The 45,557-nt window shown below is 63.2% G+C and carries 38 protein-coding genes and 1 tRNA gene (1 of these 39 only partly in view); 27 read left to right on the top strand and 12 right to left on the bottom strand.

Annotation, left to right across the window (positions count from 1 at the left end):
• The coding region (locus K410_RS0128060) for an integrase core domain-containing protein (RefSeq protein ID WP_155253826.1) at nt 1-283 on the top strand (283 nt) is incomplete at its 5' end.
• 145 nt (nt 284-428) lie between these two features.
• Here K410_RS0128060 and K410_RS0128055 read toward each other — a convergent pair.
• The 4 genes from K410_RS0128055 to K410_RS0128040 all read right to left on the bottom strand — a co-directional run bounded on the left by K410_RS0128055 (nt 429) and on the right by K410_RS0128040 (nt 6,959).
• Entirely contained in the window at nt 429-1,739 is a 1,311-nt protein-coding gene (locus K410_RS0128055; RefSeq protein WP_028137951.1) for an ABC transporter substrate-binding protein, read from the bottom strand.
• Between the two features lie 156 nt (nt 1,740-1,895).
• Nucleotides 1,896-4,406, bottom strand: a complete 2,511-nt coding sequence (uvrA, locus tag K410_RS0128050) for an excinuclease ABC subunit UvrA (protein WP_028137950.1) — start codon at nt 4,404-4,406, stop codon at nt 1,896-1,898.
• 85 nt (nt 4,407-4,491) lie between these two features.
• On the bottom strand, nt 4,492-5,613 hold the full coding sequence (locus K410_RS0128045; protein WP_028137949.1) for a D-alanine--D-alanine ligase family protein: 1,122 nt from the start codon (nt 5,611-5,613) through the stop codon (nt 4,492-4,494).
• 128 nt (nt 5,614-5,741) lie between these two features.
• On the bottom strand, nt 5,742-6,959 hold the full coding sequence (locus K410_RS0128040; protein ID WP_028137948.1) for an SMP-30/gluconolactonase/LRE family protein: 1,218 nt from the start codon (nt 6,957-6,959) through the stop codon (nt 5,742-5,744).
• 322 nt (nt 6,960-7,281) lie between these two features.
• Between K410_RS0128040 and K410_RS0128035 the strand changes: the two genes are divergently transcribed.
• The 5 genes from K410_RS0128035 (at nt 7,282) to K410_RS0128010 (ending at nt 12,905) form a co-directional block, all read left to right on the top strand.
• Nucleotides 7,282-7,545 (top strand): hypothetical protein, encoded by a 264-nt coding sequence (locus tag K410_RS0128035; RefSeq protein WP_049820448.1) that lies wholly within the window; start codon nt 7,282-7,284, stop codon nt 7,543-7,545.
• Between the two features lie 1,476 nt (nt 7,546-9,021).
• Nucleotides 9,022-10,584, top strand: a complete 1,563-nt coding sequence (locus K410_RS0128025) for a 2-isopropylmalate synthase (protein ID WP_028137946.1) — start codon at nt 9,022-9,024, stop codon at nt 10,582-10,584.
• A 267-nt stretch (nt 10,585-10,851) separates the two neighbouring features.
• Nucleotides 10,852-11,856 carry a TRAP transporter substrate-binding protein gene (locus K410_RS0128020; protein ID WP_028137945.1) on the top strand — a complete coding sequence of 335 codons (1,005 nt, stop codon included), beginning with the start codon at nt 10,852-10,854 and terminating at the stop codon, nt 11,854-11,856.
• Between the two features lie 188 nt (nt 11,857-12,044).
• Entirely contained in the window at nt 12,045-12,647 is a 603-nt protein-coding gene (locus K410_RS0128015; RefSeq protein WP_028137944.1) for a Spy/CpxP family protein refolding chaperone, read from the top strand.
• A 182-nt stretch (nt 12,648-12,829) separates the two neighbouring features.
• Nucleotides 12,830-12,905 (top strand) — tRNA-Lys (locus K410_RS0128010).
• A 175-nt stretch (nt 12,906-13,080) separates the two neighbouring features.
• Here K410_RS0128010 and K410_RS0128005 read toward each other — a convergent pair.
• The 3 genes from K410_RS0128005 to K410_RS37385 all read right to left on the bottom strand — a co-directional run bounded on the left by K410_RS0128005 (nt 13,081) and on the right by K410_RS37385 (nt 15,888).
• On the bottom strand, nt 13,081-13,806 hold the full coding sequence (locus tag K410_RS0128005; RefSeq protein WP_155253723.1) for a hypothetical protein: 726 nt from the start codon (nt 13,804-13,806) through the stop codon (nt 13,081-13,083).
• A gap of 394 nt (nt 13,807-14,200) precedes the next feature.
• On the bottom strand, nt 14,201-15,184 hold the full coding sequence (locus tag K410_RS0128000) for an NADPH:quinone oxidoreductase family protein (RefSeq protein ID WP_049820365.1): 984 nt from the start codon (nt 15,182-15,184) through the stop codon (nt 14,201-14,203).
• A complete protein-coding gene (locus K410_RS37385) occupies nt 15,181-15,888 on the bottom strand; it encodes a nitroreductase (protein WP_049820364.1) in 708 nt (235 codons plus the stop codon). The genes K410_RS0128000 and K410_RS37385 overlap by 4 nt, the downstream gene beginning before the upstream one ends.
• 129 nt (nt 15,889-16,017) lie before the next feature.
• Here K410_RS37385 and K410_RS0127990 point away from each other — a divergent pair, with 129 nt between their 5' ends.
• A complete protein-coding gene (locus K410_RS0127990; protein WP_028137941.1) occupies nt 16,018-16,899 on the top strand; it encodes a LysR family transcriptional regulator in 882 nt (293 codons plus the stop codon).
• A 160-nt stretch (nt 16,900-17,059) separates the two neighbouring features.
• Nucleotides 17,060-17,452 carry a TSUP family transporter gene (locus tag K410_RS41080; protein ID WP_245269562.1) on the top strand — a complete coding sequence of 131 codons (393 nt, stop codon included), beginning with the start codon at nt 17,060-17,062 and terminating at the stop codon, nt 17,450-17,452.
• A 592-nt stretch (nt 17,453-18,044) separates the two neighbouring features.
• Here the strand turns inward: K410_RS41080 and K410_RS37380 are convergent.
• Nucleotides 18,045-18,680, bottom strand: a complete 636-nt coding sequence (locus K410_RS37380; protein WP_049820363.1) for a TetR/AcrR family transcriptional regulator — start codon at nt 18,678-18,680, stop codon at nt 18,045-18,047.
• Between the two features lie 153 nt (nt 18,681-18,833).
• Here K410_RS37380 and K410_RS0127975 point away from each other — a divergent pair, with 153 nt between their 5' ends.
• From K410_RS0127975 to K410_RS0127940, 8 genes are all read left to right on the top strand, one after another.
• Nucleotides 18,834-20,120 carry an ArgE/DapE family deacylase gene (locus K410_RS0127975; protein WP_028137940.1) on the top strand — a complete coding sequence of 429 codons (1,287 nt, stop codon included), beginning with the start codon at nt 18,834-18,836 and terminating at the stop codon, nt 20,118-20,120.
• 30 nt (nt 20,121-20,150) lie between these two features.
• Nucleotides 20,151-21,389 (top strand): allantoate amidohydrolase, encoded by a 1,239-nt coding sequence (locus K410_RS0127970; protein ID WP_028137939.1) that lies wholly within the window; start codon nt 20,151-20,153, stop codon nt 21,387-21,389.
• A gap of 65 nt (nt 21,390-21,454) precedes the next feature.
• Nucleotides 21,455-23,101, top strand: coding sequence for an ABC transporter substrate-binding protein (locus tag K410_RS0127965; protein WP_210164245.1), 1,647 nt, complete (start codon nt 21,455-21,457; stop codon nt 23,099-23,101).
• A gap of 20 nt (nt 23,102-23,121) precedes the next feature.
• Nucleotides 23,122-24,090 carry an ABC transporter permease gene (locus K410_RS0127960; protein ID WP_028137937.1) on the top strand — a complete coding sequence of 323 codons (969 nt, stop codon included), beginning with the start codon at nt 23,122-23,124 and terminating at the stop codon, nt 24,088-24,090.
• Complete coding sequence (locus K410_RS0127955; protein WP_028137936.1) at nt 24,087-24,917, top strand: ABC transporter permease; 831 nt, start codon at nt 24,087-24,089, stop codon at nt 24,915-24,917. The genes K410_RS0127960 and K410_RS0127955 overlap by 4 nt, the downstream gene beginning before the upstream one ends.
• On the top strand, nt 24,914-26,518 hold the full coding sequence (locus K410_RS0127950; protein ID WP_028137935.1) for an ABC transporter ATP-binding protein: 1,605 nt from the start codon (nt 24,914-24,916) through the stop codon (nt 26,516-26,518). The genes K410_RS0127955 and K410_RS0127950 overlap by 4 nt, the downstream gene beginning before the upstream one ends.
• Nucleotides 26,519-26,631: 113 nt before the next feature.
• Nucleotides 26,632-28,023, top strand: coding sequence for an aspartate aminotransferase family protein (locus K410_RS0127945; protein ID WP_028137934.1), 1,392 nt, complete (start codon nt 26,632-26,634; stop codon nt 28,021-28,023).
• 79 nt (nt 28,024-28,102) lie between these two features.
• Nucleotides 28,103-29,695 carry a gamma-glutamyltransferase family protein gene (locus K410_RS0127940; RefSeq protein ID WP_028137933.1) on the top strand — a complete coding sequence of 531 codons (1,593 nt, stop codon included), beginning with the start codon at nt 28,103-28,105 and terminating at the stop codon, nt 29,693-29,695.
• Between the two features lie 805 nt (nt 29,696-30,500).
• Here the strand turns inward: K410_RS0127940 and K410_RS0127935 are convergent.
• The gene (locus K410_RS0127935; RefSeq protein ID WP_028137932.1) at nt 30,501-31,703 is read right to left on the bottom strand and encodes a serine hydrolase domain-containing protein; all 1,203 of its coding nucleotides are present in this window, start codon (nt 31,701-31,703) and stop codon (nt 30,501-30,503) included.
• A 760-nt stretch (nt 31,704-32,463) separates the two neighbouring features.
• Between K410_RS0127935 and K410_RS41560 the strand changes: the two genes are divergently transcribed.
• Complete coding sequence (locus K410_RS41560; protein WP_433994216.1) at nt 32,464-32,643, top strand: response regulator transcription factor; 180 nt, start codon at nt 32,464-32,466, stop codon at nt 32,641-32,643.
• An 18-nt stretch (nt 32,644-32,661) separates the two neighbouring features.
• Here K410_RS41560 and K410_RS0127925 read toward each other — a convergent pair whose 3' ends face one another.
• The 3 genes from K410_RS0127925 to K410_RS0127915 are packed head-to-tail and all read right to left on the bottom strand — an operon-like array spanning nt 32,662 to nt 35,889.
• A complete protein-coding gene (locus tag K410_RS0127925) occupies nt 32,662-34,011 on the bottom strand; it encodes an aminotransferase class III-fold pyridoxal phosphate-dependent enzyme (RefSeq protein WP_028137930.1) in 1,350 nt (449 codons plus the stop codon).
• A 16-nt stretch (nt 34,012-34,027) separates the two neighbouring features.
• Nucleotides 34,028-34,693, bottom strand: coding sequence for an HAD family hydrolase (locus K410_RS0127920; RefSeq protein ID WP_028137929.1), 666 nt, complete (start codon nt 34,691-34,693; stop codon nt 34,028-34,030).
• The gene (locus tag K410_RS0127915) at nt 34,690-35,889 is read right to left on the bottom strand and encodes a Tm-1-like ATP-binding domain-containing protein (protein ID WP_245269590.1); all 1,200 of its coding nucleotides are present in this window, start codon (nt 35,887-35,889) and stop codon (nt 34,690-34,692) included. The genes K410_RS0127920 and K410_RS0127915 overlap by 4 nt, the downstream gene beginning before the upstream one ends.
• Between K410_RS0127915 and K410_RS41075 the strand changes: the two genes are divergently transcribed.
• The 10 genes from K410_RS41075 to K410_RS0127870 all read left to right on the top strand — a co-directional run.
• Complete coding sequence (locus K410_RS41075) at nt 35,834-36,019, top strand: hypothetical protein (RefSeq protein WP_245269606.1); 186 nt, start codon at nt 35,834-35,836, stop codon at nt 36,017-36,019. The two genes, K410_RS0127915 and K410_RS41075, sit on opposite strands and share 56 nt — an antisense overlap.
• Nucleotides 36,020-36,169: 150 nt before the next feature.
• On the top strand, nt 36,170-37,651 hold the full coding sequence (locus tag K410_RS0127910; protein ID WP_210164248.1) for an aldehyde dehydrogenase family protein: 1,482 nt from the start codon (nt 36,170-36,172) through the stop codon (nt 37,649-37,651).
• Nucleotides 37,648-39,036, top strand: coding sequence for a transaminase (locus K410_RS0127905; protein WP_028137926.1), 1,389 nt, complete (start codon nt 37,648-37,650; stop codon nt 39,034-39,036). The genes K410_RS0127910 and K410_RS0127905 overlap by 4 nt, the downstream gene beginning before the upstream one ends.
• 2 nt (nt 39,037-39,038) lie before the next feature.
• Nucleotides 39,039-39,830: an SDR family oxidoreductase gene (locus tag K410_RS0127900; protein WP_049820360.1), complete on the top strand. Its 792-nt coding sequence runs from the start codon at nt 39,039-39,041 to the stop codon at nt 39,828-39,830.
• 88 nt (nt 39,831-39,918) lie between these two features.
• Entirely contained in the window at nt 39,919-41,592 is a 1,674-nt protein-coding gene (locus K410_RS0127895; RefSeq protein WP_028137924.1) for an amidohydrolase, read from the top strand.
• Entirely contained in the window at nt 41,589-42,638 is a 1,050-nt protein-coding gene (locus K410_RS0127890; RefSeq protein ID WP_028137923.1) for a CobW family GTP-binding protein, read from the top strand. Before K410_RS0127895 ends, K410_RS0127890 begins: the two co-directional genes overlap by 4 nt.
• A gap of 45 nt (nt 42,639-42,683) precedes the next feature.
• Complete coding sequence (locus tag K410_RS0127885) at nt 42,684-44,012, top strand: ABC transporter substrate-binding protein (RefSeq protein ID WP_245269558.1); 1,329 nt, start codon at nt 42,684-42,686, stop codon at nt 44,010-44,012.
• A gap of 32 nt (nt 44,013-44,044) precedes the next feature.
• Entirely contained in the window at nt 44,045-44,776 is a 732-nt protein-coding gene (locus K410_RS0127880; RefSeq protein ID WP_028137921.1) for an ABC transporter ATP-binding protein, read from the top strand.
• Entirely contained in the window at nt 44,763-45,461 is a 699-nt protein-coding gene (locus K410_RS0127875; RefSeq protein WP_049820359.1) for an ABC transporter ATP-binding protein, read from the top strand. The genes K410_RS0127880 and K410_RS0127875 overlap by 14 nt, the downstream gene beginning before the upstream one ends.
• 10 nt (nt 45,462-45,471) lie before the next feature.
• Nucleotides 45,472-45,557 carry the 5' portion of a branched-chain amino acid ABC transporter permease gene (locus K410_RS0127870; RefSeq protein ID WP_028137919.1) on the top strand. Its footprint extends 781 nt past the window's final position, so the window shows 86 of its 867 coding nt (coding positions 1-86); its start codon is at nt 45,472-45,474; its stop codon lies off the right edge, out of view.

Raw genomic sequence — 45,557 nt, 5'->3', positions numbered from 1 at the left:
CGACCGGGGTGTGCAATACGCTTCGCACGCTTATCGCAGCACCCTTATGGAGGCCGGCATGACGGCATCAATGAGCCGCAGGGCCGATTGCTACGACAACGCCCCGATGGAAAGCTTCTTCCATACCCTGAAGACCGAGCTCGTCCATCATCGCAACTACAAGACCCGCACTGAGGCCCAGCGCGATATCTTCAGCTTCATCGAAGGATTCTATAACCGGACAAGGCTCCATTCCGCACTCGGATATATCCCCCCGATCGAGATGGAGCTAAAAGCCGCTTAACCCGTCCACTTTATCGGGGGAAGATCAAACAGCCCCCTTGTGGGAGAAGGTGGCGCGAAGCGCCGGATGAGGGGTTCTCTCCACGCGCTTGCTAAGAGTTGGACTCGGGCAAAGAACCCCTCACCCGCCTTCGCGGGGAGCAAAGCTACGCCCCATAGGTCGAGCCCTTCGGCAGCGGGAATACCGGGTCCCGCGTGCGGATGTTGGTCGGCCACACCACCGAGATGTGCTCGCCGGCGTTCTGCATCACCACCGGGGTCGAGCGTTCGTTCTGGCCGGAGAGTGGCGTGCCCGGCGGGAAGAACTTCACGCCGTAGCCCTGGATGGTGCCGCCGGCGGGAATGTCGACGTCGAGCGCGGCTTTGCGAATGGCCTCGGGCTCGAAGCTGCCGTACTTCTCCTTGGCGACCGGCAGCACGTTGTTGAGCAGCACCCAGGTCTGGTTGAAGCCCATCGAGCAATGCGGCGGCACGTCGGTGGCGCCGGTCTTGGCCTGATAGCGCGAGACCATGGTCTTGATCAGCTCGCCCATGCCCGGTGCGAGCTTGGCGGGATCGAGCAGCTGCGCCGGCACCGGGTCGATGTTGCAGAAATTGTCGATGTCGGTCCCAAATGTCGCGCGCAGCTTGTCGAGCTGGCTGTAGCCCGCGCCGGCGCCGAACAGCATCTTGAAGCGCAATCCGCTCTCGCGGGCCTGGCGCAGGAACAGGGTGATGTCGGGATTGTAGCCCGCGTGCGAGATCACGTCCGCCCTGGCGCGCTTGATCTTGGTGACGAGCACCGACAAGTCGGGCGCGGAAGCCGAATAGCCTTCACGCAGCACGACCTGGATGCCGGCCTGCTTGGCGTAGGCCTCGTCCGCGGCGGCGACGCCGACGCCGTAGGGGCCGTCCTCGTGGATCAGCGCGACCTTCACCTCGCCCGGCTCCATGCCGAGCTTGGCCTTGGCGTGCTCGGTGAGGAAGGCGGCGAAAGCCTGGCCGTACTGATCCGAGTGAATCTGCGCGCGAAACACGTATTGCAGGTTCTTGTCCTTGAACACGGCGGTCGAGACCGCCGTCGTGATCCATAGGATCTTCTTCTGCTGCTCGACCTTGGCCGCGAGCGGCACCGCGTGCGAGCTCGCATAGACGCCGTTGAGGATGTCGATCTTCTCCTGGCTGATCAGACGTTCCGCCTCGTTGATCGCGACGTCGGGCTTGCTCTGGGAATCCGCGGCGACGGGAGCGACCTTGTATTTGCCGCCGATGCCGCCCTTCTCGTTGACGAGGTCGATGGCGATCTGCGCGCCGACCGAGGAGGCGACCGAGCCGCCGGCGGCGAACGGGCCGGTGAGATCGTAGATCAGGCCGATGCGCAAATTCTCGGCCTGCGCCTGGGCCCGGGTCCAATCGAGGCTGAGCGTGGCGGCGGCAGCCGCCGTACCCTTCAGCAGCTGCCTGCGTGAAGTCGGCATCCTATCCTCCCTCAAAACCATCGAGTGACTTGTTATCTTTTTTGCGAAGTATGGGGAGCGCGCCGACGGAAAGTCAACATCGCGAAAGTCGAGGGCGGTCGTCCGCGGCATGGAACGCAAATGCGAAACGACGGCGAGGCGGGCGATGACGCGTGATCACTGGGTCAAGCGCCGGGCCAGATAGCGCGCGGTCTTGCCGCCGGCCTTGGCGACCTGTTCAGGCGTTCCCGCCACGACGATGCGGCCGCCCTCGTCACCGGCGCCGGGGCCGAGATCGATGATCCAGTCGCTGTGGGCCACGACGTCCATGTCGTGCTCGACCACGATCACGCTGTTGCCGGCCTCGACGATCCGCTCGAGCTGGGCGATCAGCCGTTCGACGTCGCGCGGGTGCAGGCCGGTGGTGGGCTCGTCCAGCACATAGAGCGTGTGCCCGCGCTGCGGACGCATCAGCTCGGTCGCGAGCTTGATGCGCTGGGCTTCGCCGCCGGACAATTCGGTGGCCGACTGGCCGAGGCGGATATAGCCGAGGCCGACCTCGCGCACGACCGAGAGCGAGCGCTTCAGCGTGGCATCGCCCTCGAAGAACGCGAAGGCGTCGTCGACGCGCATCGCCAGCACATCCGCGATCGATCGCCCGCGGATCTTCACCTCGAGCGTCTTGTCGTTGTAGCGCGCGCCCTTGCAGGTCGGGCAGGGCGTGTAGACGCTGGGCAGGAACAGCAGCTCGACGCAGACGAAACCCTCGCCCTCGCAGGTCGCACAGCGGCCCTTGGCGACGTTGAAGGAGAAGCGTCCGGCATCGTAGCGGCGGGACTTTGCCTGCGGCGTTGCCGCGAACAACCGCCGCACATGGTCGAACAGGCCGGTATAGGTCGCAAGGTTGGACCGCGGCGTGCGGCCGATCGGCTTCTGGTCGACCACGACGAGACGGTTCACCTGGTCGAGGCCGGCAACGATCCTGCCGCCCAATGTCTCGACCGTCGGAGCCAGGCTGTCGTCATCGGAATCGGCAGCAAGCGTGTGGCCGAGATGCGCAGCGACGGTGTCGACGAGGAATTGGCTGATCAGGCTGGATTTGCCGGACCCTGATACGCCGGTGATCCCAGCGATGACGCCCAAGGGAATGTCGACGTCGAGGCCGCGGAGATTGTTGCGGACCACACCCCTGATCTTCAGATGCCCTTTCGGTTCGCGACGAACGGCCGGCAGGGGCTTTCTTGGTCGCGAGAGATAATGGGCCGTTCGCGATTGCTCGATGTCACCGAGCCCTGCCGGTGGCCCGCTGTAGAGGATGAGGCCACCGCCTTCGCCGGCGTCTGGCCCGACGTCCACCAGCCAGTCGGCGTGCCGGATCACCTCGATCTCGTGCTCGACCACGAAGATCGAGTTGCCGGCGTGCTTCAGCCGGTCCAGTGCCCGCAGCAGCGCCTCGGTGTCGGCGGGATGCAGGCCCGCGGAGGGCTCGTCGAGCACGTAGACGACGCCGAACAGGTTGGAGCGGACCTGGGTCGCAAGCCGCAACCGTTGCAGCTCGCCCGGCGACAGCGTCGGCGTGCTGCGCTCGCAGGCGAGATAGCCGAGGCCGAGGTCGAGCAAGACGGCGAGCCGGGCCGACAGATCGTCGCAGATGCGTCTGGCGACAACGGCCTTCTCCGACCTGTCCGCAGATGCTATTGCAAACGGCTTGATGAGCCGGTGCAGCTGCGAGAGCGGCAGGTGCGACATTTCGGCGATGTTGAGCCCGGCGAACCTCACCTTGAGGGCCTCGGGCTTCAACCTTGTGCCATGGCAGGTCGGGCAGTCGCGCGTGATCATGAATTGCGCGACGCGGCGCTTCATCATCGCGCTCTCGGACTTGGCGTAGGTCTGCATCACGTAGCGCTTGGCGCCGGTGAAGGTGCCCTGATAGCTCGGCTCTTCCTTGCGGCGCAGGGCGCGTCTGACCTCGGCGGCGTCGTAGCCGGCATAAACGGGAACGGTCGGCTGCTCCTCGGTGAACAGGATCCAGTCGCGGTCCTTCTTCGGGATCTCGCGCCAGGGCTTGTCGACGTCGTTGCCGAGAGTCGTCAGGATGTCCCGGAGGTTCTGACCTTGCCAAGCGCTCGGCCAGGCCGCGACCGCACGCTCGCGGATCGTCTTGGTGTCGTCGGGCACCATGGACTTTTCGGTCACATCGAGCATCCGGCCGATACCGTGGCAGGTCGGGCAGGCGCCTTCCGGCGTGTTCGGCGAGAACGCCTCCGCATAGAGCATCGATTGTCCCCGCGGATAGTCGCCGGCGCGGGAATAGAGCATTCGCAGCAGGTTCGAGATGGTGGTGACGCTGCCGACCGACGACCGCGTTGTCGGCGCTCCACGCTGCTGCTGAAGCGCGACCGCGGGCGGCAGGCCCTCGATGTCGTCGACTTCAGGGACTTGCATCTGGTGGAAGAGCCGACGCGCGTAGGGCGATACCGACTCCAGATAGCGCCGCTGCGCCTCGGCGTAGATCGTTCCAAAGGCGAGCGAGGATTTGCCGGAGCCCGACACGCCCGTGAAGACCACGAGCGCGTTGCGGGGAATGCGAACATCGACGTTCCTGAGATTGTGCTCGCGTGCGCCCCGCACCCGGACGAAGCCATTGTCCTGCATCAGGCTGCCGGTCGGTTCTGATCGATCATCCATCTGGATCCTCCGGCCGCGGCGGGAGCGGCTCCGCGCGGCGCATGCTTCGCGCGGCGATCAGATGTCGCCTGTGCCGACAGATAACCTAGCTTGCGTAGGCGCGTTCCAGCGATCGACGCTGCAGGTGCCGATCCAGTGCCAGGTTGACGAGACGCGTCAGCAGCTCGCCATAGGGTACGCCGGAGGCTTCCATCATCTTCGGGTACATGCTGATCGACGTGAAGCCGGGCAGGGTGTTGATCTCGTTGAAATAGAACTCGCCGGAGTGCCGGTCGAGGAAGAAGTCGACGCGCGCGAGGTCGCTGCATTCGAGGGCCGTGAAGACCTGCACCGCGAGCATGCGCACGCGCGCCATCTGGGCGGCGTCGAGCCTGGCCGGAAGATCGACCCGGGCGCCGTCGGGATCGAGATACTTGGCCTCATACGAGTAGAATTCGTGATGGGCGTTGGGATTGAGCTCGCTGGCGACGCTCGCGAACGGCGTCTCGCCATCGAGCACCGCGACCTCGATCTCTCGGGCGTCTATGCCCTGTTCGACCAGCACCTTGACGTCATAGCGAAATGCGTCGTCGAGCGCCGCGCCGAGCGCATCCCAGGTCTTGACCTTGTGAATGCCGACGCTGGAGCCCATGTTGCACGGCTTGACGAAGACCGGGAGCGCCAAGCCCTCGGTCGCCTTGGCGACCGATGCGGCGCGGTCCCGGGCGAAGGCCTTGCGGGTCAGCACGCGATAGGGCGCGACCGGAATGCCGGCTAATCCGGCGAGGCGTTTGGCGATATCCTTGTCCATGCTGACGGCGGAGGCGAGAACGCCCGACCCGACATAGGCGACCTCAGCCAGTTCCAGGAGGCCCTGCACGGCGCCGTCCTCGCAGAGCGGCCCGTGCAGCACCGGAAAGACCACGTCGACATCGAGCGGGCCAGCTCCGCTTTCCGAGATCGGCATGAGCGCGCAGCGTCCGTCGGGTGTTCGGGCGAGCCGTATCTCGGGTGCGTCGGGCAGGATCGGCAAGGACGCCGCCTGCGCCTGATCGATCGCATGCAGATCGTTCCACTGCCACCGCCCTGCCTTGTCGATGGAGACGGGGATGATTTCGAAGCGCGAGCGGTCGAGCTGCCTGAGCACGGAGGCGGCGGATTTCAGCGAGACCTCGTGCTCACCCGATCTGCCGCCATAGAGAACAACGACGCGAATCTTGTCTGCCATGGCTCAATTATCACGCGCTCTGTCCGGGAGTCACCTCCATGGTCCCGTCGATGCAGCAGGACGACCGTCGGGACAATGCGGCGCCAGCGGGATACGCCGGCGCCGTGTCGTCACCGTGCTTGTGCCGCTCAGCCCGGCCCTGCGCCTTGCGTCGCCGTGAACACCGCGTAGAGCGACTGGCTCGCGGCCATGAACAGGCGGTTGCGCTTGGGGCCGCCGAAGCAGACGTTGCCGCACACTTCCGGCAGGCGGATGCGGCCGAGCAGCTTGCCCTCGGGCGACCACACCGTCACGCCGCTATAGCCGACAGCGCGGCCGGCATTGCTCGAGGCCCATAGATTGCCGTTGACGTCGCAGCGCAGGCCGTCCGGCCCGCACTTCACGCCGTCGACCACGCAATCGCTGAACTTCTTGAGATTGGACAGCTTGTTGTCGCTGCCGACGTCGAACACGAAGATTTCGCCCTTGCCGCCGGGGCCGGTATCGCCCGGTCCCTTGCCGGTGGAGGCAATGTAGAGCTTCTTGTAGTCGGGCGAGAAGCAGAGGCCGTTCGGATCGGGCACCTGCTCCTCGGTGACGACGAGGTCGACGCGGCCGGAAGGATCGATGCGGTAGCAGTTGGTCGGCAGCTCGCGCCTGCCCGGTGTGAAGCCGGCCGGCTGCCCGATCCGCGGATTGAGCTTGCCGCCCGCATTGCTCGGGCCGCCCGCGACGTCAGGCTCGCCTTCGTAGAGCTGGCCGCCATAGGGCGGATCGGTGAACCAGTAGCTGCCGTCGGGATGCGCGGCGACATCGTTCGGCGAGTTCAGCTTCTTGCCCTGATAGGAGTCGGCCAGCACCGTGGCGGTGCCGTCATGCTCGTAGCGCGTCACCCGCCGGGTCAGATGCTCGCAGGAAAGCTGGCGGCCCTGGAAGTCGAAGGAGTTGCCGTTGGAATTGTTGGAGGGGGTGCGAAACACGCTGACCCGGCCGTCGTCTTCGCTCCAGCGCATTTGCCGGTTGTTGGGAATGTCGCTCCACAACAGATATCGTCCCTGCGCGCTCCATGCCGGGCCCTCGGCCCACAGCAAGCCGGTGTAGAGACGCTTGATCGCGGTGTTGGGCTGCGCGAGATCGTTGAAGGAGGGATCGACCGCGATGATGTCGGGGTCCCAGAAATAGGTAGTCGGTGCGCCGTGCGGTCCGAAATCGCGCGGCGGGGTGGTAATGGTGGTCGGCGGTGCGGCGGGTCCGGTCTGGGCCAGCGCGGGGCCGGCGACGGTAGCGGCGGCGCCAAGCGCAAGCCCCCGGACAAGTGTTCGTCGTGAAAGCGCAAGCTCCTGCTCACGCTGTTCCTGGCGTGTCATCGCGTCCTCCCAATATCGTTCGGCTGGCCGGTTGATCCGGCCGAGCAACTGGAGGTTAATGCGGTCCGGCGCCGGTTGCGAGACTGGAATTGCTCTCGCGCGATGTCGGGGGCCGCAATCCCGTCATATTCGAATGCGTTTGGAGCGGGCGCGCTCCGCATCCGCCTTGCGCAGTTCGCAGGGCTCGAAAATGTTCCGCAGGCCAGCGCAAAAATTTGCTTGCGGCAAAGCGCGGCATGCAACGCATTCGGCCCGGTTCAAGCCATGATTTCGCGCGCATTGCCCCGCAAACACCGTCCGGGGGCGATGAACGGAGTTGAACGTGGCTGGCGTCGTCGTATTGATCGTGTTGCTGGGGATCGCATTCGCGGCCGGCTATTTCACGCGTGACCACATCTCCAACAAACGACGCGCGGAAGCCCGCCGCTGGCGCGAATACACCGAGCCGGACTGGCTCAACGCGAACGCGCCGGCCAACACCAACGAGATCACGAGCGCCATCACAGCCGTGCCCGTGGTCAACGGCGAGCTCGGCCAGATGCTGAACCGTTGGGAAACCAGGGCCCGCGCCCGCCGCGCGGGATAGAGGCGTTGTTCTGTAGCCCGGATGGAGCGCTGCGCAATCCGGGGCCGCTCGCCCTGCATCTCGCATCGTCCCGGATTACGCTTGCGCTCCATCCGGGCTACGGCACCGTGCCTGTGTCGGCCTCTGTCAATCCGTTCCGCTGAAAATATTCCACTTTACCGAAATTCGGTTTTGGCGTATGTGTCGCCCATCCCGGCTCAACCAGGAGGGGCGATCTCGAGGTCGTCTTGATCGCGAGCCGGGCTTGCGGTGGACGCGGCAGCGTCGGCACGAGATGGGACGGGCAGGGCGGGTAGTCCCTGTGAGCCCGTAACCGCGTGTGACGAACGGCGCTGCTAGGCTTCGTCTCGCTTGTAAGTTTCCGGCTTCGTCGACAGGGCTGGAAATACTGCAGCGAAAGGGCGGGCCGTGCGTACGGCAAAACCGTGTGGTCCTGGCCGTCGTTGCTACGGTCAAGTCCAGCGGAGATGCGAGCGAGCCCAACCGGGCAGACTGCATCAATTCGCGGGGCGAGGGAGGCCAGAAGGAAAGTTCGGCTCCCGGGAGAGCACGGCATAAGTCGTCCGACCATCGCGCAGGGAAGGCCGAGTGATCGGCACCACCTGTATGCTGCTGTGCGGTTCTTCCTGCGTGTGCATTTCGCGCAGCGGACCGCGGGTGCGTTGTCAGCACCCGGCCTTCCCTGCGCCCTCTTGGCTTAGAGAGGCGCGGAGACGAAGCAAAACTCGGGCGATTTCAGCCGCGAGAACGGAAAGACGTGTCTGCAAGCGAGATGGTCCGGGACGAGCGATGCCGTTGCGGCGTCCTCCGTCATTGCGAGCGAAGCGAAGCAATCCAGACTGCCTCCGCGGAGGGATTCTGGATTGCTTCGTCGCAAGGGCTCCTCGCAATGAGGGAGTATGCGCGCCACCCACCGCTCTCGTGCCCCGGACGCAGCGCAGCGCTTCCCCGGCGATGCGAAGCATCGTCCGGTGCGGTGCGCTGCAGAGCCGGGGCCCATGTCGCGGCGTTGGACCGTGCCGCCCTGGGTCCCGGCTCTGCGCCGCAACGCTTGCGCGTTGCGGCGCGTCCGGGACACGCGAGAGCCGGCCGCGGCGCCCCCAACCAGGTCAGCCCCCTTGACCATCTTTTGGCGTTGCAGTTGCGGCCATTTCTCGTCTAGAAACAGGCCAGTGAGCCCCCCGGCAACCAACCGTCAACGGGTTTGACCGAGGATTTGAGGGCTCAAAGGGTCCGGCAATGCTGATTCGCGGCCAAATCGAGGGGATTTCGGGGGAGGTGGCTCTGGCCGCCGCCACGATCCCGGCCGCGCTGCTGCCCACCCTGCTGATTGGCGGGCTTCTTCTTAGCTGCCCCTGAGGGCCGGCTGGGCGCCATGCGCCTGGGCGCTCAGGGGTTGGTCGAGATCACCGGACACCTCAAGCGCCAGGGACCAAGACGGCCTGAACGGCGCAAAAGCTCAAAAGGAAATCTGAAATGGCCACCGTGAACAAGTCCGAGAAGGACCGCGTCATCATTTTCGACACCACCCTGCGCGACGGCGAGCAGTGCCCCGGCGCCACCATGACCTTCGAGGAAAAGCTCGAGGTCGCCGAGCTGCTGGACGATATGGGCGTCGACGTCATCGAAGCCGGCTTCCCCATCACCTCGCAGGGTGACTTCGAAGCGGTGAGCGAGATCGCCCGCCGCTCCAAGAATTCCGTGATCGCCGGCCTGTCGCGCGCCCATCCGGCCGACATCGACCGCTGCGCCGAGGCCGTGAAGTTCGCCAAGCGCGGCCGCGTCCATACCGTGATCGCGACCTCGCCGTTGCACATGCGGGTGAAATTGAACAAGACGCCGGAAGAAGTGCTCGAGACCTCGGTCGCCATGGTCGCGCGCGCCCGCAACCAGATTGACGACGTCGAATGGTCGGCCGAGGACGGCACCCGCAGCGAGATGGACTTCCTGTGCCGCATCGTCGAGGCCGTGATCAAGGCCGGCGCCACCACGGTGAACATCCCCGACACCGTCGGCTACACGGTGCCGGAGGAATACACCCACTTCATGAAGACGCTGATCGAGCGCGTGCCGAACTCGGACAAGGCGGTGTTCTCCGTGCACTGCCATAACGATCTCGGCATGGCGGTCGCGAACTCGCTGGCCGGCATCGTCGGCGGCGCGCGCCAGGTCGAGTGCACCATCAACGGCATCGGCGAGCGCGCCGGCAACGCCGCGCTCGAAGAGATCGTGATGGCGATCAACGTGCGCAACGACAAATTCCCCTACTGGAACAAGATCGACACCACGCAGCTCACTCGCGCCTCCAAGGTGGTGTCGGCAGCGACCTCGTTTCCGGTGCAGTACAACAAGGCGATCGTCGGCCGCAACGCGTTCGCGCATGAGAGCGGCATCCATCAGGACGGCGTGCTGAAGGACGCCTCGACCTACGAGATCATGCGGCCGGAGATGGTCGGCCTGAAGCAGTCCTCGCTGGTGCTCGGCAAGCATTCCGGCCGCCATGCCTTCGTGCACAAGCTGGAGGAGATGGGCTACAAGCTCGGCCCCAACCAGCTGGAGGACGCGTTCACGCGGATGAAGGCGCTGGCCGACCGCAAGAAGGACATCTACGACGAGGACATCGAGGCGCTGGTCGACGAGGAGATGGCGGCCTCGCACGACCGCATCAAGCTGGCCTCGCTGACCGTGATCGCCGGCACCCACGGCCCGCAGCGCGCGACCATGAAGCTCGACGTCGACGGTCAGATCAGAATCGAGGAAGCCGAGGGCAACGGTCCGGTCGATGCCGTGTTCAACTGCATCAAGCGCCTGGTGCCGCACGAGGCCAAGCTGGAGCTGTACCAGGTCCACGCCGTCACCGAGGGCACCGACGCGCAGGCGGAAGTGTCGGTGCGGCTGGCGCAGGACGGCCGCTCGATGACGGCGCGCGCGGCGGATCCGGATACGCTGGTGGCCTCGGCCAAGGCCTATCTCGGTGCGCTCAACAAGATCGTCATGAAGCGCCAGCGCGACACCGTGACCACGGCCGCGGCGAGCTGACGTTTCTTCGCCTCTCCCGCTTGCGGGAGAGGCCGACACGCGAAGCGTGGCGGGTGAGGGGTCTTTCCCCACGGGGCAATGTCCCGTTGCCGAAACACCCTCTCCCCAACTCAAGGCGGGAGAGGGAGCGCAGGCGGCATTCACCATGAATACCTGCCCTGCTAAGGGCCAATAGCGGCGCAAGCCGCCGGCCTGTATTGATGCAGGCGGGCAAGAGGATTGGCCGCCCGGCATGCCGGGCGGCCCAAATAGCACCAGGGAGAGATTATGCGCACCTTCGCGATCGCCGCGTCTATCGCGGCATTGGCACTCGGGCTGGCCGGGCCGGCATCGGCCCAATCGCCGATCATCATCAAGTTCAGCCACGTCGTCGCCACCGACACGCCGAAGGGCAAGGCGGCGGAGAAGTTCAAGGAGCTGGCCGAGAAATATACCGCCGGCAAGGTCAAGGTCGAGGTCTACCCGAACTCGACGCTGTACAAGGACAAGGAAGAGCTCGAGGCGCTCCAGCTCGGCAGCGTGCAGATGCTGGCGCCCTCCAACTCCAAGTTCGGACCGCTCGGCATCCGCGAGTTCGAGGTGTTCGATCTGCCCTACATCCTGCCCGACATCAAGACGCTGCGGAAGGTGACGGAAGGGCCGCTCGGCACGCGGCTGCTGAAGCTGCTGGACGCCAAGGGCATCTCCGGGCTTGCCTATTGGGACAACGGCTTCAAGCAGATGAGCGCGAACAAGAAGCTGATCACGCCCGCCGACTATCAGGGCGTCAAATTCCGCATCCAGTCCTCGCGCGTGCTGCAGGCCCAGTTCAAGGCGCTCGGCTCGCTGCCGCAGGTGATGGCGTTCTCGGAAGTCTATCAGGCGCTGCAGACCGGCGTGGTCGACGGCCAGGAGAACACCTGGTCGAACATCTATACCCAGAAGATGCACGAGGTGCAGAAGTACATCACCGAGACCAATCACGGCTATATCGGCTACGTCGTGATCGTGAACAAGAAGTTCTGGGACGATCTGCCGGCCGACATCCGTGACCAGCTCAACAAGGCGATGAAGGAAGCGACCGACTTCGGCAACACGCAGTCGCAGAAGGAGAACGACGACGCGCTCGCCGAAATCAAGAAGAGCGGCAAGAGCGAGATCATCAAGCTCACGGCGGAGCAGAGCGAGGCGATGCGCAAGGCCATGGAGCCGGTCTACAAGGATGCCGCAAGCCGCATCGGTCAGCCGCTGATCGACGAATTCCTCAAAGAGGCCAAGAGCACGACCAACTGATCCGTGTAGCGATGAACGAAGGCTTCCGTGCGGTCTGCACGGAAGCCTTTTTGTTGCGAACGATTCCGATTGCGGCGGTAAAATCGCTCGTTACATCTTGGTAAGGACGCGCTCCCTGTCCAACTTGTAAGTTGCGCGTCAGCCGCACCGCGCCCATCTTCATGAACATCCTTCCAGAGGAGGTTCGGATGAAGAAGTTCACCATCGCTGCGATCGCCGTGCTCAGCATCGCCGGCTCAGGCGCGGTCTACGCCCAATACCATCGCCCGTGGACGGAGCACGTCCGCCACATGCGCATGAACCCCGAGGATCGCGCCGCCCTGGTCGATGCGCGGATCGCCGCCGTCCATGCCGGGCTGAAGCTCAACGCCGATCAGGAGAAGCTGTGGCCGCCGGTCGAGGCTGCCGTGCGAGAGTTGGCCAAGCTGCGCATCGACCGCGCCAATGCGCGGATGAATGCTGGCCCCGGCGATGCCGGCAAGGACGCCGACAAGGTGGACGATCCGGTCGCCCGTCTGCGCCAGCGCGCCGAGGACATGGGCGCGACGTCCGCGGCCCTGAAGAAGATCGCCGACGCCGCCGATCCGCTCTACAAGACCCTGGACGAGGGCCAGAAGCGGCGGCTCGCCGTGCTGACCCGCCACCGCGGCCCGTTCGGCGGCGGCGAGGACGGCCCGCGGCACCGCCACTTCATGGAGCGCGGCATGGACCGCATGATGGGGCACGGCATGGAGCATTTCCACCATGGCCGCGACGCCGGCGAGGACCGCGACCGCGAGGGCCGGCTCTGAACGAGGCGGGTTTTTGCGGGGAATCAGCCCTCGGGATCAACCCTGGCGAAGCCGCTGGAATCCAGCGGCTTTTCGCTTTTCCGGCGCTGTGGAAGAACCTTGGAAAACTTGCGGCCGGTCGCTTGCCAGACCCGGATCGCTTTGCTAAACGACCGGCCTCGCAAGGCTTTGACCGGCCTTTCGGGCGCATAGCTCAGTTGGTAGAGCAGCTGACTCTTAATCAGCGGGTCCCAGGTTCGAGCCCTGGTGCGCCCACCACCCTTAAGACATTGGCCCGCAGGGGCTTTTTTAAATTCCGCGGCAGAACGAACCGGGTCTCGTGCGACGCTTTTGGTGGTCGTACGTCGCACGCCGTGCGACGAATTGGATATTAGGGCCGAAGGGACATCCACCGCCGAAACGCGCAGTCACATGAGAGCCACTGGCCCTGCTTTCAGCTCTTCATGCCTTCCTTCCGCACCTGCAATTCAAGCCTGTCGATACCGGAATCAGCCCGAGCCGCATTGCGGGCGCGGTAGTGCTTCACGATAGTCTGCGCGCTTCGGTATGAATGCCAGATCGTCAGCAAATCGCAGCCAGCTTGATCGAGAAGCATGACGCAGGTATCGCGTAGGTCCTGGTCATGCTTTTGGTCCAGTTCCCCGGCGCCGTTGACGAACATTAGGGTGGGGCAAGGCTTCAAGTGCCATGCTGTCTCGTCGCCATTGCTGCCGCGAGCAGACTGCGCCTCCAGCCATTCCGCTAATGCGCGCTTGCGCTGGTCGACCGCTCGAGCGCGCTGCGCCTTGTTCTCCTCGTCAAGAGGAAAAGAGGCGAACAGCCCGTCGACATTCTTAATCAGTTCGGCGTTCAGTCGCTCTGCGCGGCCAATTGCTTGGCGCGCGTTGTCGCGCTTCAGAAAGCCGAATATAGCGACAGCTCGAGCGGTCGACACCCAGTGGCGGTAAGTACTCTCGTCATAAGGCTCGCCATTGTCCTCATTGACCACCAGCTCGGGTGGCACCCTATCCAGTTGAAGCCGAAGCTTTAGCTCCTTTACTCGTGCACGCGAGGCATTCAGCCGTGCGCTGAGTTGCGGCGCCTCTTTTATGTCGACAAGCTCGCCAGTTTTGCTCTGCCGGAACGCGTGGCGGCCCTCGACGTCGCTCTCATTGCGCATAATTAGACGATCGGTCTGGCGCTGCCCGGTGAACAATGCCAGGTGAAAGCTATCGCCGTCATGTGTCCCTCAGCGCGCACGCTGACGACTTCATCCGGAGTGAGCTGGAAACGGTGCGGGCTCGCGCCCAGCTTGTAGAACTCGGGCAGGGACCGCACCGAGGATCTGCGGCAGATGGTCCGTGAGGATTGAGGAGCAGCGCAAGCTCATCCAAAAATTTCGCCGCAAGATGAACCAAGGCCGCCCTCAGTTGGCAGCCTCTTTCATTCCGGTCCACGTTGACTTCCGCTGTGACCCTCAGCGGACCCGCTCACGCCTCCGTCGCGGTCGCCATTTGACCCGCAGCAATCTTGCCGCCGCGGTGCCACGGCTTGTCTTGGCGCGAGTGAGATGATCAATTGTCAACGAGCTCGATAATAGGTTTCCCGCTTCCCTGACCGGACAGTGCGAAGTTCATCGCCGCCTTGAACTCGGACAGAGGGAATCGACGGCCAGTAGCCGGCTTCAGCTTGCCCTGAGCGGCCCAGTCGAGCAGCTCGGCGATCTGCTCGTCGGCGCGCTGGCGTTCGAACTCGACGAATTGGCGAACGTCGACACCTACCAGCGATGCGCCTTTCATCAGCGACAGATTGACCGGCAGCTTTGGGATCGGTCCTCCGACGAAGCCCACGACGAGGTAGCGCCCGCCCCAGGCCTGAGACCGGAACGCCGTTTCCATCAGAGCGCCACAGACGGGGTCGAATACTACATTAGGTCCTGGTCCGTCGCAGATCGCCTTTAGGCGGTCACGCCAGCCCTCGGGATTGGTATCGAGCACGCGATGCGCACCGTGCGCTGCAGCGAACAGACGCTTTTCCTCGGTTGACGCCACGGCGATAACTTCCGCACCCATCAGACGTCCGACCTGCACCGCGGCCGTGCCGACACCACCGGACGCTCCGAAAACCAGCAACCGTTCGCCGCCCTTTAGCGCCGCGCGATCCCGCAACCCATGAAGCGCCGTGAGGTAGTTGGTCCGGAAAGCGGCCGCTTCTGCGAAGCCCAGGGCGTCCGGAATCCTCCAAACCGACGCTTCCGGAGCGCAAGCGTAAGCGGCAAGGCCTCCGCCGAAGCCGGAGGCCATCACCCGGTCGCCCAATCGCAGCCGCGATACCTCGGCTCCAACCGCCGCAACGCGCCCGCTGAATTCGAGGCCAGGCGTGAAGGGCACCGGGGGCTTGACCTGATATCCACCGAGCGCAACGAGAGCGTCTACGTACCCCATTCCGCAACAATAAACTTCGATCAGAACGTCTTTTGGCCCAGGCGTCGGGTTTGCGACGTCGACAAGGGCGTAATCATCGACGCTGCCGATCTTCTCGGCTCGGACGACTTTCACAATGTTGCTCCTGGGATTACCCGTGCGCTTTCGACGGAGTCGCTTGCGAACCCACGCATTGACAGCCACTCAGCACTGGGAGCGCGGTTGGTCTTGAAGCTGTTAATCTGTGCAGCCGCATCGGGGTAACCGATTGCAACTCCGCAGAACAGCATCTGGCTCGGCGGAATTTCCAGAAACTCTGAGACCGTGTTCGAGTAAAGTGCCCAATATTCCTGCGGACAGGCCGCCAGCCCGCGCTCGACTGCCAGCAACAGAAGGTTCTGCAAATACATTCCAAGATCGGCCCATTGCGGAGGCCCCATGCCCCGATCGATGAATATGAAGACCCCGGCCGGCGCGCCGAAGAACCTTGCGTTCTTCATCAATTGCGCGAGGCGGCCGGCCTTGTTCTCGCGACCGATGCCGATCGAGGCGTAAAGCTGTTCCCCATTCTGGGAGCGGCGCGACCGGTATGGCTCCCACAGGTCTGGCGGATAGATGGCGTACCCAGGGCTCGAGTCAGGGCCGCGTGCTTCCACCACGTTGAGCAGTTGCTTCAGGGGAGTACCCGCCAAGGCGTGAAGGCGCCATGGCTGCAGATTACCCCCGCTGGGCGCCCGAGCAGCCCTTTCCAGCAAGTCTCGCATCACGCTTTCGGAGACAGATTGAGGCAGGAACGCGCGCACAGAGGTTCGTCGCGTGATCGCATCGGACACATTCATTGACTGAACATCTCAATTTGAAGAAGTGACTGATTAGATTGATGTTTGTATCGAGGCCGGCGGCATATTAGGCTGTTTCAAGCCCAAAAACTCCAGGGCGACACTGCATTTCACTTATCGGCAATTTCGATGAATAGCCCCAATCTCCAGAATGTTGCGACGTTCCTCAAAGTTGTCGAGGTCGGTGGGTTTGCCGCTGCGGCGCGGGAACTGGCAGTGACGCAGTCGACTGTAAGCAGACGGGTTGCCGATCTCGAGGGGCATCTCAGCTGTAAGTTGCTTGAGCGAACAACCAGGCGGCTGCTCCTGACAGATTCGGGCGCTCGATACTACGAGACCGTCAAAGCGCTCATGTCCGGCTTGGCAGAAGCAGACGACAATCTGAAAGACAGGAGCACAGAAGCGGAAGGTCCGCTGCGGATCACAATGCCGCTCGGTCTGGGACGATCGCTCATCTTGCCTGGTTTGGCGAGCTTCGCGAAGCTTCATCCCAAAGTTCGGTTCGATATCGACTTGTCCGATCGTTACGTCGATATTCTTCAGGAAGGGTACGACTTCGCCGTCAGATTTGCGGAACCGCGGACGTCAGGGCTCGATGCAAAGGTGGTTCGACCAGTTGGCGGAGCCATCTGTGCGACACCGAGCTTCCTTCGATCACACCCGATCGAAAGAGCGAAAGACCTGGAGATCGACCGCTGCTTGGTTCAGCGAACCTATGCACCAATCGTCACATGGTCAGTATTCGAAGATGGGACGGCCAGGACTCTACAGATCACTCCGCGTATGATCCTAAGTGAAATCTACTCGATCTACGAGATGACCTTGGCCGACATGGGGGCGGCTATCTTGCCGGATTTTTTGATCGAGGACGATTTGAAGTCAGGTCGATTGCTTCGCTTGGAGGGCATCACTCTCCAGCCGCGGCCGATCGTCCTCGTATGGCCAAGCCACAAGGCAAGCCTCCGCAAGATCGTCGCTTTGCGAAACTTCTTGGAAGAGCTGTTGACGTAGTTTCCAGCGCTAACCATCTCAAAATTGGCGCCGGCATCGGCTCGACCATCGGCAAGGCATTCGACGGTCAGCGGCTCCTGGCCCTGTTCGGAATGTTGATGATGCTGATTGCGCTTCTCATGCTCAGAAAGCCGAGTGGTGACTCAAGGAGTTCGTTCCGTTGTCGCGAACGAGCGCCGCGTCCCTTGCTCCGCGCCTGGCGGCGTTCGGTACGGGAACGGGGCTGCTCGCGGGTTTCTTCGGTATCGGGGGCGGTTTTCTCGTCGTTCCGGGCCTAATCGCCGGTGCGAGAATGTCGTTGCTGGCGGCGATCGGATCATCCCTGGTCTCGGTGTTCGCGTTCGGGTTGACGATAGCGGGGAACTACGCGCTATCGGGATTCATTGATTGGCGATTGGTTGCCTTGTTCGTCCTGGGCGGATTCGGCGGAAGCCTGTTCGGCGGACGTCTCGCCGCGCGGCTGGCCGGCCAGAAGAGGACCCTCACAATGGTGTTCGCCACCATCGTGGCGGGCGTGGGTCTTTACGTGACGATACGTGGATCCCTCGGCTGAAAGCGGTCTTCGGCGGTGAGGTCGAGGGGAGCAACCGCTTCGAGAAAGCCGCCAAAACCCATCGCGGGTCCAATGCTGGTTGAGCGATCCGTTTGTCGGATGGCCTTTGATGTTCTTGCGAACAGACACACGCCCCTTCGTCACAGGTCAGTCGGAAGCGTGAGGTCCTGCCACGTCTCTTCGCATTCGACACGCAGCAGCCGTCTTCCCCTGGGTGCCTGATGCGCCCCGGAATTGGCTTGTTCATCTGGAATTGGGGCGTCAGTCCGGGCCAGCCATCCAATTGCGGGACACACGATGGAGCGCGGATCGATAGAGGGGGGACATTTGGCCCCTCTTGCAATCGCCGCCTCAAAGCGGCTCTGAAACCCGTCGGTCGGAAGCTGGGAGCTGCGGCTGTCTCAGGTCGGGATCATAGCGATCGATGGCTTGGTTCGACGATGTCCGAAGCAGTTGCAAGTCACAAGGTCTGTCCTTCGCGGAAAGGAAGCACTCCGCGTAATAGCTCCATCGTCTTCGCCCTCGTCTGGTCCGGCGTGGTGATCCCGTCGAAAGAGCGAGCCGCCAATCTGGAGCAGCCGAATCCGTCGGCTCATCCGGCGAGGACCCGACTGCTGCGTTCATCCGACAGCAGCTGTTGAGACAGCTGCTTGGTCGCAAAAATGAGTGCCTCGATTGCCAGATTCGAACGGGCGCGGCTCGGTTTGACCAGCTCCTGTAGAATGAGCCCATCGACCCCAGCCAAGATGAATCGCGCAAGGGTCGTATAACCCCGAGCCGATAGTTCCTGCTTTCCGGATTTGCTTGCCAGCTGATCCCGGTAGAGGCGCAGATATGCCTCGTACTGTTGATCAGCCAACCATTGGGCGCCCTCTCGCAAGGCATAGAGCGTCAATTCATATTGGACAATTTGCCGCGCGCGCGACCGAGTGATCGACCGCCAGGTGCCGCGAACAAGTATCTCGATTCGATCGTCCAAGGACGGATCGGTACCAGCCCTGTCCTCACGCAGCCGTTCGGCGATCTCTTCAATCAAGACTTCGAGCACTGCGACCAAAAGCGCACTCTTGCTTTCGAAATGGTAGTGCAGCGTCGCAAGTTTCACATTCGCTGCGGCTGCAATCTTCCTCGTCGTCGTGCCGAGAACACCGGTTTTTTCCAGAGCTTGCAGCGCCCCCTGGATGATCTGCGCGCGCGTCAGCTCGCTCTTGGCCGTCATGTTTTTCATGCGCCGGATGTTCAATGATGTGGCCGAGCCTGTCAAATCCGATAAGGGCAATTCCCGTCCAGTCGCCCAAAATGTCAGCAACGGTGCCCAAAATTGGTCGCTTGACTAAATTTGGTCATTTGACCAGATTGTTGAAAAGGGGAAGGAGGCAAGATGGCGCTCGCCGATCAGCAAAGGGGATTGATTGCCACGGCCGCCGATCGCGGGTTCGACCAACAGGTCGAGCGAACGAAGACGTTCGCTGCCATTCCGAGCACAAGGGGCGCCGAGTGGCCCGCGCAGGATTTCATGGCAGGCGAACTCCGGGCGAGAGGCTACGTCGTCGACGATTGGCAGATCGATCTGTCCGATTTGCAGGGGTTGCCGGACGTCGGCGTGATTTCGCACGATTTTTCACGGGCTCGGACCGTGGTCGGGACCCTTCAGCCGCAGGTCGAATCCGGCAGATCCATCATTCTCCAGGGCCATTGCGACGTTGTTCCAGCGGGGCCGGCCCAAATGTGGAAGTCGCCCGCGTTCCAGCCTGTAGTCAGGGATGGGTGGCTCTATGGTCGGGGCGCGGCCGACATGAAGGGCGGAACGCTGGCTGCCCTCCACGCAGTCGACGCGATCCGGGAAGCCGGCTTTCGCCTCAGGGGAAGACTACACTTCCAGTCGGTCATCGAGGAGGAAAGCACGGGCATCGGTGCGTTGTCCGCGCTCCAGCGCGGCTACCGCGCTGACTGCGCGCTCCTTCCCGAGCCGACCGGCCAGCGTTTTGGCGATGTTTGCCTCGGCGTGATCTGGTTTCGCTTGCGGGTTGCGGGCGAGCCGACGCACGTTTCGGATGCCGGAGAAGGCTTTAATGCCATCAAGGCTGCGATGGAAATGGTGCGGGCACTTGAAGGTCTTGAGCAAAGCTGGAATGAACGGGCCGCCGGCCATCCCATCTATGGGGAGGTCCTGCATCCGCTGAATTTCAACCCCGGCATCATCCATGGGGGCGATTGGGCATCGAGTGTACCTGCCTGGTGCGACGTCGATTGCCGCATCGGCCTTCTGCCCGACTGGAGCGTGGATGCTTGTCAGAGGGAAATCATAGCCTGTGTCGACGCTGCGGCGTCGAAAATGCCCTTCCTCGCGAACAATCCACCCGAGATCGTGTGGTCCGGCTACCTCTCGCATGGTTACGTCATGCGCGATGATCCGGCTGTTCGGCGAGTGCTCGAAGAGGCGCATCAGGCCGCGACCGGACGTCCTCTCGCGCGGCGCATCGCAACATCGCTGAACGATGCACGCTTCTACGATCGTCACTTCGGAATTCCGGCTTTCTGCTACGGCCCAGTGGGAGAGCGGATTCACGGTTTTAACGAGCGTCTCAATCTGGATTCGCTCAGGGAAACGACCAAGGCGATCGCCTACTTCGTCGCCGATTGGTGCGGCATCGAGCCGACGAATTGAGACTGGCAGTCAGGAAGCAGGGCAAATCTCATGGCAGTTAGAATAGACGGTGAGCGGCTGTGGTCGGACATCATGACGATGGCCGCCATCGGGGCGACGGCCAAGGGCGGTTCTTACCGAACTTCGCTGTCGGACGCCGATCGCGACGGTCGCAACCTTTTCGTCCATTGGGCGAAGGAGGCCGGGCTGACCGTCACCATCGACAAGATCGGCAACATCTTCGCGCGGAGGGAGGGGCAGGATTCCAGCCTGCCGCCCGTCATGGTGGGCAGCCATCTCGACACCCAGGCTCCCGGCGGCAGGTTCGACGGCGTGCTCGGCGTGCTGGCCGGGCTCGAGGTCGTGCGCACCCTCGACCGCGCTGGCATCAAGACGCGGCGCGCGATCGAGATCGTGAACTGGACCAATGAGGAAGGCGCGCGGTTTCCGCCCGGTGTCGTCGGCTCCAATCTCTTTGCGGGCCGCACGACGCTGGACACATTGCTGCAGACCCGGGATCGTGCCGGCATCCTGATGGGGGACGAACTGAAACGTATCGGTTATGCGGGCGATGTCGAGGTCGGGCAGCGACCGGTCGACAGCTATATCGAACTGCATATCGAACAGGGCCCCGTGCTGGAAGCCGCGAATGTCACGATCGGCGCGGTAACCCATACGTCATGCCAGGGCGGTGGCCTCATCGAAATCCTCGGGGAGAATGGTCATTCGCAAACGACCAGGATGTCGAAGCGGCGCAATGCGCTGGTCGGTGCCGCCAGGATCGTCGAAGCAATCGAGCAGATCGGCATGGCGCAGGAACCCCAGGGCATGGCGAGTGCGACCGTCATCGACATCCTGCCGAACAACCGGATCAACATTCCGCACAAGGCGGTGCTGCAATTCCTGACCGTTCATGCCGAACCGGAGGGACGTGACCGGATCCTCGACCTGATCGAGGCTGCGGTGACCAGGGTCGGAAAGGAAACCCAGCTCGCCGTATCTTTCTCCCGCAATCCGCAGCGCCACAAGTTCGACTTTCCCATGGAATTCGTGGAGTTGGCAGAGCGCATCTCGGCCGATCTCGGCTATTCATCCATGCGGTTACCGACGTGGACTGCGCATGATGCGCTGAACATGCACGTCGTGTGCCCGACATCGCTGATCTTCGTGCCGTGCCGTGACGGCATCTCGCACAGCGAGTTCGAATGGTGCGAACCTGATCATGCGAAAGCCGGCGGCGACGTTCTGGCCAACATGGCACTCGAGCGCGCACAGCGTCCGAACGATTGATGCGGTTGTTCGTCGTTCGAGACGACCGGCCGGATATCCGATCATACAGGTGAGGAGGTAGAGACGTGAGCGATTTTGATCCCGTGCGAGACTTGGCCAACGGTCATCCCGGCCGCCTTCCGTCACGGCGTGCCTTGCTGAAAGCAGGAGTTGCCGCGGCGGCGACCGCGCCGTTTCTCATGCGCGCCAATGAAGCGATGGCTCAAGGGATCACCCCAAAACGCGGCGGCACGCTGACCAGCCTCCTGACGCCCGAGCCCCCGGTTCTCATGATTGGCGTCAACGCTCAGGCTCCGACCCTGACGGTCGTCAGCAAGATCTTCCAGCCGCTGTTCACATATACGCCGACCCTCGATTTCGAGCCGGTGCTGGCAAAAAGCTGGACCATCTCGGACGACAAGAAGGTCTATACGTTCCGTCTCCAAGAGAACGTGAAGTTCCACGACGGTCAGCCCATGACCGCCGACGACGTCATCTTCTCGGCGATGAAGTTCTGGATGACCCTGTCGCTGCGGGCACGCATCGTCTTTGCCCGGATCGAGAAGGCGGAGGCACCGGACCCGCACACGGTGGTCTTTACCCTGAAGGAGCCGTTCGCGCCCTTCCTTTATGGCTTCGGCGGGACAGGCTTCACGATCGTCCCCAAACATCTCTACGACGTTGCCGATATGCGCAACAATCCCAACAACGCGAAACCGATCGGCACCGGACCGTTCAAGTTCGTCGAATGGCAGCGCGGCAGCTTCATCCGGCTGCGCCGGAACGAGGAATACTGGAAACCGAACCAGCCCTACCTCGACGAGATCGTCTACCGCATCGTCCCCGACAGCCAAAGCCGCGCTCTCGCTTTGCAGTCGGGCCAGGTCCAGCTTGCCGGCGGTAACGACATCGAGCCATTCGACCTGCCGCGCTTCCAGGCACAGCCGAACCTAGCCGTCACGCTGAAGGGGTGGGAGTATTACGGCCCGCTGGCATGGATCGACATCAACAAGCGGATCAAACCGCTGGATGATGCCCGCGTCCGGCGCGCCATGAGCATGGCGCTCGATCGCAGTTTCATCCTGCAGAAGCTCTGGTTCGGCAGTGGCAAAGTCGCCACGGGTCCGCTGTGCGAAACGACCAAGTTCTACGATGCCTCGGTCAAGTTGCCGCCATTCGACCTGGCTGCCGCCAACAAGCTTCTGGATGACGCCGGCCACAAGCCCGATGCCTCCGGCGTCCGGTTCACGATCCGCCATTTGCCGCTTCCTTACGGCGAAGTGTGGACGCGATTGTCGGAGTATTTCCGCGCGTCGATGCAGAAGATCGGCATCAACGTGACGATGGAAACGACCGACGCGGGTAGCCACTCGGCCCGAATGGCGAAATGGGATTATGAGACGTCGATCAACTACATCTACCAGGTCGGCGACGCCAACATCGGCATGGAACAGTACTTCACCTCGGAGAACATCAAGAACGTCGCGTTCAACAATGTCGGTGGCTACAGCAACCCGCGCGTCGACGAGGTCCTCGCTAAGGCAAGGTATGCCATCGATCCCGTCGAGCGCCAGAAGTTGCTATCGGAGTTTCAGCGCATCGCCGTCGAAGACATGCCGTACATCTATCTGCTCCAGATGAGTTTCCCGACTTATTACGCGAAGAGGCTCAACAACACGATCACTACGGCGATGGGCATTGCCGACGACTTCGACGACGTCTTCCTCGCATGAGTTCGAATCGTCTTCAGGCGATGCCCCGCCTGATCGGATGGCGGGTGCTCAAGATGGCGGCGATGGTCTTGGCCATCGTCGTCGTCAACTTCTTGCTCATCCACGCCGCGCCGGGTGATCCGGCGAGCGCCATAGCTGGGCAGTCGGGACAGGCCGATGCCGAGTTCATGCGGCAATTGCGTGAGCAGTTCGGTCTCGACAAGCCACTGCCCTTGCAGCTCTGGATCTACATCGAACGAGTCCTCACCCTGGATCTTGGGGTGTCGCATCGTCTTCAGCGGCCGATTCTCACCGTGATCTTCGAACGGCTGCCGGCGACCCTACTGTTGACGGGAACTGCGTTCGTGATCGCGCTGGCGAGCGGGGTCGCACTCGGGGTCCGCGCCGCCCGTAGGCCAGGCGGCATGGCCGATACGATCATCATGGGCGCGTCGCTGTTCTTCTACGCAACCCCGCTCTTCCTGGTCGGCATCGTGCTGGTGCTGGTGTTCGGGGTCTGGCTCAACTGGCTGCCGACATTCGGCATGGAGACGGTCGACGTGCCGCTCCAGGGCTTCGCGCGCGTCACGGACATCGCCCGGCACGCCATTCTTCCTGTGATCACGCTCGCGGTGTTCTATTCGGCCGTCTACGTCCGCCTGACGCGCGCCTCGATGGTGGAGGTGTCGAGCTATCCCTTCATCAAGACGGCGCGCGCCAAAGGCGCTTCGGAGACCCGGATCAGATGGGTCCATATGCTCCGGAACGCGCTGCTGCCCGTCATCACGCTGGCCGGAATCCAGGCCGGCCATCTCATCGGCGGATCCGTTCTCGTCGAGACGGTATTCGCCTGGCCGGGGATCGGCAGTCTCGCGTTCGAGGCCCTGCTCGCGCGCGACTACGACCTGCTGCTCGGCATTTTCCTATGTACGTCGGTCGTCGTCCTGACCTTCAATCTCCTGACCGACCTTGTCTATCTTGCCTTCGACCCGAGAGTTCAGGCACTATGAGATCCTTCATCGGGCGCTATCCTCGGATGGCCATTGGCACGTTGATCATCCTCGCGGTGATCTCCATGGCGGTCGCTGCACCCATTCTATTCCCGTTCTCTCCGTGGGAGATGCGTGGGGCACCGTTCGAGCCACCGGGCAGCCCTGGCTTCATTCTGGGCTCCGACGCACTCGGGCGCGACATCGCGGCCGGGTTGGCACATGGGGCCTGGGTTTCACTGCTGATTGGCGGTGTCTCGACCTTGGCATCGCTCGGCATCGGGATCGGCCTTGGGGCGCTCGCCGGGTATGTCGGCGGACGGGTCGACGACGCGGTCATGCGGTTCGCCGAGTTCTTCCAAACCATCCCAAGCTTCCTGCTCGCGATTCTTCTCGTCGCGATCTTCCGGCCGAGCATGTTCTCCATCATAACGGCGATTGCCCTGGTATCCTGGCCGCCTGTTGCTCGGGTTGTAAGAGCCGAGTTCCTTTCATTGCGGACGAGAGAGTTTGTTCAGGCGGCGGAAGTCCTCGGCGTCTCCCATTTTCGCGTTGTCTGGCAAACGCTTCTTCCCAATGCTCTGCCGCCCGTGATCGTGCTGGGCAGCCTCATGGTCGCCAACGCGGTCCTGACGGAGTCCGCCCTGTCTTTTCTCGGACTCGGCGATGCGAACTGGATGTCCTGGGGATTCCTGGTCGGGTCGGGGCGTAGCGTGATCCGGATCGGCTGGTGGATCAGCGTCCTTCCCGGTGTTGCTATCGTCGTGACGGTGCTTGGTCTCAATCTTCTGGGTGAAGGTCTTCAGACATGGCTCAATCCGCGTCTTTCAAAGCGGGATATGCCATGACTGGCAAGCTTCTGAACGTTGAAGGACTGTCCATCGGTCTTCCCTCCCACGCCGATCGTCCGCGAGCTGTGTCCGAGGTCAGCTTCTCGCTTGGTGAGGGCGAGATCCTCTGCGTTGTCGGAGAGAGTGGCTCCGGCAAGTCAATGATCGCCAATTCGATCATGGGATTGCTTCCCGGCAATTTGCCCGTTCTCGGTGGGCGGATCGACCTTCAAGGCGTTGATCTTCTGAGCAAGACGCCGGCGCAACTGCGAGTCCTACGCGGCTCTCGCATGGGAATGGTGTTCCAGGAGCCTATGGCGGCGCTCAATCCTTTGATGCGCATAGGTGACCAGATCGCGGAGGTGTTCCAGGTCCATGGCATAGCATGCAGCCAGGAGCGGGTGACCGATCTGCTCCGAGCGGTGAATTTGCCCGACCCGGAAGTTCTGGTTCGCGTGTATCCGCATATGCTGTCCGGCGGCCAGCGCCAGCGCGTCGTCATTGCGATGGCCATCGCGCTCGAGCCCGCGCTGTTGATCGCGGACGAGCCGACAACCGCACTCGACGTCACCACGCAGGCCCAGATTCTGAAGCTCATTCGCGATATCCAGCGGCGACGGAACACCGGAGTGCTGTTCATCACGCACGACTTCGGCGTGGTGCGGGAAATCGCGGACCGCGTGATCGTCATGAAGGATGGTGAGCTGGTGGAACACGGCAGCGCCGAAGCCGTCCTCGAGCGACCGGTGCACGATTACACGAAGAAGCTGCTCGCCGCCGTCCCCCGACCGAACATGGATGCGCCGCGACCACGAGCCGACAGAGCTATTCTCCAAACGTTCGGACTGCGCAAGATCTACTGGCGCGGCAGCAAGGAGGTGACTGCGCTCAACGATATCAGCCTAGATCTGCGGAAGGGTGAGACCATCGGGCTTGTTGGCGAGAGCGGCTCTGGCAAGTCGACCCTCGCGAGGACCATTGTGAACCTGGTCACGCCCGATAGCGGCGAGATCAGATTCGAGGGAACCGACCTTCGCTCGTTATCTCGAAAGCAATGGAAGCCGTTTCGCAAGCGAATCCAGTTCCTGTTTCAGGACCCGTTCGAGTCGCTGGATCCACGGCGCACCGTTGGCGACATCATCTCGGACGGCCCGATCGCGCACGGAGCCAGTGCAGCAGAGGCGCGGGCCATAGCCCGGGAGAAGCTGCAGCTCGTCGGGCTCGATCCGTCGGCTGTTGTCCGATGGCCCCATGAGTTTAGTGGAGGGCAGCGTCAGCGGATCGGTATCGCGCGGGCTCTCGCTATGAACGCAGAGCTGCTGATCGCAGATGAACCGGTCTCGGCCCTCGACGTATCGGTGCAAGCGCAGATACTCGACCTTCTCGAAGGTCTTCGCGACAAGCTCGGTCTGTCCATGCTGTTCATCACTCATGACATGAGGGTTGCGGCGCAAATCTGCGACCGCATCGCGGTGATGAAGCTCGGCCAGATCGTCGAGGAAGCACCCGCACGGGAGCTGCTGTCCCACCCACAGCACCCCTACACACGAATGTTGATTGCCTCGGTGCCGGGCCTGGCGGCCCACAACCTCGTCGGTTCGGCCCTGGAGCCATCATGAAGAAGATATCGTTTCACATACATTGATACGACCTTTTCAAGGAAGCGAGCAGTTCGGCTCCATCGGCAACGAAATCGTCGCCGGGCAGCCCGATCGTCGAGGAGAGCCGAAGAATGACCATACGTCCGAATTCGATCGAAGCCCGCGACGTCGCGCGCGTCTTGCACCCTTACACCAACGCCGTCGTCCACGAGAGGACGGGACCCATGATGATCGAAAGCGGCGATGGCATCTACGTCGTCGACAACGAAGGCAATCGATACATCGAGGGGCTCGGCGGACTGTTCTGCGCCTCTCTTGGCTTCAGTGAGCAGCGGCTTGTCGATGCGGCGCACCGGCAGATGCAGCAGCTTCCATTCTATCACAGCTTTGGCGGCAAGTCGCACGACACGGCCGTCGAACTTGCTGAGCGACTGGTCGATCTCGCCCCCGTGCCGATGAGCAAGGTGTTCTTCGCCAGCTCCGGATCGGAAGCCAATGACACTGCGATCAAGATGGTCTGGTACTATCACAACGCGATCGGAAAGCCTGGCAAGAAGAAGATCATCTCGCGGATGCGCGCCTATCACGGCGTGACCATTGCCTCTGCAAGCCTCACGGGTCTCGTCAACAACCACCGCGATTTCGACCTTCCGATCAAGGGCATTCTGCATACCGAATGCCCGCTCCACTACCGCTATGCAGAGCCGGGAGAGAGCCCGGAAGACTTCGCGACGCGGTGCGCCGATGCGCTTGACCAGCTCATCCAGAAAGAAGGACCCGATACAGTCGCGGCATTCTTCGCCGAGCCCTTGATGGCGTCCGGCGGCTGCATCGTTCCGCCGCCGACCTACTACGAGAAGATCCAGGCGGTTCTGCGCAAGTACGAGATATTGCTGATTGCCGACGAGGTCATCTGCGGCTTTGCCCGCACCGGCAATATGTTCGGCTCCGAGACTTTCGGCATGAAGCCCGATATCATCACCATGGCGAAGCAGCTTTCGGCTGCATACCAGCCGATTGCGGCCGTGATGATCAACGAGAGGGTCTATGCGGCGATCCGCGAGGGAAGCGGCAAGATCGGCACTTTTGGTCACGGGTTCACCTATGGCGGCCATCCCGTCGCGACCGCTGTCGCCCTTGAGACTCTCAAGATCTATGAGGAGCGGGACATCGTGAACTATGTCCGCTCGATCATGGGCGATTTCCAGGAGGGTTTGCAGTCCTTTGCCGATCATCCGCTTGTGGGAAACGCGCGGGGCATCGGTCTGATCGGTGCGCTGGAGCTCGTCAGCAACAAGCCGACGAAAGAGGTGTTCGACCCCTCATGGGGGGTCGCGACCCAAGTGGGCGAGCGCGCCCTCAAGCATGGTCTGATCACGCGGGCGCTCGGCGACACCGTCAACTTCTGTCCGCCGATGATCATTTCCAAGTCGGAGATCGCGGACATGTATTCCCGCGCCCGGCTCGCTCTCGACGAGACGTACGCCTGGCTGCAGGCGGGCCGCCCCGCCGCCGCGGCTTGACTTCCTAGAGCGATCGCTGGGCCCGAGCAGCACCGCTCTCGCGGACCTTTACCGCTTTCACCCTACAAGGTTCTCAACGATGCGAAATTTCGAACTGCCCGGACGGTCCTTGGCCTATGCCAAAGGTGCGATGGCAGCGACGTCCCATCCGCTCTCGACGCTGACGGCGCTCGAGATCATGAAGGCGGGCGGCAATGCCATCGACGCCGCGATCGCAGCCTGCGCGGTGCAATGCGTCGTCGAGGCCGGATCGACGGGTATCGGCGGCGACTGTTTCGCGCTGTTTTCTGCCCCAGGACGTGCAAAGCCGATTGCTTATAACGGCTCCGGAAGAACACCGGCTGCGGCCGAAGCTGCGTGGTATGTCCGGCATGGTATCCGGAGCATCGACCGGCAGACGCCGCACGCGGTGACGGTTCCGGGGGCGGTGGAGGCATGGGCGACGCTCACAAAAGACCATGGCCGCCTTCCGTTTCGCGAGATCCTCGCCCCTGCCGTGGAGATAGCTCGCCGCGGTTATGTTCTGACGCCACGCGTCGCGTTCGATCTCGCCAACCAGACCAGCTTGCTCTGCGTGGACATCGGTTGTAGTGAGACATTTCTGATATCCGGCAATGCGCCGAAAGCCGGCTCCGTCCAGAGGCAGGAGAGGCTAGCCGACACGCTTGAGCTGATCGGCCGCGAAGGAGCGCGGGCCTTCTACGACGGCGACGTTGGCGCCGCACTCGCCCGCTTCCTGGCGGATAGGGGCGGTCTCCACACGAGCGCCGACTTCGCATCGGCGAAGGGTGAGTACACCGATCCGATCGCCATCGATTATCGCGGCCGCACGGTCTACGAATGCGGCCCGAACGGGCAGGGTATCATCGCTCTGATGATCATGAAGATCCTCTCCCGGTTCGAGCGATCCGGCTCGCCGCGGGACGTCGATAACCTCTATATCGAGGTGGAGGCGACGCGCTTGGCGTATGCGGCGCGGGATCGGTTGCTGGCGGATCCCGCGATGGCAACCGTGCCTGTGGATTATATGCTGTCCGACGACCTCGCGTCATCGCTGGCCGCAAAGATCGACTTGAACAAGGCGATCGGAGACATGCCGCCGTTCTCGGGCACCGAGCACAGCGATACGGTCTATATCTGCACCGTCGACAAGGATCGAAACGCGGTCAGCTTCATCAATTCTCTCTTCCATCCCTACGGCGCCGGCTTGATGGAGCCGAAGAGCGGCGTTCTGTTCCACAATCGCGCGCAGAGCTTTGTGATCGATCCGGAGCATCCCAACTGTATTGCGCCCCGCAAGCGGCCGCTGCACACGATCATTCCTGGCATGGTCTATCAGGAAGGCCGGCCCTCTCTGGCATTTGGCGTGATGGGCGGCCACTATCAGGCAATGGGTCATGCCCACTTCCTGGCCAGGCTTTACGAGTACGGGCTCGATCTGCAGTCCGCGGTGGACGAACCACGGCTGTTTCCGCTGCCGGGCACCACCACCGTCGAGGCGGAAGCGGGGCTTAGAGGTTCGATCGTCGAGGGGTTTGGCGAGCGCGGTCTCAAAGTTCAGGCGCCGCGTTGGCCGATAGGCGGGGCGCAGGCCATCGGGATCGACTGGCAGGGCGGCGTGCTCGTGGGCGCTTCGGACCATCGAAAGGACGGCTGCGCGCTTGGCTATTGATTTCACGCCGGCATCCGGGCGGCGCTCGCGCGCGGTCTCAAGCCTTGTCTTACCTATGCGGCGTCATCCGAGCGTGTGACGGCCGTGCACCCTGCAGAGGAAGGAAGTCGCATTGGATTCGACGAAGCGACCATAAACGAGATGGGATGGCGAGGAACATCACACCAAGAAAGATCAATAATTTGGAAGATGCTCGCCACGTTCGAACGCAGTGTCGCAGTTGGCGAGCGCAAAGTTGACTGAATGTCGATACCGGTGAATGTGCGTGCCCGGTTTGGACCTATCAATCGATAGCCTGGTCGCAGTTGACTCTCGTCAATCAGAGGAGCGCGTGTTCAGATATCATCCAGCGCGACGATCTTGATTGTGCGACGAATGCCCACTCTGGGCTGGTGAAGCCCAGTAAGGGCTTCTTTCGATTTCACGACAGAACAAGCCGGGTCTGGGGCGACGTTTTCTCGTTTAGGAGCTTCGCGGCCAGATTGCTGTGCGACTTTTCCTTTGTTTCCGTACCTTCACTCATTCGATACAGCGCAGAGGTCCGACGGTACAGACGAATCGCGCACTCGTCGTAGAATGGAATATCAGGGCGAACAAAACGGATGGTCTGTTCTGCCCGTCGCTGCAGGGCTCGGTTTGCTGCAGAACCGGAAATCGGATTGTTCGCGTCGGGGGTTCGATGCGCTCCCCGCTACCAAACGTACGATTTTGCATGCCAGACTACGATCTTTCACGGTCTTGCACCCGTGATGGCAGCCCTTCGGGCCCATGCGAAACTGCGTGGGGCGGGATGCGATTCCGAGACTCAGGAGTCGTCATCCAGCTTGGTTGCTATCGCGCGATAGGCGCGCAGCCACATGTGGTCAAGATCGAGATCCATCGGCAATGGCTGCGACGAGACGCGGGCGATGACCATCTCGTTCGCGGGATCGACGTAGATCCATTGGCCGTGGATGCCGACAGCGGCAAAGGGACTTTGGCTGCGATCGATCGTGTACCACTTGCTGCGATAGTTTCCGTTCGGAAAGACCTTCGTGAGGTCGCCCCGCGACCAGGCCTCGGCATTACCGTTGCGCCTGATGTCGTCGATCCACCAGGCCGGAACAATCTGTCGATCGCCGCTGAGTCCGTAGTTGCGCATCATTTCGCCGAAGCGCGCAAGATCGCGCAATGTGGCGCAGATGCCGCCGGCGGCGCGCGCAGCGCCACGGGAATCAACGGTGATGTAGGCGTCGTGCTGTGCGCCCATTGGTTGCCAGAGGTAGTGCGACAGGATCTTCGCGTAGGACATGCCGCAGGCGCGTTCATAGACCCAGCCAAGCACGTCGGTGTTGGTTGAGACATAGTGAAAGGTGTGTCCGTGTGGTGTGCCGTCCGGCCGCAGCGTTTGCAGATATTGCCGCAGATGGGTCGCTTGAATGCCTGCCTCCGGCGGCTCCCACCCGGTCGACCGTCGATACTTCATGACATCGCCATCGCGCGCCATGTAGTCCTCGTCGAAGTGGATGCCGACGCTCATGTCCAGCAGGTGCCGGACCGTGCAGCCGCCGCCATAGACCGACCCCTCCATTTCGGGGATATAACGCGTGACCGGCGCGTCCGGATCGAGCTTGCCGCAATCGGCGAGGATGCCGCCCAGCGTGCCCGCGATCGACTTGCTGACGGAGAAAATTAGATGCGGTGTGTCGGGCGCAAGGCCGTTAGCATACCACTCGGACACCACTTGCCCGCGGTGCATCACGACGATCCCGTCGGTGTGGCTCGTGCGGAGCGCTTTGCTCAGGTGTGTCGGCTCGCCGTTCCGGCCCGCGAAGTTAACGTCCTCAAGATATATCTGCCCGACGGATAGCGGAATCGACTCAGGCGAGCGCGCGATGTTGGCTGTTGGCAACAATTCGCGCACGTTGCGGAACGCCCATGTGCTGAACGGATGTTGCCGCCAATTGGCAAGCGTCACCTGCTGGTCTTCCATCGGCGGGAACGCCGCCATGATGTGATGGGGTTTCATTCTTGTCCCGTCTTGATGTCAGGGCGTTACGATCAGGTCCGCTTGGGCGTTCGGCAATCAACCGGGTGGTGGACTCCCGCCCACGCGGCGGTGAGACTGCCCAGTCAATCAACCCTTCGGTGGAGGGCCGGATGACGCGGCGCCTGCGTTCGGCAGCAAGTGGAGGCGCTGGTCCGGAAATTGCTTGACTAAACGTGGTGCCTGTCCCAGCGTCGCCTGCGCGAGGACACGGCAGATGTCCCGAACGGAGTGGAATCGAGGAGGGTAGGCCATGCTGATGCTCATGGGCCGCTCGGACCCTGCAACGAGCGAAGCGGTGCATTTTGCCCAGTCCATGCTGGAGGGGTCGGCGACTGCTTTCTACGAGGTCGATGAGGGCTATAACCTTCGGCGCTTCCTGTTGTCGGGGATTCCGGAGCCGTTTCACCGACAGTATCTCGACGGTATGAGCGAGTTTGACCCGCAGCATCCGCGTCATGCGGGGGGCCTTGCGGTCGCGCGGTTGAGCAACACGATTGCCCACCGGCAACCGCGCGAGACGGCGCTGTACCGCTCCTTCGTCGATCAATGTGGCATCGTCGACATGGTAGATTTCTTCTTTCGGCGCGACGATCAGATCGTCGCCGGTATGAGCGTCGCATGGGATAGGGATGCAAGGATCCCGGAGGGTGCCGTCACCATTGCCGAGAAGATACATCAGTATCTTCAGTTCAACCTGGTTGGTCGCGCTGCCGCGCCTGAGGACGGGCAACGCTATGGCCTGACCAGTCGCGAGATGGATGTCGTGCGACTTCTTTGCTGTGGTCGTACGAACCGCGAGATCGCGCAGTGTCTCAACATCGCGCACGCTACCGTGAAGACCCACCTGATCCACATCTTCGAGAAGCTCGGCGTCGAGACGCGCTCCGCGGTGGTGGCGCTGATGGCGCGGCCGAACTAGCGGCCACGCCTCCTTGCGTCAGCCGATCGCGAGCCCGTGGTCGATCGCGCTTGCGATCGATTTGGCGTCGTCTGCCGTAATGATCAGCGGCGGCGAGAGGATGATGTTGCTGCCGGATACGCGCACCATCACACCGGCATCGTAGATCGCATCGGCAATTGCTCCGACGCGCTTTTTTTCGAGCGCCTTCTTGCTGTCGCGGTCAGCGACGAGCTCGAGCGCCGCCATCAGGCCCCTGCCGCGGACATCGCCGACGATCTCGTGCTTCTGCTTGAGCGCCGCGAGCGCCCCGTTGAGCACCGCGCCGGAGGCCGCGGCCCTGGCGTCGAGCTGCAGTCGCTTCGTTTCGGCGAGCGCGGCGACGCCGGCCGCGCAACCGACAGGATGGCCGGAATAGGTGTAGCCGTGGCCGATCGAGCCGAAACTCGTCTCGTCGCTCTCGAAGGCCTCGGCGACCGTCTCGCCGATCATGGTCGCGCCCAGCGGGAAATAGCCCGATGTGACGGCCTTTGCGATCGTCATCATGTCCGGCTTGACGTCCCAGAGCCGCGCGCCGGACCAAGCGCCGGTGCGGCCGAAGCCGGTGACGACCTCGTCCGAGATCAGGAGAATGCCGTAGCGATCGCAGATTTCGCGCACCAGGCCCATAAAACTCTCGTGCGGCACGATGACGCCACCGGCGCCGAGCACCGGCTCCATGATGAAAGCTGCGATGGTGTCGGCGCCCTGGAACTCGATCTCGTCGACGAGCGCATTGGCGCAGAGCTTGGCGAGCTTGGCCGGATCGGCCTCGTTGAACGGGTTGCGGTAGGTCCAGGGAGCTGGGATGTGATAGACGCCGGGCAACAGCGGCTCGTAGTTGCGGCGGAAATTGGCATTGCCGTTCACCGATGCGCCGCCGAAATGCGTGCCATGATAGCCCTTCTTCAGCGCCAGGAACTTTGTGCGGTCGCGCTGGCCCTTGATTTTCCAATATTGCCGTGCGAGCCGCAGCGCGGTCTCGACGGAGTCAGAGCCGCCCGAGGTAAAGAACGCGCGCACCATGCCTTCCGGCTTGAACCACTCAGTGAGCTCATAGGCGAGCTCGATCGCAGGCCCCGTCGAAACGCCGCGAAAGCCGGAATAATAGGGCAGCTCGTCGAGCTGGTCTGCGATCGCCTTCTTGATGGGATCGCAGCTATAGCCGAGCGTCACGTTCCAGAGGCCGCCGACTGCGTCGAGTACGGTCTTGCCTTCGATGTCGGTGACGTGGATGCCTTCACCCTTCATGATGATCCGGGGCGGATGGTCCTGCATATCCTTGGGATGCGCCATCGGATGCCAGATGCGGCGGGCATTGTTCTCGACCAGAAAGTTGATTTCGCGCATGGAAGGCTCCGTGTCGTCAGTCGAAGGCAAGGCCGAGCATTTGCAGGGCTTGCCGGTAAGAGTCTCGGGGGTGTCGGACGTCGAACCAGACGGTAGGCAATCCGCAGGCGATCGCGCCTTTGATGTTGCGTTCCTGATCGTCCACGAACACGCAAGCCTGCGGCGCGAGCCCGAGAGCATCGCACACGGCGCCATAGGCGCGGGGGTCGGGCTTCAGGATGCCGGTATGCGTGGCGTCGACGATAACGTCGAAATGCCCGAGCAGCGGTAGCCTGCGCCGAAATTCCGCGCCGTAGAACAGGTCAAGCTCGTTGGAGAGAATGGCGAGCTTGCGCCCGGCATTGCGTGCGATCCGGATGGCGCGATCGGCCTCGGGGCGGATCACCAGCGTCGGATCGGCGCCGCGCGCGCGGCGGACGAAGGTCTGCATGTCGTCCCAGTTCTCGCCGACGAGCCTGCCGACCTCGCGGCTGCGGGTCAGCCAGTAGTCGCGCTCGGACAGTTCGCCGCGCTGCATCGCTGACCAGAGCGGATCGGTGTCCTCGGCGAACGGCCCATGCCAGGTCAGCGTTCCCTTCGCCAGGCCGAGCGCGGCTTCCGTCGCGTCGTGGGTTTCGAACAGGGTCTTTGAGATCACCCCGCCGAAATCCAGCACCAGCGCGCTTGCCGCGGATACGCTCATGTCCGCCTCACCGGAATCTTGCCGGCTGGAACGACGCCATCGGCCACCCAGCGGTCGAAGATTGCCAGTACCTTCGCGACGAAGCCCGGGTGGTTGATGTGGTCCTTGATCACGTGAAGCTCGACCGGCGGACGGATCGCGGCCCGCATTTCCGTGACGAAGGCGCCAAGGCCTTCGGGGTCATACAGCGGCTCCGCTTCCTGATCCCATTGCTGGATACCGCCGGTCGGAAGGACGAAGGCAACTGGCGCAGTCGCCTCTGCAAGCTTCGCGGCGATGGCGCGCGCGATCCGGCGACGATCGTCGGCCCCGGAGGTCGCGGACGCAAGCAGGCGGTTATGTGCATGGAAGGGGCGATCGGCGAGCTCGGTCGGCACCGGCAGCCAGGCGGGAAAGTCCACCATGTCGATGGCACCGGGTGCCACGATCTGCGGAATGCCGCTTTGGCCGGCGTTCGTCAGACGGTCCGAGCCGGAGTTCACCACAGAGCCCATCAACTGATTGGCGACCTCCTGCAGGCTGAGGTCGAGCACCGCGGCAAACCCGCTTTGCGCTGCGATCGATTCCATCGCACGGCCACCCATGCCGGTGGTATGGAACACCACAACCTCGTAGCCGCGTGCCTCGAGCTGCGGCTTCAGCTCCACCATGTAGCTGAGGCAGCTCTTGCCGAGTGACGTCAGTGCTACGATCGGTCGATCGGGCTGCGGTCTGGCCGCGCTGCGGGCCGCGCCGACGATCGCGCCGCAGGCCTGCGACAGCACCGCTGTGCAGGTGCCATTGAGCCCGTAGAGACCGCCGGCCCACAGGATCATCATCAGATCCGCGGCGATGCGTTCTGGCGGAATCAGATGAGAGAAGGCGATGGTCGACACGATCAGCTTTGGAAAGCCGAGCGGCAGGAAGAGCGCGACATCGAGCGCGAGGTCGGTGCCCATTGTGCCACCGATCGCGATCATGGCGTCGATCCGACCCTCGTCGCACAGTTGTCGTGTCAGCCGCGCAGCGCCGCGCGCCATCAGCGTCATCGAGGTGTTTTCGTCGCCGCTCGCGATCACCCCCGTAATCGTCGTGTCGGCGGCGGCGGCCACCGCGTGCTTATCGTATGCGGCGGTGTACGGCGGATCGCCGAGCACGCTGATGTCCATCATGACCGTCTCGCCGCCGGCATCATCGATGCAGCGCTGCATGAACAGAAGCTCGTCGGACTTCGTGTCGCCGGTGCCGATCAGCAAAATGCGCGGACGTGATCTGTTGGTCATGTGTTCGGAATGCCGGTGCCGGGCGAAGGGAGCGCGCAACGGCGCAGGCCCGCGCGCGGGGTGATTGTCGCCGGCGACGTTATGAGCTTGCTGCGATGCAGGACATCCACCTATCGGTGGATTGTTAAAGACGTCGCGTGGAAGCTGAATGAAAGCATGATCGCAATCGGCTGCGCAATCGCCGATACAGTCTCCACACCCGGGCTCGCTCATGCTGCAATCCGAAATCGATGCGCTGCGAACAGCGGCCATTTCACCGCAGCGGCATTTCATTGCGGGTGCTGCGGTGGACGGTGCAGGCGGTGCCAGGCTGGACGTGCTCTCTCCGATCGACGGTCAATGGCTGACGACGATCGCCGACGGCGGTGCCGCCGATATCGATCGCGCAGTGCAGGCAGCACGAAGAGCCTACGACAACGGGGCCTGGTCGCGCGCCGCGCCCGCGGAACGCAAGAAGATCTTGCTGCAATTCGCGGCGCTGATCGAACGCCACGCGATGGAGCTCGCCGTGCTCGGCGTGCGCGACAACGGCACTGAGATCGGCATGGCGTACAAGGCCGAGCCGCTCTCGGCGGTCGCGACGATTCGCTATTACGCCGAGGCGATCGACAAGATCTATGGCGAGATCGCGCCCACGGCGCGCGACGTGCTGGGCCTCATTCACCGCGAGCCGCTCGGCGTGGTTGGCGTGATCGTGCCCTGGAATTTCCCGTTGATGATCGGCGCGTGGAAAATCGCGCCTGCGCTGGCCGCCGGCAATTCCGTGGTGGTGAAGCCGCCGGAAACCGCCTCGCTTACGCTGTTGCGTCTGGCGGCGCTCGCGAGCGAGGCCGGCATGCCCGACGGCGTGCTCAACGTCGTCACCGGGCGCGGCGCGACCGCGGGCGAGGCACTGGCGCTGCATATGGATGTCGACGTGCTGGCGTTCACTGGATCCGGTCCGGTCGGACGACGGCTACTGGAATACTCGGCACGCTCCAACCTGAAGCGGGTCTATCTCGAGCTCGGGGGCAAATCGCCCAACGTCGTGTTCTCCGATGTCCCGGATATCAAGCAGGCCGCAAAAGTCTCGGCGAATGGCATCTTCCGCAACTCCGGGCAGGTCTGCGTCGCCGGCTCGCGAATGCTGGTGCAATCGGGCATCTACGACCAGTTCATGAGTGAGCTGCTCGCGGCGACCGCCAAGCTCAGGATCGGCGATCCTCTCGATCTCGCCTTCGACATCGGTGCCGTCCACACCAAAGCGCAGCTGCGGAAGAATTTCGATGCCGTGCAGCGGGCGGAGGAGGCCGGTGCCGAGCGCATGTGCGGCGGGGGGCGTCTCCACGAAGAGAGTGGCGGCTACTACATGGCGCCGACGATTCTTGCCGGGGTGGATCCCGGAATGGACCTCTGGCGCGAAGAGGTCTTCGGGCCGGTGCTTGCGGTGACCCGCTTCGAGGATGAGGAGGAAGCGGCGCAGCTCGCCAATGCGAGCGCCTATGGACTGGCCGCTGCGGTCTGGACCGGGTCGCTCCGCACGGCACACCGGATGGTGCGCGCGATCAATGCCGGCGTCGTGCACGTCAACACCTATGGCGGCACCGACGTGACGGTTCCGCTCGGTGGCTTCAAGCAGTCCGGCTTCGGTCGCGACAAGTCGCTGCATGCCTTCGATGAGTATACCGATCGGAAAACCGCCTGGATCGCGCTATGACTGCGGCAACTGAGTCCCGAGCGACGGAGCTCGGCCGGTTGATCGACGCCGAGCAGGCGCGTTTTCTGCGCCTGCATCCGCGCTCCGCAGCCGCGTGGCGGGAAGGGCAGCGTCATTTCCTCTATGGCGCGCCGTCCCACTGGATGCGGCGCTGGGCCGGGGGATTTCCGATCTATGTCGAAGCCGCCTCGGGGGCTCGTCTTCGCGACATCGATAACCGCGACTACGTGGATTTCTGCCTCGGCGACACCGGCGCGATGTGCGGTCACGCGCCGGAGGCCGTCACGCGCGCGGTGACGCGGCAGATCAGCCGCGGCGCTACCATGATGTTGCCGACCGAGGACAGCCTCTGGGTCGGCGCCGAGCTGTCCCGCCGCTTCGGTCCTCGGTACTGGACCCTGACGACGTCCGCTACCGACGCCAATCGTGCCGCCATCCGCATTGCGCGCATGATCACTGGACGGACCAAGGTTCTGGTCTTCTCGGGCTGTTATCACGGCGGTGTCGATGAGGCGCATGTCGAGATCCGCGAAGGGCGGATTGGGTTGCGTAACATGATCCACCCGAACGCCGTCGACTATGATGCTGTGACCAGGATCGTCGAGTTCAACGACATCGCGGCGGTGGAGGCTGCGCTCGCAGCGGGCGACGTCGCTTGCGTGCTCACCGAGCCGGTGATGACGAATTTCGGGATGATCCCGGTCGCGGACGGCTTTCACCAAAGTTTGCGGGAAGCGACGCGGCGGGCCGGCACGGTGCTGGTCATCGACGAGACGCACACACTGTCCTGCGGGCCCGGTGGCTATATCGCGCTGCACGGCCTCGAGCCGGATATCTTTGTCGCTGGCAAGGCGATCGCCGGTGGGATCCCGGCCGGCATCTTCGGTCTCGACCAAGCGACCGCCGAACGGCTCTGGCGCATCGCTCCTCTCGTCAATCCGCGGCAACGGCAATCGGCGCATCTCGGCTTTGGCGGCACGCTGGCCGGCGGCGCTCTGGCCGTTGCGGCCATGCGCGCGGTGCTGGAAGAGGTGCTGACCGCGCCCGCCTATGCCGGGATGATCGCGCATGCCGAACGACTGGCCGCGCACGCTCGCGACGTCATCTCGCGGAACGATCTGCCCTGGCATGTGACCCAGATCGGCGCTCGCATCGAGATTATGTTCATGCCGAACGCGCCACGCAACGGCGCCGACGTGATCGCCGGACGACAGCCCGATCTCGAGACGTTGATGCACGCCTTCTATATGAACGAAGGCATCTTGATCACGCCATTCCACGGCATGCTGTTGACGTGTCCGGCGACGTCGGGGGCCGACGTTGAATGGCACGGCGACGTGTTCGAGCGTTTTGTTGCGCTGGTGAACGATGCGGGAGTGGCCTGACCATGACACCGCCGTTCGACCTGACCGAACGTGTCGCGCTGGTCACAGGGGGCGGGCGGGGCATTGGGGCCGCAATCGTGACGCGCCTCGCGGAAGCAGGCGCCCGGGTCGTCATCGCCAATCGTTCCCAGGACGTCGCCGACGCATTTGCGGCCGATTTGATCCGCCGTGGTCTTGCTGTGAGCACGGCACCATTCGACAAGCTGGACCGGTCCGCTCTGGGCGTGCTCGTCGATTGCGTGACCGGCCGGTTCGGCCGGCTCGATATCCTCGTCCACAACGCCGGCGGTTGCCCCTGGGCGGCGCTGGATGACCTTGACGAGGACAAGCTCGAAGAGGCCTTGTCGATCAACCTCACCGCGGCGATCTGGCTCATCCAGGCTGCCGTGCCCCATATGCGTATCAGGCGTTATGGCCGCATTCTGGTGACATCGTCGATCTCCTCGCGCCTGACCATGGGCGGCGGCGCGCACTATTCCGCAGCCAAAGCCGGCGTCAACGCATTCATTCGCGGCGCTGCGTTCGAACTCGCGCGAGATGGGATCACCGCCAATGTCGTCGAGCCCGGCTTTATCGCCAAGCCGGGGCGCGGGTCGTTAAGCACTGCGGAAAACTTGTCGCGGATCGCGCGGCACGTTCCGATGGGACGCATCGGCACAGCGGACGACGTCGCCTACGCCATGCTCTATCTCGCTTCCGAGCAGGCGAGCTACGTGACAGGGCAGAGCATCGTGGTCGACGGCGGGACTACGCTTCCCGAAACCGGCTTTGCCGTCGAACGGCAATGGAGCTGACGCGCCTTGCGGCAGTCTCATCAACCGAACGGCTGATTGTGACCCACACGCATGCGGAACAAGCTGCCCACACAATCGGGATCGGGGAATGAGCGAGATCAAGACCAGCACCGATACGCTGTTCAGGAACGGCAGAATCTATACCGTTAATCGCGACCAGCCTTGGGCGAGTTGCGCGGCGGTGAAGGCCGGACGCTTCGTGGCCGTCGGCGAGGAGGGCGACGTCACATCCTTCGTCGGCCGCGACACCAACGTGATCGACCTCGGCGGTCGTACCGCCATGCCAGGCATCATCGACATCCACAACCACATCATGATGGGCGGGCAGGCCGACCTTTACGAGCTGCGCTTCCCGTCGAGCCACTCGATTGCCCAGATCGCCGCCGCCGTGAAGGAGGCGGCCGCGAAGGCTGCTCCCGGAAGCTGGATCGTCGGCGGTCAGTTCGGCAACGACCTCTTGTCCAAGCTCAACACCGATGCCGCCGCCGCCGAGCTCAATGCTGCGAGCCTCGGCCATCCCGTGCTGCTGCGCGACGACAGCTATCACAATCGCTGGGCCAGCCGTGAAGCCTTGCGGATCGCGGCTGTCGATGCGGAGACGCCAAATCCTGTCGACGGCGAGATTGGCCGGGACCTCGAGAGCGGCCGCCTGACCGGGTTAATGGTGGAAGCAGCCTCAGGCATCATCGAGCGCGCGCTGGCCAAGGCCGGACACTATACGCCGGAGATGGACCGCGCGGCGGTCGCCCGCTCGATCGGCGTCCTGAATTCGTTCGGCGTCACCGGTTTCGTAGATGCCGCGAGCATGCAGCCGATCCTGGCGGCGTTGAAGGGGCTCGATGATCGCGGCGAGCTGTCGGCCTGGGCCGTCTGCGCCATGCCGATCGTGGAGCCCGGCTTCATGTTCGGAACGGCAGGCGAGGAGCTGTTCGCGCTGCGCGACCAGTACCGCTCCGCCCATGTGAAGCCCGACTACGCGAAGATGTTTCTGGACGGCGTGCCCGGCGCCAAGACGGCCGCGTTTCACGAGCCCTATGTCGCCGATCCAGTGCGCGGCTGCTGCTTCCGCGGCGCAACCATGCTGACAGTGCCAGAGCTGATCCGCTGGCTCGGCAAATGCGAGAAGCTCGGGCTTGCGGCCAAGATCCATTGCGCAGGCGATGCGGCCGTCACGCAGGCGCTCGATGCCATCGAGGTGGTGCGCTCGTTCAACGGGCCGACCGCGCTCATCCATCACATCGCGCATGCGAGCTACATTACGCAGGACGACATCCCGCGCTTCGCCGAGTTCGGCGTCGCCGCCGACCTGTCGCCGATCATCTGGTTTCCGACTGTATTCCTGGAGGCGCACAAGGCCGCGATGGGCGCGGAGCGGGCGCAGCGCTTCTGGCCCAATCGCGATCTCAAGATCGCCGGCGCGCTGATGGCAGGTGGCTCCGATTGGCCTGTGATCCCGAATCCAGATCCCTGGCACGGCATCGAGGGCATGGTGACGCGGCGCAATCCCGCCGGCGACTTTCCCGGGGCGTCGCTCTGGCCGGAGCAGGCACTTGACCTCGAAACGGTCATTGAGATCTACACCATCAATGCTGCGCGCGCGGCAGGCCTCGGCGGCATCACGGGATCGATCGAGGTCGGCAAGTCCGCCGACCTGATCGTGCTCGATCAGGCGCTATTCAATATCCCGGCCGATCAGATCGCGGCGACCAATGTCGAGATGACCTTCTTCGAGGGTCGCAAGGTCTATGAGCGCAGCCAATGACCCGTGAACCCCTCATTCCCGTAACCGTGCTGACCGGCTTTCTCGGCAGCGGCAAGACCACGGTCCTCAATCATTTGCTGCGCCAGCCCGGCATGGACGGGACGGTGGCAATCATCAACGAGTTCGGCGAGGTCGGGCTCGATCATCTCCTGGTGGAGACGAGCGAGGAGCGGTTCGCCCTGCTCGACAATGGCTGCATCTGCTGCTCGGTCCGCGAGGACCTCGTCACGCTTCTCGAAGACTTGTCGTCGCGCGCTGCCTCCGGGGCGATGTCGCCGATCCGGCGCGTCCTCATCGAAACCACGGGTCTCGCCGACCCCGTGCCTGTGTTGCATACACTGATGACGGCACCTGGCGTGGTAGCCGGCTATCGCATCGACGGCGTCGTCGCCACCGTCGATGCGATCAATGCGCTCCGCACACTCGATAATCACGCCGAGGCGGTCAAGCAGATTGCGGTCGCGGACCGCATTCTCCTGACCAAGGCAGACCTTGCCGAGGCGGACGCCGTTGCAGTGGTAGAGCAGCGGATCCGCGCGATCAATCCGACCGTCTCAGTCGTACGCGTGAACCATGGATCGATTGAGCCCATCGCTATCTTCGAGGCCGGCCTGTTCGCGCCACACACCAGGTCGGAGCAGGTTGCAAGCTGGTTCGTCACCGCCGCGGCTGCGACGGCCGCCGCCCATCATCACGACCATCACGCGCACGGCTCGCGCATCTCCTCCTTCAGTCTCATCGTGAGCGAGCCGATCCGCTGGGCGGCGTTCTCGCGCTGGCTCGATTATGTCGCGGCCCTCAAGGGCGACGACCTCTTGCGCTTCAAGGCGCTGGTCAACGTCGCCGACCGGCCGCAGGGACCAGTGGTGGTCCATGCCGTGCAGCACGTGCTGCACCCGCCGATCGCGCTGGACACTTGGCCGTCCGACGACCGCAGTTCGCGCCTCGTCTTCATCGTTCGCGACATCCCGCGTGAGGCGATCGAGGGCACGCTCGCCCGGTTCGGAGAGATCGGTCGCGAGAGCATCACGCGCCCGGCCGCGTGACATGGAACGGCTTTCAATCAACGGATGATTTGCAGGAGACATGTCGTGAGCGAGACCACAAAGTTAACAGCGACCAAGGTCAGCGGTGGGAAGAAGATCAGCCGGCGCAGCCTGCTCAAGGCCGCCGGAACTGCGGGGCTGGCGGCAGCAAGCAACGTGCCGCTGGTCAGTATCGCGGGCGCGGCGTCGAGCACGATCAAGATCGGCTGGTGTGGTTGCTTGTCCGGTGTGCGCGCCGCCTTTGCCGAGCCCGATCCCTGGATCCACGAGCGTATGAAGAGTCTGGTCAAGAATGGCCTGAAGATCGGCGGCAAGAATTATGCGGTCGAATTCGTCATCAAGGACAATCAGTCCGATCCTAACCGCTCATCGGTCGTCGCCAGTGAACTCGTGCTTCGCGAACGGTGCGACCTGATCTTGGTCGAGGACGGCGACGCGGAGATCCCGATCGGCGAGCTCGCGGATGCGCGCGGCGTGCCTACGATTTCGACCATGCTGCCCTGGCAGGGCTGGATGTTCCCGCGCAAGTCGACGCCGGACAAGGGCTTCCCTTACACGTTCCATTTCTTCTGGGGCGCCGACGACGTCGTGAAGAATTTCGTCGGCATGTGGCAGTCGGTCGAGACCAACAAGAAGGTCGGAACGCTCTATATCGACAATCCGGCGGGCACGGCTTTCTCCGATCAGCAGCGCGGCCTGCCGGCCGGCATCAAGCAGGCCGGCTTTCAGGAGATCACGACCGGCAGCTTCCAGATCGCGACCGACGACTTCTCCAACCAGGTCTCCACCTTCAAGAACGCTGGCGCGGATATCGTCTCCGGCTTCACCTACGGCAATCACTGGGTGACGCTGTGGAATCAGGCTGCGCAGTCCGGGTTCAAGCCGCAAATTTGCACGGTCGCGGCCGCCTTCCTGTTTCCGAGCGCGGTCAATGCACTTGGAGATCGCGGCGACGGCATGTCGACGGAAGTCTGGTGGACGCCGGCCTATCCGTTCAAATCGTCGCTCACCGGCCAAAGCGCCGCGGAGCTTGCCGCCGAATGGGAGAAGACGACCGGCAAGCAATGGACGCAGCCGATAGGCTACGCCCACGCGCTCTGGGAGGTCGGTTTCGCGGCGCTGCGCAACAGCGACCCCAAGGACAAGAATTCACTGCGCGACGCCATCGCGGGGCTCGACCTCGAAACGGTCGTCGGCCGGGTCAAGTTCAAAGGCAGTCCGATCAAGAACGTCGCGGTTACCTCGTTGTCCGGCGGGCAGTGGCGGAAGAGCAAGGGCGGAAAGTCGCCTTACGAGCTCCTGATCGTGCACAACGGGACCGCGCCGTTCATCCCGAAGCAGGCCGATCTCGTGCTGCTCTCGAAACTTGCGTGAGCGAAAGCGCGGATCGACGCGGACACATGACGATGAGCGAAGTGCTGCGCGTTGCCGGCCTGAGGAAGAGCTTCGGGGTCATCCGGGTCGCTGATGACCTCGATTTCGCGATCACGCTCGGCGAATGTCTCGGTGTGATCGGACCGAATGGAGCCGGGAAGAGTTCCGTGCTGAACCTGATCGTCGGTCTGATCAGGCCGGACGGCGGCTCGATCAGTCTGGATGGCCGGGACATCACGCACGTGCCGGCGCATCGGCGCGCTCGGCTCGGCGTCGGTCGGGCCTTCCAGATTCCGCAGCCATTCCCGCATCTCACGGCCTACGAGAACGTGCTGGTGGCGGCGACTTATGGCGGCGGTCTGCACGGCGCGGCGGCGAGCGACTGGGCCATGGACGTGCTGAGCCGCACGTCACTCGCCGCCAAGGCCGACCGGATTGCTGGCGCCCTGCCGCTGATCGACCGCAAGCGGCTCGAATTCGCCAAGGCGCTCGCATCGAAGCCCCGCCTGATCCTGCTCGACGAGATCGCGGCGGGGCTGACCGAACCCGAGGTCGAGCGACTGATCGAGATCATCGCGGGCGTGAAGGCTGATTACGCAATGATCTGGATCGAGCACATTCCGCATGCCTTGCGGGCGGTCGCCGATCGCATCCTTGTGCTGAATTTCGGTCGCAAGGTGCTCGACGGCCTGCCCGCAGAGGTGATGGAAAGCCGCACGGTCAAGGAAATCTACATGGGATTGACGGCCGATGACGTTGCTTGAGGTCGAAGGTCTCAATGTCTTTCACGGCGACCTCCAGGCGGTCTTCGGGCTTGCATTCGAGGTCGCCGAACGCGAGGCGGTCGCGCTCGTTGGCGCCAACGGCGCCGGCAAGACTACCTTTTTGCACGCGCTGGTCGGCCTGATCGCCAGCAAACAGGGCAGCATTCGTTTTGGCGGCAGCGACATCCAGGATACTCCGGCGGAGATCATCGCGCGGCTTGGTCTCGGCATGGTGCCGGAAGGACGGATGCTGTTCGACACCCTGACCGTCGAGGAAAATCTCCTGATGGGGAAGGTGACCAAGCGGCCCGGGTCATGGACGCTGCGTCGGGTGTTCGATCTGTTTCCGGCCCTGGACGAGCGGCGGAACCACATGCCGAGGCAGCTTTCGGGCGGCCAGCAGCAGATGGTCGCCATCGGGCGCGCGCTGATGTGCAATCCGCGCCTGCTGCTCTGCGACGAGATCTCGCTGGGTCTGGCGCCTGTCATGGTCGAGCAGATCTACGGCGCGTTCAATGACATCCGCCGGGAAGGAACGGCCCTGGTGCTGGTCGAGCAGGACGTCAAGCGCGCCGCAAGCGCCAGCGATCGCATCTACTGCCTGCTAAAGGGGCGTGTGTCGCTGACGGCAAATGCAGGCGATGTCAGCGTCGCCGAACTGACGCAAGCCTATTTCGGGATGTGAGCGAGGGGACATGGCCTGGATCGAGACGCTGGTGAACGGAGCCCTGCTTGGCGGCCTCTATGGTCTGCTCGGCATCGGGCTTGCGCTTGTCTTCGG

This window comes from Bradyrhizobium sp. 22, assembly GCF_000482425.1.
Taxonomy (GTDB): domain Bacteria; phylum Pseudomonadota; class Alphaproteobacteria; order Rhizobiales; family Xanthobacteraceae; genus Bradyrhizobium; species Bradyrhizobium japonicum_B.
The sequence above is the reverse complement of the archived record's forward strand: the minus strand, read 5'-3'. Positions and strand labels throughout refer to the sequence as shown.

What these genes read in the sequence shown, in the direction of transcription:
- K410_RS0128055 (WP_028137951.1), bottom strand. Translation starts at nt 1,739, where the DNA reads ATGCCGACTTCACGCAGGCAGCTGCTGAAGGGTACGGCGGCTGCCGCC.
- uvrA (WP_028137950.1), bottom strand. Translation starts at nt 4,406, where the DNA reads ATGGATGATCGATCAGAACCGACCGGCAGCCTGATGCAGGACAATGGC.
- K410_RS0128045 (WP_028137949.1), bottom strand. Translation starts at nt 5,613, where the DNA reads ATGGCAGACAAGATTCGCGTCGTTGTTCTCTATGGCGGCAGATCGGGT.
- K410_RS0128040 (WP_028137948.1), bottom strand. Translation starts at nt 6,959, where the DNA reads ATGACACGCCAGGAACAGCGTGAGCAGGAGCTTGCGCTTTCACGACGA.
- K410_RS0128025 (WP_028137946.1), top strand. Translation starts at nt 9,022, where the DNA reads ATGGCCACCGTGAACAAGTCCGAGAAGGACCGCGTCATCATTTTCGAC.
- K410_RS0128020 (WP_028137945.1), top strand. Translation starts at nt 10,852, where the DNA reads ATGCGCACCTTCGCGATCGCCGCGTCTATCGCGGCATTGGCACTCGGG.
- K410_RS0128015 (WP_028137944.1), top strand. Translation starts at nt 12,045, where the DNA reads ATGAAGAAGTTCACCATCGCTGCGATCGCCGTGCTCAGCATCGCCGGC.
- K410_RS0128005 (WP_155253723.1), bottom strand. Translation starts at nt 13,806, where the DNA reads ATGCGCAATGAGAGCGACGTCGAGGGCCGCCACGCGTTCCGGCAGAGC.
- K410_RS37385 (WP_049820364.1), bottom strand. Translation starts at nt 15,888, where the DNA reads ATGAATGTGTCCGATGCGATCACGCGACGAACCTCTGTGCGCGCGTTC.
- K410_RS0127990 (WP_028137941.1), top strand. Translation starts at nt 16,018, where the DNA reads ATGAATAGCCCCAATCTCCAGAATGTTGCGACGTTCCTCAAAGTTGTC.
- K410_RS37380 (WP_049820363.1), bottom strand. Translation starts at nt 18,680, where the DNA reads ATGAAAAACATGACGGCCAAGAGCGAGCTGACGCGCGCGCAGATCATC.
- K410_RS0127975 (WP_028137940.1), top strand. Translation starts at nt 18,834, where the DNA reads ATGGCGCTCGCCGATCAGCAAAGGGGATTGATTGCCACGGCCGCCGAT.
- K410_RS0127970 (WP_028137939.1), top strand. Translation starts at nt 20,151, where the DNA reads ATGGCAGTTAGAATAGACGGTGAGCGGCTGTGGTCGGACATCATGACG.
- K410_RS0127960 (WP_028137937.1), top strand. Translation starts at nt 23,122, where the DNA reads ATGCCCCGCCTGATCGGATGGCGGGTGCTCAAGATGGCGGCGATGGTC.
- K410_RS0127955 (WP_028137936.1), top strand. Translation starts at nt 24,087, where the DNA reads ATGAGATCCTTCATCGGGCGCTATCCTCGGATGGCCATTGGCACGTTG.
- K410_RS0127950 (WP_028137935.1), top strand. Translation starts at nt 24,914, where the DNA reads ATGACTGGCAAGCTTCTGAACGTTGAAGGACTGTCCATCGGTCTTCCC.
- K410_RS0127945 (WP_028137934.1), top strand. Translation starts at nt 26,632, where the DNA reads ATGACCATACGTCCGAATTCGATCGAAGCCCGCGACGTCGCGCGCGTC.
- K410_RS0127940 (WP_028137933.1), top strand. Translation starts at nt 28,103, where the DNA reads ATGCGAAATTTCGAACTGCCCGGACGGTCCTTGGCCTATGCCAAAGGT.
- K410_RS0127935 (WP_028137932.1), bottom strand. Translation starts at nt 31,703, where the DNA reads ATGAAACCCCATCACATCATGGCGGCGTTCCCGCCGATGGAAGACCAG.
- K410_RS0127925 (WP_028137930.1), bottom strand. Translation starts at nt 34,011, where the DNA reads ATGCGCGAAATCAACTTTCTGGTCGAGAACAATGCCCGCCGCATCTGG.
- K410_RS0127920 (WP_028137929.1), bottom strand. Translation starts at nt 34,693, where the DNA reads ATGAGCGTATCCGCGGCAAGCGCGCTGGTGCTGGATTTCGGCGGGGTG.
- K410_RS41075 (WP_245269606.1), top strand. Translation starts at nt 35,834, where the DNA reads ATGTCCATCATGACCGTCTCGCCGCCGGCATCATCGATGCAGCGCTGC.
- K410_RS0127905 (WP_028137926.1), top strand. Translation starts at nt 37,648, where the DNA reads ATGACTGCGGCAACTGAGTCCCGAGCGACGGAGCTCGGCCGGTTGATC.
- K410_RS0127900 (WP_049820360.1), top strand. Translation starts at nt 39,039, where the DNA reads ATGACACCGCCGTTCGACCTGACCGAACGTGTCGCGCTGGTCACAGGG.
- K410_RS0127895 (WP_028137924.1), top strand. Translation starts at nt 39,919, where the DNA reads ATGAGCGAGATCAAGACCAGCACCGATACGCTGTTCAGGAACGGCAGA.
- K410_RS0127890 (WP_028137923.1), top strand. Translation starts at nt 41,589, where the DNA reads ATGACCCGTGAACCCCTCATTCCCGTAACCGTGCTGACCGGCTTTCTC.
- K410_RS0127880 (WP_028137921.1), top strand. Translation starts at nt 44,045, where the DNA reads ATGAGCGAAGTGCTGCGCGTTGCCGGCCTGAGGAAGAGCTTCGGGGTC.
- K410_RS0127875 (WP_049820359.1), top strand. Translation starts at nt 44,763, where the DNA reads ATGACGTTGCTTGAGGTCGAAGGTCTCAATGTCTTTCACGGCGACCTC.